The sequence below is a fragment of the Rhodococcus sp. 05-2254-6 genome (assembly GCF_002258565.1).
Classification (GTDB): domain Bacteria; phylum Actinomycetota; class Actinomycetes; order Mycobacteriales; family Mycobacteriaceae; genus Rhodococcoides.
In genome coordinates this window covers 1-57075 of record NZ_NOZF01000105.1, presented here as the reverse complement: position 1 = coordinate 57075, position 57075 = coordinate 1, and the positions used below count along the sequence as shown (strand labels likewise).

Annotated in this window: 54 protein-coding genes and 1 pseudogene (1 of these 55 only partly in view); 25 read left to right on the top strand and 30 right to left on the bottom strand. The window is 65.1% G+C overall.

Going from position 1 to position 57075, the window contains the following annotated elements:
- From CH256_RS12675 to CH256_RS12665, 3 genes are all read right to left on the bottom strand, one after another.
- On the bottom strand, positions 1-660 hold the 5' portion of the coding sequence (locus tag CH256_RS12675) for a rhomboid-like protein (protein WP_068047811.1). Its footprint begins 12 nt before the window's first position; only the first 660 of its 672 coding nucleotides appear in the window; the start codon lies at positions 658-660; its stop codon lies beyond the left edge, outside the window.
- 126 nt (positions 661-786) lie between these two features.
- On the bottom strand, positions 787-1908 hold the full coding sequence (gene serC / locus CH256_RS12670; RefSeq protein WP_068047808.1) for a phosphoserine transaminase: 1122 nt from the start codon (positions 1906-1908) through the stop codon (positions 787-789).
- Between the two features lie 69 nt (positions 1909-1977).
- Positions 1978-3096, bottom strand: a complete 1119-nt coding sequence (locus CH256_RS12665) for a citrate synthase 2 (protein WP_094639391.1) — start codon at positions 3094-3096, stop codon at positions 1978-1980.
- 135 nt (positions 3097-3231) lie between these two features.
- Between CH256_RS12665 and pdxH the strand changes: the two genes are divergently transcribed.
- From pdxH to CH256_RS12640, 5 genes are all read left to right on the top strand, one after another.
- On the top strand, positions 3232-3849 hold the full coding sequence (pdxH, locus tag CH256_RS12660; protein WP_068047802.1) for a pyridoxamine 5'-phosphate oxidase: 618 nt from the start codon (positions 3232-3234) through the stop codon (positions 3847-3849).
- Positions 3846-5138 carry an MFS transporter gene (locus CH256_RS12655; RefSeq protein ID WP_082898834.1) on the top strand — a complete coding sequence of 431 codons (1293 nt, stop codon included), beginning with the start codon at positions 3846-3848 and terminating at the stop codon, positions 5136-5138. Before pdxH ends, CH256_RS12655 begins: the two co-directional genes overlap by 4 nt.
- Positions 5122-6051 carry an aldose 1-epimerase family protein gene (locus tag CH256_RS12650; RefSeq protein ID WP_068047799.1) on the top strand — a complete coding sequence of 310 codons (930 nt, stop codon included), beginning with the start codon at positions 5122-5124 and terminating at the stop codon, positions 6049-6051. Before CH256_RS12655 ends, CH256_RS12650 begins: the two co-directional genes overlap by 17 nt.
- Positions 6048-6986, top strand: a complete 939-nt coding sequence (locus tag CH256_RS12645; RefSeq protein ID WP_094669771.1) for a carbohydrate kinase family protein — start codon at positions 6048-6050, stop codon at positions 6984-6986. The genes CH256_RS12650 and CH256_RS12645 overlap by 4 nt, the downstream gene beginning before the upstream one ends.
- Positions 6987-7056: 70 nt before the next feature.
- Positions 7057-8355: a citrate synthase gene (locus CH256_RS12640; protein WP_094669770.1), complete on the top strand. Its 1299-nt coding sequence runs from the start codon at positions 7057-7059 to the stop codon at positions 8353-8355.
- Between the two features lie 163 nt (positions 8356-8518).
- Here CH256_RS12640 and CH256_RS12635 read toward each other — a convergent pair whose 3' ends face one another.
- The 4 genes from CH256_RS12635 to CH256_RS12620 form a co-directional block, all read right to left on the bottom strand.
- Complete coding sequence (locus tag CH256_RS12635) at positions 8519-9916, bottom strand: hypothetical protein (protein ID WP_143536570.1); 1398 nt, start codon at positions 9914-9916, stop codon at positions 8519-8521.
- 23 nt (positions 9917-9939) lie between these two features.
- Positions 9940-10479: a hypothetical protein gene (locus CH256_RS12630; protein ID WP_068047790.1), complete on the bottom strand. Its 540-nt coding sequence runs from the start codon at positions 10477-10479 to the stop codon at positions 9940-9942.
- A gap of 136 nt (positions 10480-10615) precedes the next feature.
- Complete coding sequence (locus tag CH256_RS12625; RefSeq protein WP_218829136.1) at positions 10616-12097, bottom strand: flavin monoamine oxidase family protein; 1482 nt, start codon at positions 12095-12097, stop codon at positions 10616-10618.
- Positions 12098-12247: 150 nt separating this feature from the next.
- Positions 12248-13033: a carbon-nitrogen hydrolase family protein gene (locus tag CH256_RS12620; RefSeq protein ID WP_197477947.1), complete on the bottom strand. Its 786-nt coding sequence runs from the start codon at positions 13031-13033 to the stop codon at positions 12248-12250.
- A 58-nt stretch (positions 13034-13091) separates the two neighbouring features.
- Here CH256_RS12620 and CH256_RS12615 point away from each other — a divergent pair, with 58 nt between their 5' ends.
- The gene (locus CH256_RS12615) at positions 13092-13733 is read left to right on the top strand and encodes a GntR family transcriptional regulator (protein WP_068047784.1); all 642 of its coding nucleotides are present in this window, start codon (positions 13092-13094) and stop codon (positions 13731-13733) included.
- Here the strand turns inward: CH256_RS12615 and CH256_RS12610 are convergent.
- Entirely contained in the window at positions 13705-15054 is a 1350-nt protein-coding gene (locus tag CH256_RS12610; protein ID WP_068047780.1) for an MFS transporter, read from the bottom strand. The genes CH256_RS12615 and CH256_RS12610 overlap by 29 nt on opposite strands.
- Before the next feature lie 130 nt (positions 15055-15184).
- On the opposite strand from CH256_RS12610, the gene CH256_RS12605 reads away from it, so the two are divergent.
- Both CH256_RS12605 and CH256_RS12600 read left to right on the top strand, forming a co-directional pair.
- A complete protein-coding gene (locus CH256_RS12605; protein ID WP_094669767.1) occupies positions 15185-15859 on the top strand; it encodes a DUF2848 domain-containing protein in 675 nt (224 codons plus the stop codon).
- Between the two features lie 85 nt (positions 15860-15944).
- Positions 15945-16304, top strand: a complete 360-nt coding sequence (locus tag CH256_RS12600) for an FKBP-type peptidyl-prolyl cis-trans isomerase (RefSeq protein ID WP_032377394.1) — start codon at positions 15945-15947, stop codon at positions 16302-16304.
- On the opposite strand, the gene CH256_RS12595 is transcribed toward CH256_RS12600, so the two are convergent.
- The 4 genes from CH256_RS12595 to CH256_RS12580 all read right to left on the bottom strand — a co-directional run bounded on the left by CH256_RS12595 (position 16297) and on the right by CH256_RS12580 (position 19640).
- Positions 16297-17334: an isopenicillin N synthase family dioxygenase gene (locus tag CH256_RS12595; protein WP_094669766.1), complete on the bottom strand. Its 1038-nt coding sequence runs from the start codon at positions 17332-17334 to the stop codon at positions 16297-16299. The genes CH256_RS12600 and CH256_RS12595 overlap by 8 nt on opposite strands.
- A 62-nt stretch (positions 17335-17396) precedes the next feature.
- Positions 17397-18698 carry a sensor histidine kinase gene (locus tag CH256_RS12590; RefSeq protein ID WP_179272084.1) on the bottom strand — a complete coding sequence of 434 codons (1302 nt, stop codon included), beginning with the start codon at positions 18696-18698 and terminating at the stop codon, positions 17397-17399.
- Entirely contained in the window at positions 18695-19423 is a 729-nt protein-coding gene (locus tag CH256_RS12585; protein WP_068047741.1) for a response regulator transcription factor, read from the bottom strand. Before CH256_RS12585 ends, CH256_RS12590 begins: the two co-directional genes overlap by 4 nt.
- A gap of 10 nt (positions 19424-19433) precedes the next feature.
- Positions 19434-19640: a hypothetical protein gene (locus CH256_RS12580; RefSeq protein WP_068047758.1), complete on the bottom strand. Its 207-nt coding sequence runs from the start codon at positions 19638-19640 to the stop codon at positions 19434-19436.
- A gap of 141 nt (positions 19641-19781) precedes the next feature.
- On the opposite strand from CH256_RS12580, the gene CH256_RS12575 reads away from it, so the two are divergent.
- Positions 19782-21110, top strand: coding sequence for a cryptochrome/photolyase family protein (locus CH256_RS12575; protein ID WP_094669765.1), 1329 nt, complete (start codon positions 19782-19784; stop codon positions 21108-21110).
- 36 nt (positions 21111-21146) lie between these two features.
- Here CH256_RS12575 and CH256_RS12570 read toward each other — a convergent pair whose 3' ends face one another.
- The 13 genes from CH256_RS12570 to CH256_RS12505 all read right to left on the bottom strand — a co-directional run bounded on the left by CH256_RS12570 (position 21147) and on the right by CH256_RS12505 (position 33174).
- Positions 21147-22049 carry a DMT family transporter gene (locus tag CH256_RS12570; RefSeq protein ID WP_068047735.1) on the bottom strand — a complete coding sequence of 301 codons (903 nt, stop codon included), beginning with the start codon at positions 22047-22049 and terminating at the stop codon, positions 21147-21149.
- A 73-nt stretch (positions 22050-22122) separates the two neighbouring features.
- Positions 22123-23979, bottom strand: a complete 1857-nt coding sequence (locus tag CH256_RS12565) for a propionyl-CoA synthetase (RefSeq protein ID WP_094669775.1) — start codon at positions 23977-23979, stop codon at positions 22123-22125.
- Between the two features lie 47 nt (positions 23980-24026).
- Positions 24027-24557, bottom strand: a complete 531-nt coding sequence (locus CH256_RS12560; protein WP_256989433.1) for a hypothetical protein — start codon at positions 24555-24557, stop codon at positions 24027-24029.
- Positions 24554-25801, bottom strand: a complete 1248-nt coding sequence (locus CH256_RS12555) for a molybdopterin-dependent oxidoreductase (RefSeq protein WP_094669774.1) — start codon at positions 25799-25801, stop codon at positions 24554-24556. Before CH256_RS12555 ends, CH256_RS12560 begins: the two co-directional genes overlap by 4 nt.
- Positions 25802-25889: 88 nt before the next feature.
- Positions 25890-26498 (bottom strand): TetR/AcrR family transcriptional regulator, encoded by a 609-nt coding sequence (locus CH256_RS12550; protein WP_179272083.1) that lies wholly within the window; start codon positions 26496-26498, stop codon positions 25890-25892.
- Entirely contained in the window at positions 26495-27166 is a 672-nt protein-coding gene (locus CH256_RS12545) for a class I SAM-dependent methyltransferase (protein ID WP_256989432.1), read from the bottom strand. The genes CH256_RS12550 and CH256_RS12545 overlap by 4 nt, the downstream gene beginning before the upstream one ends.
- A gap of 528 nt (positions 27167-27694) precedes the next feature.
- The gene (locus CH256_RS12535) at positions 27695-29179 is read right to left on the bottom strand and encodes a carboxyl transferase domain-containing protein (protein WP_094669762.1); all 1485 of its coding nucleotides are present in this window, start codon (positions 29177-29179) and stop codon (positions 27695-27697) included.
- Between the two features lie 24 nt (positions 29180-29203).
- Positions 29204-30403: an ABC transporter permease gene (locus tag CH256_RS12530; RefSeq protein WP_094669761.1), complete on the bottom strand. Its 1200-nt coding sequence runs from the start codon at positions 30401-30403 to the stop codon at positions 29204-29206.
- Positions 30400-31293, bottom strand: coding sequence for an ABC transporter ATP-binding protein (locus tag CH256_RS12525; protein ID WP_094669760.1), 894 nt, complete (start codon positions 31291-31293; stop codon positions 30400-30402). The genes CH256_RS12530 and CH256_RS12525 overlap by 4 nt, the downstream gene beginning before the upstream one ends.
- Positions 31294-31309: 16 nt before the next feature.
- Entirely contained in the window at positions 31310-31852 is a 543-nt protein-coding gene (locus tag CH256_RS12520; protein ID WP_068051082.1) for a hypothetical protein, read from the bottom strand.
- A gap of 2 nt (positions 31853-31854) precedes the next feature.
- The gene (locus tag CH256_RS12515; RefSeq protein WP_068051084.1) at positions 31855-32385 is read right to left on the bottom strand and encodes a hypothetical protein; all 531 of its coding nucleotides are present in this window, start codon (positions 32383-32385) and stop codon (positions 31855-31857) included.
- Positions 32382-32654, bottom strand: a complete 273-nt coding sequence (locus tag CH256_RS12510; protein WP_032372936.1) for a helix-turn-helix transcriptional regulator — start codon at positions 32652-32654, stop codon at positions 32382-32384. The genes CH256_RS12515 and CH256_RS12510 overlap by 4 nt, the downstream gene beginning before the upstream one ends.
- A gap of 64 nt (positions 32655-32718) precedes the next feature.
- Positions 32719-33174 carry a MarR family winged helix-turn-helix transcriptional regulator gene (locus CH256_RS12505; protein WP_094669773.1) on the bottom strand — a complete coding sequence of 152 codons (456 nt, stop codon included), beginning with the start codon at positions 33172-33174 and terminating at the stop codon, positions 32719-32721.
- Positions 33175-33255: 81 nt separating this feature from the next.
- Between CH256_RS12505 and CH256_RS12500 the strand changes: the two genes are divergently transcribed.
- Positions 33256-34086 (top strand): alpha/beta fold hydrolase, encoded by an 831-nt coding sequence (locus tag CH256_RS12500; RefSeq protein ID WP_094669759.1) that lies wholly within the window; start codon positions 33256-33258, stop codon positions 34084-34086.
- 61 nt (positions 34087-34147) lie between these two features.
- On the opposite strand, the gene CH256_RS12495 is transcribed toward CH256_RS12500, so the two are convergent.
- Positions 34148-35779, bottom strand: a complete 1632-nt coding sequence (locus CH256_RS12495; protein ID WP_094669758.1) for an ABC-F family ATP-binding cassette domain-containing protein — start codon at positions 35777-35779, stop codon at positions 34148-34150.
- An 89-nt stretch (positions 35780-35868) separates the two neighbouring features.
- Here CH256_RS12495 and CH256_RS12490 point away from each other — a divergent pair, with 89 nt between their 5' ends.
- Together CH256_RS12490 and CH256_RS12485 are read left to right on the top strand one after the other, a co-directional pair.
- The gene (locus CH256_RS12490) at positions 35869-36717 is read left to right on the top strand and encodes an aldo/keto reductase (protein ID WP_094669757.1); all 849 of its coding nucleotides are present in this window, start codon (positions 35869-35871) and stop codon (positions 36715-36717) included.
- Between the two features lie 23 nt (positions 36718-36740).
- Positions 36741-37562: a uroporphyrinogen-III synthase gene (locus CH256_RS12485; RefSeq protein ID WP_094669756.1), complete on the top strand. Its 822-nt coding sequence runs from the start codon at positions 36741-36743 to the stop codon at positions 37560-37562.
- Here CH256_RS12485 and CH256_RS12480 read toward each other — a convergent pair.
- Complete coding sequence (locus CH256_RS12480; RefSeq protein WP_068051095.1) at positions 37559-38626, bottom strand: NAD(P)-binding domain-containing protein; 1068 nt, start codon at positions 38624-38626, stop codon at positions 37559-37561. The two genes, CH256_RS12485 and CH256_RS12480, sit on opposite strands and share 4 nt — an antisense overlap.
- Before the next feature lie 62 nt (positions 38627-38688).
- Between CH256_RS12480 and CH256_RS12475 the strand changes: the two genes are divergently transcribed.
- The 3 genes from CH256_RS12475 to CH256_RS12465 all read left to right on the top strand — a co-directional run bounded on the left by CH256_RS12475 (position 38689) and on the right by CH256_RS12465 (position 41617).
- Positions 38689-39420, top strand: coding sequence for an enoyl-CoA hydratase (locus tag CH256_RS12475; RefSeq protein ID WP_094669755.1), 732 nt, complete (start codon positions 38689-38691; stop codon positions 39418-39420).
- Positions 39417-40751, top strand: coding sequence for an ammonium transporter (locus CH256_RS12470; RefSeq protein ID WP_094669754.1), 1335 nt, complete (start codon positions 39417-39419; stop codon positions 40749-40751). Before CH256_RS12475 ends, CH256_RS12470 begins: the two co-directional genes overlap by 4 nt.
- 191 nt (positions 40752-40942) lie before the next feature.
- Positions 40943-41617: a hypothetical protein gene (locus CH256_RS12465; protein ID WP_068051100.1), complete on the top strand. Its 675-nt coding sequence runs from the start codon at positions 40943-40945 to the stop codon at positions 41615-41617.
- A gap of 73 nt (positions 41618-41690) precedes the next feature.
- Here the strand turns inward: CH256_RS12465 and CH256_RS12460 are convergent, their stop codons facing one another.
- On the bottom strand, positions 41691-42650 hold the full coding sequence (locus CH256_RS12460; RefSeq protein ID WP_094669753.1) for an alpha/beta fold hydrolase: 960 nt from the start codon (positions 42648-42650) through the stop codon (positions 41691-41693).
- Between the two features lie 201 nt (positions 42651-42851).
- On the opposite strand from CH256_RS12460, the gene shbA reads away from it, so the two are divergent.
- Together shbA and CH256_RS12450 are read left to right on the top strand one after the other, a co-directional pair.
- Positions 42852-43433, top strand: a complete 582-nt coding sequence (shbA, locus tag CH256_RS12455; RefSeq protein ID WP_068051103.1) for an RNA polymerase sigma factor ShbA — start codon at positions 42852-42854, stop codon at positions 43431-43433.
- 114 nt (positions 43434-43547) lie between these two features.
- Positions 43548-45194, top strand: a complete 1647-nt coding sequence (locus tag CH256_RS12450; protein ID WP_068051105.1) for a purine-cytosine permease family protein — start codon at positions 43548-43550, stop codon at positions 45192-45194.
- A gap of 62 nt (positions 45195-45256) precedes the next feature.
- Here CH256_RS12450 and CH256_RS12445 read toward each other — a convergent pair whose 3' ends face one another.
- Both CH256_RS12445 and htpG read right to left on the bottom strand, forming a co-directional pair.
- Positions 45257-46057 carry a crotonase/enoyl-CoA hydratase family protein gene (locus CH256_RS12445; protein WP_094669752.1) on the bottom strand — a complete coding sequence of 267 codons (801 nt, stop codon included), beginning with the start codon at positions 46055-46057 and terminating at the stop codon, positions 45257-45259.
- 81 nt (positions 46058-46138) lie between these two features.
- A complete protein-coding gene (gene htpG, locus CH256_RS12440) occupies positions 46139-48064 on the bottom strand; it encodes a molecular chaperone HtpG (protein WP_094639499.1) in 1926 nt (641 codons plus the stop codon).
- Between the two features lie 94 nt (positions 48065-48158).
- Here htpG and CH256_RS12435 point away from each other — a divergent pair, with 94 nt between their 5' ends.
- The 8 genes and pseudogenes from CH256_RS12435 to CH256_RS12400 form a co-directional block, all read left to right on the top strand.
- On the top strand, positions 48159-49274 hold the full coding sequence (locus CH256_RS12435) for an MBL fold metallo-hydrolase (RefSeq protein WP_094639799.1): 1116 nt from the start codon (positions 48159-48161) through the stop codon (positions 49272-49274).
- 19 nt (positions 49275-49293) lie between these two features.
- Positions 49294-51690 (top strand): HAD-IC family P-type ATPase, encoded by a 2397-nt coding sequence (locus CH256_RS12430; RefSeq protein WP_094639500.1) that lies wholly within the window; start codon positions 49294-49296, stop codon positions 51688-51690.
- 42 nt (positions 51691-51732) lie between these two features.
- A complete protein-coding gene (locus tag CH256_RS12425; protein WP_068051116.1) occupies positions 51733-51921 on the top strand; it encodes an antitoxin in 189 nt (62 codons plus the stop codon).
- 77 nt (positions 51922-51998) lie between these two features.
- Positions 51999-53627, top strand: coding sequence for a Na+/H+ antiporter (locus CH256_RS12420; protein ID WP_068051118.1), 1629 nt, complete (start codon positions 51999-52001; stop codon positions 53625-53627).
- A gap of 28 nt (positions 53628-53655) precedes the next feature.
- A complete protein-coding gene (locus CH256_RS12415; protein ID WP_094669751.1) occupies positions 53656-54849 on the top strand; it encodes an alpha/beta hydrolase in 1194 nt (397 codons plus the stop codon).
- Positions 54846-56018 carry a sensor histidine kinase gene (locus CH256_RS12410; protein WP_094669772.1) on the top strand — a complete coding sequence of 391 codons (1173 nt, stop codon included), beginning with the start codon at positions 54846-54848 and terminating at the stop codon, positions 56016-56018. The genes CH256_RS12415 and CH256_RS12410 overlap by 4 nt, the downstream gene beginning before the upstream one ends.
- The gene (locus tag CH256_RS12405; RefSeq protein WP_094639503.1) at positions 56015-56824 is read left to right on the top strand and encodes a LytR/AlgR family response regulator transcription factor; all 810 of its coding nucleotides are present in this window, start codon (positions 56015-56017) and stop codon (positions 56822-56824) included. The genes CH256_RS12410 and CH256_RS12405 overlap by 4 nt, the downstream gene beginning before the upstream one ends.
- Before the next feature lie 67 nt (positions 56825-56891).
- Positions 56892-57075: pseudogene (locus tag CH256_RS12400) on the top strand (hypothetical protein); the annotation flags it as partial.

The following is a 57075-nucleotide window of genomic DNA, read 5'->3' as shown; positions in this document are numbered from 1 at the left end:
CAGCTGTGGGCTCGGTTGCACCCATTCGGTCGATGTTGCGTCAATTGTCCTGTGGGACAACGTCGATGCATCGACGCGGCGGTACAGTGCGCCCAGGCCGAAGCCGATGCTCAGGGCAATCGCGTGCCCGACGGAAGTGAAGGTCGGGTCCGATACCCCACTGATCGTGACGACGCCGATCCACAGTGCGGCCCAGCCCGCACACCACGGCATCGGCAGGTACCTGATCATCGACCCCGCTACCGCTGCTGCTGCGTAACTGACACCGACGTCGACGGCCATCGCCAGTGAGTCCGCGAGCCAGTCAATGTGAATGCCGATGAGCAGGCCGACGGCCACCAGTACCGTCGCACCGATGTGTCCCGCGCTGAAGGTGACGAGGAAGCGTCGCCAACCGGAGATCCATTCGGCGACGGCGAACAGCAGTGCAACCGCGGCCAACCACAACCAGTTCACCCGTCCTTCGGTGAGAAAGACGCTCGTGACGAGGGTGGCGAGGTGGCCGTCGCCCAGATTGTGCAGATTGGTGCTCGCCGCGTGCAGCACGTGCCAGCGATCGTGCGGGCCGATCCGGCCCAGTGCGACGGTGCCCGCCACCGCGAGAGCGATGTACAGCAGGGTCACGCGAATGCGCAGCGCGAATGTCAGGAGCCGGTACATACGAGCGCTCCCTCCGAGGTCGTTACGCTTGCTTACTTGATAGCAAGTGTAGGCCGCGAAGGGAGCGCCGTAGCTGTGAGCTTGCTGGGAATGGTAGTTCCGCAGGCTCCACTCCTGCCCTGCTGATCAGCTCAGAGTCGACACGACCCAGTCGATGCTCTTGGTCAGTGCGGTGATGTCGTCCGGCTCGATGGCCGGGAACATGCCGACGCGCAGCTGGTTGCGGCCGAGCTTGCGGTACGGCTCGGTGTCGACGACGCCGTTTGCGCGCAGGATCTTCGCAACCTGGGCTGCGTCGACGTTCTCGTCGAAGTCGATGGTGCCGACGACCTGGCTGCGGTGATCCGGGTTCGTCACGAACGGCGTCGCGAATTCGCTCTTCTCGGCCCAGTCGTACAGACGTGAGGACGAATCGGCGGTGCGCTTGGTGGCCCAATCGAGGCCACCCTGCGCGTTGAGCCACTCGATCTGGTCCGCGAACATCAGCAGTGTCGCCACGGCCGGGGTGTTGTACGTCTGGTTCTTGCTGCTGTTGTCGACGGCGATCGGCAGCGACAGGAAGTCCGGGACCCATCGATCCGTGGCAGCGATCTCGCTGACGCGCTCGAGTGCGGCCGGGCTCATCAGCGCCACCCACAGGCCACCGTCGGCGGCGAAGCACTTCTGCGGCGCGAAGTAGTAGACGTCCGAGTCGGCGACGTTCACCGGCAGACCGCCGGCACCGGAGGTGGCGTCGATCGCGATGAGGGCGTTCTCGGAGCCGGCCGGACGGCTGACCGGGATGGCCACGCCCGTCGAGGTCTCGTTGTGCGCCCAACCGATGAGGTCGACGGACGGGTCGGAGGTGGGCTCGGGCGCGCTGCCCGGCTCGGCCTTGACGACGATGGGATCACCGATGAACGGGTTGTTCTTGGCCACCGACGCGAACTTCGAGCTGAACTCGCCGTTGGTCAGGTGCAGCGACTTCTCGCGAATGAGGCCGAAGGCAGCAGCGTCCCAGAACGCGGTGGTGCCACCGTTGCCGAGGACGACCTCGTAGCCCTCGGGCAGCGAGAACAGATCCTTCAGGCCACTGCGCACGCGTCCGACGACGTCCTTGACGGGCTTCTGACGGTGGCTGGTGCCGAATACGGAAGCGCCGACGTCGACCAGGGACTGCAGCTGCTCGGGGCGAACCTTGGACGGGCCGCAACCGAAGCGTCCGTCGGCGGGCAGGAGATCGGCGGGAATGATCGGCAAATCGGCCATGGAGTAGCGCGTCCTAGCGTCGATGGAATATGGCATCCACAGGCTAGTCGGGTGTCATGACACCGTCGACTACCGGATCAGGTCCCAGCCGTCGACGGACTCGGGGCTGCGGGGTTCGGGGCCGGTGTAGAGGGCAGCCGGTCGGACGAGCTTGCCCAGGCGCTTCTGCTCGAGGATGTGCGCGCACCAGCCCGCGGTACGGCCACAGGTGAACATGGCGGGCATCATGTGTGCGGGTACCTCGGCGAAATCGAGGATCACCGCGGCCCAGAACTCGACGTTGGTTTCGATGGCGCGGTCGGGGCGGCGCTCACGCAGTTCGGTCAACGCTGCCTGCTCGAGCGCGGCGGCGACTTCGTAGCGGGGTGCGTTCAGTCTCTTGGCGGTGGCGCGCAGCACGCGGGCGCGGGGGTCCTCGGCGCGGTAGACGCGGTGCCCGAAGCCCATGAGCTTCTCTTTGCGGTCCAGGATGCCGGTGATGAGAGCGCGTGCGTCACCGGTTCTCTCGACCTCCTCGATCATCGGCAGGACGCGAGCGGGCGCGCCGCCGTGCAGGGGACCGGACATTGCACCGATGGCACCCGAGAGGCAGGCGGCGACGTCGGCTCCGGTGGAGGCGATGACACGTGCGGTGAACGTCGAGGCGTTCATCCCGTGCTCGGCGGCCGAGACCCAGTACGCGTCGATGGCAGCGACGTGGGCGGGATCCGGTTCGCCCTTCCACCGGACCATGAAGCGTTCGGTCACGGTGGCTGCCTGATCGATGCGGCTCTGCGGTACAGCAGGCTGGTAGATGCCGCGAGCGGACTGAGCGACGTAGGACAGAGCCATCACCGAGGCGCGGGCGAGGTTGTCGCGGGCGGTGGAGTCGTCGATGTCGAGCAGCGGCTGGTAGCCCCAGATGGGCGCGAGCATCGCCAGGCCGGCTTGGACGTCGACGCGGACGTCGCCGGTGTGGATCGGCAGGGGGAACGGTTCGGCCGGTGGAAGTCCTCGACCGAACTCGCCGTCGACGAGCAGTGCCCAGACATCACCGAAGGTCACGTTCTGCGCGACGAGTTCCTCGATGTCGACGCCGCGATACCGCAGTGCGCCACCGTCCTTGTCGGGCTCGGCGATGTCGGAGGTGAACGCGACGACACCTTCGAGGCCGGAGACGAAATCCTCGGGAACTCGTTGAACAGCCATGGCCTGTGGACTCCCTCGTCGCAACTGCACCCGGCTTAGCGCCGCATCCGGGCGTACTTCGTCAGAACCATAGCCGGGATCTACGCGGGAGTAGCGTCTGGGCTTGTGTCTGCAGAAGAACAGCGCCTGGCGAACATGCGGGTGGACTACGGAGAGCCCGAGGACCTCGACGTCGATGCTCTGGCGGACGGGTGGTGTGCGCTGGCGCAGCAGTGGTTGTCCGACGCGATAGCCGCGAATCTGCCCGAGCCCAACGCCATCGTGTTGGGGACGGTCGACGAGGCGGGTAGACCCGCCACCCGCACCGTGTTGTGCAAGGACTTCGACGCGGACGGTGTGGTGTTCTACACCAACTACGACTCCGACAAGGGCCGTGCACTCACCGTGACGCCGTATGCGTCGATCACGTTCCCGTGGATCGGAATTGCCCGCCAGCTCACCGTGCGCGGCCCGGTGGCGAGGGTCGACGCCGAGACGACCGAAACCTATTGGCGCACTCGGCCCCGCGGCTCCCAGCTGGGGGCATGGGCGTCCGAGCAGTCGCGGCCCATCGGCTCGCGGGAGGATCTGGCTGCGCGACTGGCCGAGGTCACCGCGACGTTCGACGGCATCGAGGTGCCGGTTCCGCCGAACTGGGGCGGTTTTCGCGTCGAACCTGAGACGGTCGAATTCTGGCAGGGCCGAACGAGCCGCATGCACAACCGAATTCGCCTGACGGTGGCAAGCGGTGTGATCGAGCGTCTGCAGCCGTGAGCGGATTGCGCGGCATTCTTGCCGATACGACTCCGCTGAAGACCCCCGCCTACAAGCGGCTGTGGTTGGCGAACATCGTCACCGTCATCGGGGCGCAGCTGTCCATCGTCGCTGTGCCACAACAGGTTTTCCAGATCACGCTGAGTTCGGCGTACGTGGGTCTCACTGGTGTCTTCGCGCTGGTGCCGCTGATCGTGTTCGGTCTGTGGGGCGGGGCGCTGGCCGATGTGATGGACCGCCGCACGCTGTTGATGATCACCACCTGCGGTCTGATCGGTACCTCCGCCCTGTTCTGGTTGCAGGCGTTCCTCGACCTGAACAACGTGTGGATCATCTTGGTGCTGTTGGCCGTTCAGCAGGCCTTCTTCGCGGTGAATCAACCGACGCGCAGCGCGATCCTCCCGCGAATCCTGCCCGCCGAGCAGCTGCCCGCCGCGAATTCACTGAACATGACGGTGATGAACTTCGGCGCTATCGCCGGACCGCTCAGCGCAGGCATCCTCATCTACTACATCGGGCTCGAGACCCTCTACCTGATCGACACCATCGCACTGTTCGCCACACTGTGGGCAGTGATCCGGCTGCCGGGAATTCCACCGGCGAAGTCGGGTCAGCGCGCCGGGTTGCGCTCGGTGTTCGACGGTTTCGCCTACCTCGCGACGCAGAAGGTGCTGCTGGCCTCGTTCGTCGTCGACATCATCGCGATGGTGTTCGGTATGCCCCGCGCGCTCTTTCCGCAGATCGCACACGAGAGCTTCGGCGACCCGGCGTCGGGCGGTCCGGTGCTGGGCATGCTGTTCGCAGCGATGTCCGCGGGCGCGGTGGTGGGTGGAGTGTTCTCCGGCTGGCTGCCACGAGTGCGCAGGCAGGGCCTGGCGGTGCTGATCTGCATCGTCGTGTGGGGCGTGGCGATGATCGGCTTCGGTCTGGCCGTCGGCGCGGCCACCGACGGGGCCACCACCGTCGCCCTGTGGTTCGCGTTGGCGTTCCTGGCCCTCGGCGGCGGAGCCGACATGATCTCGGCGGCCTTCCGCAGCACGATGCTGCAGCAGGTCGCCACCGACGAGATGCGTGGCCGGCTACAGGGTGTCTTCATCGTCGTGGTTGCCGGAGGTCCGCGCGTCGGCGACGTCCTGCACGGGGCCGCAGCGGCGTCGGTGGGGACGGCGGCCGCCGCGGCGGGCGGCGGCGTGCTGGTCGTCATCGGTGTCTCGATCGCCGCGTTGGCTCTTCCGGCATTCATCCGGTACCGAGTGGGTGCGGTGGTAAAGAATGGCACTCATGGCTGACGCACAGACCTACTCGTTGACGAGCGGTAAGTATCGGGCAGACATCGCTGCCGTCGGAGCGGGTCTGCGGGTGCTCGAATACGACGGCGCACCGCTCACCGAGACCTGGGAGGCGGGTTCGAAGCCGCCGCTGTCGGCGGGACTCGTGTTGGCCCCGTGGCCCAATCGAACGGCCGACGGCACGTTCACGTTCGAAGGCGTCGAGCATCGGATGGAGATCAGCGAGCCTTCGCGCAACAACGCCAGTCACGGTTTCGTCCGGCGGGTGGAATGGACCCTGAACGAGCACAGCGACTCTCGCGTCGAGCAGAGCGTGGACGTCGGGACACATCAGGGCTGGCCGTTCTCGGTGACGGTGACCGTGGCGCACGAGCTGTCGGCGGACGGTCTCACCGTCACCGCGTCGGCGAAGAACACCGGTGATTCACCGGCGCCGTACGGGATGGGTTTTCACACGTTCGTCAGGGTGGGAGACGTGCCGCTCGACGAGTGCACGCTCGAGCTCTCGGCCGGCACGCGGCTGCCGCTCGACTCGGTGCGCAATCTGCCCGTGGGCAATTCGGTGCCGACTGCCGATACCGAGTACGACTTCCGGCAGCCGCGGACGCTGCAGGGCGTGCAGCTCGACACCCCGTACAGCGCGTCGCTCCCCGAGGCCGACGGCCGAGCGAGCCATGTTCTTCGGGGCCCCGACGGCACCGCGACGGTGCTGTGGACCGACAGCAGCTTCGGTTGGGTGCAGGTCTTCACCGCCGATCCCGCCAACGATCAGGCCTATCCCGATCGAGGGCGGGCGCTGGCGATCGAGCCGATGACCTGCCCACCCGATGCGTTGAATTCCGAGATCGATCTGATCGTGCTGGATCCGGGGCAATCCTGGTCGGGCACCTGGGGAATGAGGTACGAGAAGTGACCATTCTGGTGTGCGGCGAGGCGTTGGTCGACCTGGTTCCGGTGCACGAGGGCCCGCTGCTCTCGCCCAAACTCGGCGGTGGACCGTTCAATGTCGCCGTCGCGATCGGTCGACTGGGTTCACCCGTTGCGTATCTCTCGCGGATCTCCCGCGACCCGTTCGGTGAGCAGATCCTGGCGAGCCTGCGCGACGCGGGAGTGGACACCACGTGGGTGCAGCGCGGCGACGAACCGACGACGTTGGCGATGACCACGCTCGCCGAGGACGGCAGTGCCGAGTACTCGTTCTACGCCGACGGCACAGCCGACCGCCTCGTCGCCGATCCCGGCGATCTGCCCGACGAGATCAGCGTGCTCTCGTTCGGCACACTGTCGCTGCTGTACGAGCCCGGCGCGTCGATGTACGCGGGCCTGCTGCACCGGGCCAGGGCGGCGGGCAAGCTCACGATGCTCGACCCGAACATCCGGCCCGCTGCCATCGACAGCACCAGCGGAGACATCACCGCCGACGGGTTTCGCGACCGCTTTCGTTCGTGGCTGCCCAGCATCGACATTCTCAAGGTGTCCGAGGACGACTCGTTCTGGTTGGGCCTCGGTACGCAGGGGACCACCGTCGACGACTGGCTCGCGGCAGGGGTCACCGCGGTGGTCATGACCCGCGGTGGCGACGGCATCTCGGTCTTCACCGCATCCGAGGAAATCACGGTCCCTGGTGTCGCGGTCGACGTCGTGGACACGATCGGCGCTGGTGACACCGTGCACGGAGCTCTGCTGAGCTTTCTGCAGAAGGAGAGCATTATCACATCGAACGCGGTGAAAGAGATGAGCAAGCAAGATTGGCGGGAAGCGCTCGATTTCGCCGCGAAAGCGGCGGCAATCACGGTTTCTCGACCCGGTGCCGACCCTCCGTGGGCGTCCGAGGCGTCGAGAGACTAGTTTCACTATCGACGTTAGAACTGTCCGCTTCAAGTACGTGTCCGTTACACGAGTTCGAGAGGGACCATTCGTGCCCGCTGAGAATGATGCCAAAGCCACCCTCACCTATCCCGGTGGCGAATACTCCATGTCGATTGCCGAGGCCTCCGAAGGCAACAACGGCATCGAGCTGGGAAAGTTGCTGGCCACCACCGGCTACACGACGTTGGACGGCGGGTTCGTCAACACCGCGTCGACCAAGTCGGCCATCACCTACATCGACGGTGACGCAGGCATCCTGCGCTACCGCGGATACCCGATCGAACAGCTTGCGGGCAAGTCTTCGTTCATCGAGGTCAGCTACCTGCTGATCTACGGGGAGCTGCCGTCCGAGGCTCAGCTCGAGAAGTTCACCGACAAGATCCGTCGGCACACTCTGCTGCACGAGGACCTCAAGCGGTTCTTCGACGGGTTCCCGCGCAACGCTCACCCGATGCCGGTGCTGTCGAGTGCCGTCAACGCGCTGTCGGCGTACTACCAGGACTCGCTCGACCCCAACGACCCGGAGCAGGTCGAGCTGTCGACCATCCGTCTGCTGGCCAAGTTGCCGACCATCGCGGCGTACGCCTACAAGAAGTCCGTCGGTCAGCCGTTCCTGTACCCGGACAACTCGAAGAGCCTGGTCGAGAACTTCCTGCGTCTGACGTTCGGCTTCCCGGCCGAGCCGTACGAGGTGGATCCCGAGATCGTCAAGGCACTCGACATGCTGCTCATCCTGCATGCCGACCACGAGCAGAACTGCTCCACCTCGACGGTGCGTCTCGTCGGATCCTCGCAGGCCAACCTGTTCACCTCGATCTCCGGCGGCATCAACGCGCTCTGGGGCCCGCTGCACGGCGGAGCCAACCAGGCCGTGCTCGAGATGCTGGACAAGATCAAGGCCGAGGGCGGCGACGCCACCGACTTCCTGCGTCGAGTAAAGAACAAGGAAGACGGCGTCAAGCTCATGGGGTTCGGGCACCGCGTGTACAAGAACTTCGATCCGCGCGCGACGCTGGTCAAGGAAACTGCGCACACGATCCTCGGCAAGCTCGGCAACGGCGACGAACTGCTCGAGATCGCTCTCAAGCTCGAGGAGACCGCCCTGACCGACGACTACTTCGTCGAGCGCAAGCTCTACCCCAACGTCGACTTCTACACCGGCCTGATCTACCGCGCGATGGGCTTCCCGCCGCGCATGTTCACGGTGTTGTTCGCGATGGGCCGTCTCCCGGGCTGGATCGCGCACTGGCGCGAGCAGAACGAGGACACGACCGGCAAGATCGGCCGTCCGCGCCAGATCTACACCGGCTACACCGAGCGCGACTACCAGGACGTCAGCTCCCGCTAGATCTCGCTGCACGACAACGCCGCCGACTCCCTTGGGGAGCCGGCGGCGTTGTTGTGTCTGCGCCGAGTTCGCAGTTACGTAGGTGAAATGACCGTTTTCGTCTGCAAAACTGCGAACTCGACGTCATGGACTCCACAACTTCGAGTTCGCAGCATCGTGGCTGCTAGGTCATCGTGACCTCGCGCAGCACCTGTCCTGCACCGTCGGTGAGGCGCAACGTATCGGTATCCGTCGGGCCGACCACGAGCCCGCCGCCGACGGGTAGGTCGATGGTGCTGACGAATGCAGACCGCGATCCCCGAGCATCCTCGGTGGCGGCGGTGTAATCACTCGTGGTGGGGGTGTCGGTCGTGAGCGTCATCGATCGCTCGGTAGGGCTGATCTCGGCGACGATCGACGCGCCCGCAGGCAGGCGAAGGGAGGTCGATCGAACCACCCAACCGTCGGACAGGATGGAGATGTCGATCGAGGCATCGCGCTCGTTGTCCGCGACGTCGGAGAGCGTCAGCCGCATCGGTGTGTCGATCGAGGCCTCCAGCAACGCTGTGTTGTCGTTGTTGATGAACGCGGACCGTCGCACCCGGTCACTGTCGGACACCGACAAGCTCCATTCGACATCGGTCAGATCGACCGGATCGTTGGTGTTGTCGGTGACCAGCACCAGGTAGTCCTGGTCCTGCGCACCGACCTCCGTGCAGGAGGGGCACTGATGAACGCCGGTCATCTCGGCCAGCGGAAACAACTTCAGCTGATTGTCCGGGGTACCGGAGAACAGGTAGCTGTCGTCGGCGGGGTCTGCCGAGGTGGTGTAGTACCACGTATCGGCGGCCGTATCGGTGACGATCATCTTCTCGACGCCGGGATAGTTGTTGTCGTAGATGACAATTCCGCGTGTGCTGTCGCCCAGATCGCGTATCGCGATCGGTGTCACGGCGTGGCCGGACGTTCCGTCCTCGGTGTAGAACGCGAGTAGATGGTCCTGCCCTTCGGCCCACGCGGTCGTGAGTCGATCGATCACCTCGTCCACAGGTGCGGACATCTCGGAGTCGGCCGTCGGTTCGACCTCCTGGGTGTTGAAGTAGCGCGCGATCACGGCATCGGTCGCGGGGGAGGGACGTGCATCGAACAGTGTTGCTCCCGGGGCGACGAAGGACGAGGTGTCGATCGAGTTGCGGTAGGCCAACCCTGCGACCGCGGCCATTCCGAAGCAGTGACCACCGTTCATTCCGTTCTCGAACACCTCCGAGGTCACCCGTCCCATCGGCGAGAGAACGCATCGGTCGCTCTCGGTTCCCGGAGTGCACACCGCATCCCCGAACAGTGATTGCATCGAGGCCGGTGTTAGCCCTAGGCCATGCTCCGCTGTCGGCGGTCCCCAGTTGGGGAAGGAGAAGCCGTCCCGCCGGACGTCGAAGCCGGACGAGGCCACGAGTGTGCCCGAGCCTGGGTCCATCTCGGTGAACCCTTCCTGAGGTGATGAACACGCCGTCAGCACGAATGCGACTGCAAAAGCCATTGTGGCCCAGCGGCGGCGGGGCGCAGTGGCGGAGCGGAGAACCATGATCGGATCCTCTTCTTCGGTTGTCAATGCTCGAGTACGACCTTGAGAACTGTGACGATCAAACCGACGACGATGGCAACCAGGCCTCCGAGGATTGCCCCACGCCATCTTCTCTTGCTCGCATGCCAGCCGCTGGCGGCTCCGAGGACGAGCAGGAACAGGAATGCGAGATCGGAAATGGTGTCGAGTGCGCCGTAGGCCGACCACAGACCGCTCACACGTCCGAGCCCGATGATGATGAGCGGCACCACCGTCAGCAGCAGGAAATGCGCTGAGTGCCAGAGCAGATGACGTCTGTCGGCACCGTCGGGCATGCGGTGGTGGCTGTTCACGTACCCCAACCACGACGAGAACAGGTGCGCGACGGCAGTCGCGACCATCGGCCCGAGGACCATTCCTGTCGCGTCACCGAAATCGACGTCCGTATCGTCCGCCCCGACGACCATGACGGTCATGATGATCACGGTGCCGTAGATCAACGGCTCTGCGTCCAACGCCGCCCACGTCGGTCGGCCTCGCCTCCAGGAATTGTGACCGGTATCGGGAAGCGTGCTTCCGGTCAAGACTTCTCGCCGCAGGCGGCGTACTTCGGCGTGGATCCATCGTGGCGCGCCGGAAGTGGTGGTCGATTCATCGTCGAAAGTCCTTGTTCGAGAGAAAGAGTGGGTATGTCATCGCGGATGGGGGCTCGTGTCTCGTTCAGACGACCTCGTGTTCGGCCGGTGCCATGGGGTCGATGTGGCGTGCGGCGCGTAGGCCCGCCTCGATCGCACCCTCGACCCAGCCCGACTTGAACGTGGTGAAGTCGCCGGCCCAGTGCAGCCGGTCCACAGGCTTTTTCATCTCGTCCAGCATCCAGCCGCCGTCCAGAGGCGTATCGCCGAAGGCGGCCTTGATCCAGGGTTGATCGGGCCAGGAGAATTCGCCGATTTCCACGACGTCCTCGATCATTCCGGACATGTCGGCGTTGAAGGTGTTCACGAGATCTCGTGCCCGGGTTTCTTTCGGCTGCGCGAGATAGGCAGTTGCGTTGGCACCGGAAAGGTAGAAGAACGCGTTCCCGCGCCCGCCCGGCTCGTTGCCGGTGATGTCGATGAGTCGTTCCCACGGCCGGTCGGAAGCTGCCACGGGCCAACCTCGCACACCGGAATCGAGCCACGTCGGTTTCGAGGTCTGCAGATACACCTTGACTATGTCGCTCCACACCATGCCGTCGACCACCTGACGGGCTCGATCGGGCAACGCCGGTCGGATGTCGACATCCTTCAGGACCGTGAAGGGGATCGTCGAAATGACCTCGTCCCCGGTCCATTCGCGACCGTCCGCTGTGGTCACCATGACGTCCGAACCGCTCTGGTCGATCACCACCACCCGAGAGCCCATGTGGATGCGGTCTTGGGGGAGCCTTTCGGCGAGGGCGCGCGGTATCCGCTCGTTTCCACCCTGCACGCGGTACAAGTTGCGGTCGCCGAAATGGTAGGCGAAGTCGGGAAGCAAACCGAGAACGCTGACTTCCAGTGTGAAACCGCCGGCCTGGGCTGCGACGAGTTTGGCGAAATCGTCCGATGCACCAGCGTCGGCGAGCAATTCACGAACGGTGAATCCGTCGAACTTGTCGGCGGCGGCCGCATCGGGCCACTCCGGGTCGATGACGGTGGTGAAATCTGCGCCGAGGGGCACGAAGTAGCTGGTGAGCATGGAACTCAGTTCGACGGTACGTTCGGACTCGAGTAGATCCCAGGGTCGACGATCGAGCTGAGTGTTGTTGCCGCGCAAGCCATCTATCAGATATTCGGGAGCGCCGTCGTTCATCGCGACGATGGGGAGCTTCAGGGTGCTCTCGTAGCCGGTGACCAACGGCATGTTCAGTCGGAAATGCCCTCCACCGCCCTCGGTGAACTGGCCGTTCTCGTATTCGACGGAGATGAGGCGACCACCGATTCGGTCCTGAGCCTCGAGAACCGTCACCTCGTGACCGCGCCGGTGCAAGGCCAGTGCGGCCGTCAGACCCGACATGCCTGCACCCAGAACGAGTACGCGACGGGGTGCAGGCGATTCATTCGTACCGGCGACGGTGCTCTCGGCCTCGTTGCTCGAGCACGCCGTCGTGGAAGTCAACCCTCCCAGCATCGCTGCGCTCAAGCCGAGTCGTAAGGCATCCCGTCGGTTGACCTGCACCATCGTCGTCTCCTTCTGAAACGATGGAAGTGCCCCGTCACTTCTCCGATTCGACAAGCGACATCACACCACGTTTTCACGGCGGAGGTGACTCGAAACCGCGTTCCCGCGCCAGGTCTCACGAAAGGCCGAACCTGCACCGAGCAGGATCGGTCACACGAAGGTGACGCGATTTTTCAATACCGGCAGGTTTGCACGCACGGCGTCGACGAGTTCGGTGTGGATGTCGATCGTCAGCATGCCGGGCGTCGCGTCGAGTTGCCCGAGGATCTCGCCGGTGGGGGAGCAGACGATGCTGTGTCCCACGCCCAACGGTGCATTGCCCTCGGCGGCAGCGGGTTCGGCTTGGTCGCAGGCCGCGATGAACGTGGTCGAGTCCAGGGCACGTGCCCGCGCGAGCAGGGTCCACTGCTCCACTTTGCCGTCGCCCGATCCCCACGACGCCGGGACGACGACGACTTCCGCGCCGAGATCACCGAGTTTCTGGAACAGTGCCGGGAATCGAATGTCATAACAGGTGGCGAAGCCGACCCGAACGCCGGCGATGTCCACCACGAGAGGCTCCGAACCCGGTGCGACGGTGTCGGATTCGGCGAATCCGAACGCATCGAACAGGTGGATCTTGTCGTAGCTCGCGTCGATACCGGGTCCGGTGACGAGCAATGTGTTCGTGACCCTGTCGTCCGCGGCTGGGGTGAACATTCCGGCGACGACGGTGATGCCAGCGTCGGACGCTATGGCGCGCACCGCGTTCGCCCATTCACCGTCCAGGGGTTGCGCGAACTTTCGGATGGGTCCGCCGAAGCATCGCATCGTCGCCTCCGGAAACACGACGAGATCCGATCCCGCATGCGCTGCGGCGCGGGTGTGGGTGGCGATGAGTTCGAGGTTCTCGGCGGGCTGTTGGCCGCTGGTGATCTGGGCGAGGCTGATGCGGATGGACGAGCTCACGGTGTGACTCCTGGTTTCGTCGGAGGAAGACAGGTATACATATCGTATGCAGCCGCTGTCGGGGAGGGAGAAGGCGTACCAGTACGTGCGCGATCAGGTGTTGTCCTCACCGGCCGCCACCGGCACTTTTCTGAACGAGCAGGAACTCGCGACGCAGATCGGAGTATCCCGTACCCCGGTTCGTGAAGCGTTGCTGATGTTGCAGTCCGAGGGGCTGGTCGAGATGGTGCCCAAGCGGGGCGCGCACGTGCCGGCGATGTCCGGACGCCAGATCGCCGAACTGATGGATCTGCGCGGAGTTCTCGAGCGGCACGCGGCCACCCGTGCGCTGCGAGCCGGTGACGCGCCGATCACGCAGATGCGGCACGCGTTGACGCAGCAGGAACTGCTGATGAACTCCGACGACGCAGATGCACCCAAGCAGTTCATCGACTGGGACGGCACATTCCATCAGAGTTTGATCGATTCGGCGGGAAGCGATCTGCTCTCGCGCACGTACGCCGGACTGCGGGCTCGCCAACTTCGGGTCGGGTTGAGCGCGTTGTTCACCGCGGCGAACCGTCAGCACCGGGTGTGCGCCGAGCACCAGGCCATCATCGACGCACTCGGTGCGGGCGACGAGGACCTGGTGCACGCGAAGATCGACGCTCACCTCGAAGTCACACTTCAGACTCTGCTGCGCGCGTAGCCTTTTCGCGCTCCTGGCCCAGCAGCACGTAGTGCTCGTCCTCGGTGGGGTCGGGGTTGCGACCGAGTGCGAGACCGACGAGTGTCACGGCACCGACGATCACGATGTATCCCGCGATCGGCACCCAGCTGTCCGTTCTGTCCAGCAGGTAGACGAAGATGAGCGGTGCCATTGCGCCACCGAACACGCCGGCGATCGTGTACGCCAACGAGCTGCCGGTGGACCGCAGTCGGACGCTGAACTGTTCGGTGACGAACGCAGCCTGCGGTCCGTACATGAACGAGTGGAACGCCAGTCCCACAACGACACCCAGGATCAGCAGCGGCAGGGATCCGCCGCCGATGACGAGGAAGAAGATCGCGCTCCAGGCAACGCCGCCCACCGCTGCGATTCCGTAGACGAGGCGCCGATTGATGCGGTCGGACACCGCTCCGGCGAGCGGGATCAGACCGAGCTGACACGCCGATCCGACCAGAATGGCGGTCAGCACCTCGCTGCGTTCGAAGCCCAACTTCTGCGTGCCGTAGGTGATGGAGAAGACGGTGAACAGCGCGTAGATGACGTCCGGTGCGACGCGGGACATGATGCCCGCCACCAGTGGCCGCAGTTCGGTCTTGAACACCTCGCTGATCGGGGCTTCCGATCGATCGCCGCTTTCCTGCAGCGCCTTGAACACCGGGGTGTCCTCGAGCTTCAAGCGGATCCACAGACCGAATCCGACGAGTACGGCCGAGAAGAGGAACGCCACTCGCCATCCCCAGGACTCGAACTGCTGGTCGGTCAGTGACAGAGTCAGTATCGCGAGTGCGCCGTTGGCGAGCAGGTTGCCTGCCGGTGGTCCGATCTGCGCGGCGGACGACCAGAAGCCGCGCTTGCGTGGATCGCCGTATTCGCTGGAAAGCAGAACCGCGCCGCCCCACTCTCCGCCGACGGCAACACCCTGGCAGAACCTCATGGTGACGAGGATGATCGGGGCTGCGATGCCGATCGTGTCGTATCCGGGGATCAGGCCGATGGCGAACGTGGTGACGCCGATCAGCATCAGCGTGATGACGAGTAGTTGCTTGCGGCCGATGACATCGCCGAGGCGCCCGAAGACGAATCCACCGACCGGTCGGGCGACGTACCCGACGGCGTAGGTGGAAAAGGCCAGCAGTGTCCCGGTCAGCGGATCGCTGTCCGGGAAGAAGACCAGAGGGAACACCAGCGCCGCGGCGGCCGAGTAGACGGCGAAGTCGTACCACTCCAATGCCGTTCCGGTCAGGCTGGCCGCGAAGGCCTTGGCCAGGCCCTTTCTATCCACCGAAACAGGTTCGGTCATGACGACTCCTTCGTGTGCCTGGGATCACTCTATCCGTTGTACGTGCTCCATACTTGCTGTATACAAGACGTATGCGCAAGGCTTTCGGCGTATCGGAAACAGAAAATTTACGAGGAGAGGGTCCTTACTGATGCTCACGTTCACGCTGCCCGACGGCTCGACCGAATCGCTCGAGGTGACCGCCCTGCTCAATGCGGGATATGCCGGACGCAACCAGGACGAGGTGGCGTCGCACATCGCGGAGCTGGCCGAACTGGGTGTCCCGGCTCCGACTGTGACCCCGGCGCTGTACCCCATCTCGCCGTATCTGGCGCAGCAGACCGATTCCGTCGCCGTCCAACACGGTCGCACCTCGGGCGAGGCGGAGTGGGCTCTGGTGATCCTCGGCGACACGATCGACGACGTGCTGCTCACGGTGGCGTGCGATCACACCGACCGTGACCTGGAGGTTCACAGCGTCGCGTGGAGCAAGAACGCCGCTCCCGACGTGCTGGGCACCGGCGCGTGGCGGTTGTCCGAGGTGGCCGATCGACTCGACGAGATCACGTTGACCGCCTGGGCCGACGGCACACTCATCCAGACCGGAACGCTCGGTGATCTTCTCGCGCCGCAGTACTGGCTCGATGTGCTGACCGAGCGTGGCTTGTTCTCGCGTGGAACGGTTTTGATCTCGGGCACCATCTCGATGCACCACGGGGTGAATCAGTTCTCCGACGCCTGGAAGGTCGAGATGACCGACCCCGCCACCGGCAATACTCTGACCTGCGAATACAAGACGATATTGATGCCAGCTCCGATCGGCTGAGCGTCACGACGTATGGTCGAAGCGGTATATGCCCAGAGATAGACAGCCGGCGTCGGCGGGCCGGCATCAACCGCAGGAGACTTCAGTGACGAAGCCAGTGATCGAATTTCAGGCCGGACCGGCGCCCTTGGACCTGGTGACGGTCGACCTCGTCGAGGGTGACGGCGCAGAGGCAGTGGCCGGTGGCACCGTCGAGGTGCACTACGTCGGCGTCGAGTTCGATTCGGGAGAAGAGTTCGACTCCTCCTGGAACCGCGGCGAGTCCATCCAGTTCCCGCTGCGCGGACTGATCCAGGGCTGGCAGGACGGCATTCCCGGAATGAAGGTCGGCGGACGTCGTCAGCTCACCATTCCGCCGGAGCTCGCCTACGGTCCCGCCGGTGCAGGACACCGTCTTTCCGGCAAGACCCTCGTGTTCGTCATCGATCTGCTCGACGTCAAATAACTGCAGGGCCGCCAACGGCATTGCGTACCCGCTCGGCTTCGCGGGTTGCCGCGGGATTGGCAGTACCCTCTCGGGAACCCGCGAGCTTGGCGTGAATGTGCCCGGCTACCGTCACCGGCTCGTACCGGGCCACGTCACCGGGCTCGATGCACGACGGCAGTGGCGCGATCACCGCGTCGAGGTTGCCGTCGTGGAAGAACGCGGCAGATCGCCTGCGCTGGATCGTCCCGTCGGTGATCGGCGGACGGACCCGATGCAGCGTCGACATCCAGCGATCGTTGGTCAGTCGGGCCGTCAGATCTCCCAGGTTCACCAACATGGCTCCGTCGGCGGGTTGCACGCCGTGCCACCGTCGGTCGGTTCCGAGAACCTGCAGGCCGGGCACTCGATCGGCCCACAGCACCGTCACCAATCCGTAGTCGGTGTGTTCGCTCATCCCGGTGAGCTCGGCATCCGGCACATGCATGCCGGGTTCGAGCGCGTAGTTGTTCATCCGCAGGGTATCGAGCGATCGACCGGTGATGTCGGAGAACGTATTCGGTGACACGCCGAGTGCGTCGGCGAACACTGTGGTCAGCGTCCGGGCCACGCGTGCTGCCTCGGCGAAATACTCGTCGACGGCGCGCTGGAACTTCGAGGAGTCGGGCCAGGTGTTCGGTTCTCCGGTGCCGACGTTGAAGGCCTCGAAGTAATCGTTCATGCCCGACGCCGATTCGACTCCCAGGCTCAGGCTCAGCGATTCGCTCTTCGGAGCGGTGTATCCCCGATTCACTTCGGGTGGGCAGATGTAGGTTCGCTTCGTCGCCAGGTCGAGCCCGAAGAACGAATCCATCGCCGACGCGAGTCCGGCCACGGTGTCCTCGGGAATGCCGTGCCCGAGAATCTGCATGAAACCGACTGTGCTGCAGGCATAGTCGACGTCCGCCGCGACGCTGCGTCGGGCAGTCCCGTCGCCTGTCGGGGTGGCATCACCCAGAACGTACGGCGAGATGTCGATGGTGGGGACGAAGAAATCCGACAACGTGTGCATGGGTACATGATCCACGGCTCGGATGGGCCCGCAGGTTTCTCCCGCGTAAAGACTGCCGAACTTCAGCTGTCCTGCAGCTCCAGCACCAATCGGGCACCGCCGAGCGGGCTGTCGGTGAAGTAGACACGCCCACCGTGTAATTCGGCCTGCTGCGCCACCAATGCCAGGCCGAGCCCGGAGCCGCCCTTGGCGGCTCGGGTGCCGCGCTCGAACCGGCCGAACACCGTCTCGCGTTCGTCGAGGGGAACGCCGGATCCGTTGTCGTCGATCAGGACACGTACCGTCTTGCCCTCGCGCTCGGCGGTGATGACGATCGACGTCGCGTTGCCGTGTCGAACGGCGTTGCCGATCACGTTGTCGACGGCCAGCCGAAGACCGGTCGGCAGTGCGCGCATCGTGATCTCGGAGTCGGCGGCGTACTCCACGCGTATGTCGAGTCCCGGATGCAGTCGTTGCGCATCCTGGGCTGCGACGTCGCAGACGTCGATGATGTCGGTCTCGACTCTGTCGCCCTCACTGGACAATTCGCCCGACGCGAGTCGTTCCAGGGCGGTCAGGGTTGTCTCCACTCGACCCTGCGTCCGCTCGAGATCTCCCAGAATCTCCTGCTGCTGCGCCGGCTCGAGGTCGAGAGTTCTGAGCACCTCGATGTCGGTGCGCATCGCAGTCAGTGGGGTTCGCAGCTCGTGTGCGGAGACGGCCGCGAAGTCGCGTGCGGTGTCGAGCGCGGCATTGGTGCGGTCCTGTGCCTCGTTCAGTCTGGTCAGCATGCCGCCGATCGCAACGGCGAGCGCATCGGCTTCGGTGACACCGGTGCGGGTTTCGGGCGCGGTCGGTGGCTGCGCGCTGACCTGCCGGGTCAACGTCACCAACGGTTTGACGGCTCTGCCACCGAAGAGCCAGCCCAGGCCGGTGGACACTGCGATCGCAGCGAGTCCGAGCAGAATCACTTGCCGCTGCTGTTCGTCGGTGACCTGTTGCGCTTCGATGGCAGGCACGCCGATGGAAATCGAGATGGACGACACCGCGGTCGAAACGGCGGTGTAAACCCGGAAGCGTTGCCCGTCGACGTCGACGGTCTGCGACCCGGTCTCGAGCGCGGGCAGCCGTGTCGGAGTGGACGCGACGACGATGTCGCCACTGCGAATGGTGACGGCGAACGCGCCGGAGAGCTGATCGAGGAACGCCTCCAGCGTCGTCGAGGTCGGGATCAGCACCTGAGACGCCGTCGTCAGCCGCTCGTCGAGCTGGTTGACGTTGTTGCGCGAAATAGCGACCGAGGTGACCACCGAGAGTGCGGCGACGACGAGGGTGGCACCGAGGGTCGTGGCGGCGGCCACGCGGGCGCGCAGAGAGAAGCTCATGCGGCGTCCCGGACGACGAAGCCGACTCCGCGAACCGTGTGGAGGATGCGCGGCGAACCGTCGGCCTCGAGTTTGCGTCGCAGATATCCGACGAACACGTCCACGACGTTGGTGTCGGCGACGAAGTCGTAGCCCCACACCAGCTCGAGCAGTCGTTCACGCGTGAGGACGACGCCCTTGTTGCGGGCCAGAATCGCGAGCAACTCGAACTCGCGTTTGGTCAGATCGATGTCGGCTCCGCCGCGGTGGACGCGATAGCCGGGGATGTCCACCACCAGGGTTCCGATGGCGACGGCCGAGTTCGGCGCGCCCGAATCTGCAACCGGCACAACCGGACCGGTGCCGCGACGACGCAGCATGGCGCGAATCCGTGCGACCAGCTCGGCCAGCACGAACGGTTTGGTGAGGTAGTCGTCGGCACCGGATTCGAGCCCGGCGATGCGATCGTCCACCGAGCTGCGGGCACTGAGCACGCAGATCGGGATGTCGTTTCCCATGGCGCGCAACGCGGTCACCACGCTCGCGCCGTCGAGTACCGGCATGTTGATGTCGAGCACGATGGCGTCGGGCATCGATCGCGACACCACGCCGAGCGCCTCCGCGCCGTCGGATGCGGTGATGACGGTGAACCCGGACAGGCGCAGTCCGCGTTGCAGCGACGACAGCACGTCGACATCGTCGTCGACGACGAGGACGGTGGCGGGGGCACTCGACGATTCGGTCACCGTTCCAATGCTATGCAACCCAGCTGTCGACGGTGCTTCGGCGTTCTGCAGGCGTCTTGGCGAAGAACTCCTCGAGAGCACTGCGGCGGCCGGTGTCGGCATCGAGTGACCAGGCGAGTGCAGGTGCCTTGGCGTAGAGCTGCTCGTAGTACTTCTCGAAGGTGCAGGTGCTGTCCACCAGGGAAAGAGCGCCGGGGAAGGGGCGTGTGTTCGTCATGATGTTCTCCTTTTCTCTTCTGTGTTTCCCAAGGTAGAGCCCCATGTTGCGGCCATGGTGAGCCATCGTTGGCGGTTCTCTGAGAGTTCGGCCGAGAGCGGGCTGTGATTGCCGACCGCGTCGGTGGGTAAGACTGGAACCATGTCGCTCGTATGGTTTCGCCGTGATCTCCGTCTGGGGGATCTGCCCACACTCACCGCCGCTGCCGAGTCCGGAGATCCGGTGCTCGGGCTGTTCGTACTGGACGACCGTCTACTGAAGCCCTCGGGCGGGCCGCGCAAGGATTTTCTGTTCCGTTCGCTCGAAGCACTGAACGAGCAACTCGACGGCCGGTTGATGGTGGTGCACGGCGACCCCGAGACCGTGGTCCCCAAGGTCGCGAAGGCGATCGGCACCGAGGACGTACACATCAGCGCCGATTACGGCCCGTACGGACGCGACCGAGACAAGCGCGTCGGCGAGAAGGTGACCCTGGTCGAGACCGGGTCCCCGTACGCAATCGCACCCGGGCGGATCGCCAAGACTGACGGCGAACCGTACAAGGTGTTCACGCCGTACTCCCGGCAATGGCTGGAGCACGGGTGGCGCGGACCGGCCGACACGTCCGCGAAGACCGTGGAATGGATCGACCCGGACGAGGTGAAAGGCGTTCGGCGGGCGAAGATTCCCACCGAGAAAGAGGCGTCCGACGCGGCAGCCGGTGAGAAGGCTGCGTCGAAGCAGTGGAAGGAATTCCTCGAGGAGGTCTCGGCGTACGACGACGAGCGCAATCGTCCCGACCTCGACTCGACGAGCCGGATGTCGGTGCATCTGAAGTACGGAACCATTCATCCACGAACGATGCTGGCCGACCTCGGCAAGCTGCGCAGCGAAGGGGCAGCGTCGTATCGCAGGCAGATTTGTTGGCGAGACTTCTACGCCGACATCCTGTTCCAGCGCCCCGACAGCGCCCGAGAGAACTACGTCAAGAAGTTCGACAAGATCGAGATCGACTCGGGCAAGCACGCCGACGAGTTGTTCGAGGCCTGGTGCAAGGGCGAGACCGGCTTCCCGATCGTCGATGCCGGTATGCGGCAGTTGAACTCGGAGAAGTGGATGCACAACCGAGTCCGCATGATCGTCGCATCGTTCCTCGTCAAGGATCTGCACCTGCCGTGGTGGCGAGGTGCGCGCTACTTCATGCAGCATCTCGTGGACGGCGATCTGGCCAACAACCAGCACGGCTGGCAGTGGACCGCCGGAACGGGCACCGACGCCTCGCCGTACTTCCGCGTGTTCAACCCCATCACCCAGGGCGAGAAATTCGACCCCACCGGCGATTACGTGCGGCGCTGGGTGCCGGAGCTACGTGGCGAAGAAGGAAAAGCCGTGCACACGTTGAAGTTCGGGCGACCCAAGGACTACGTGGAGCCGATCGTCGACCACAAACACGAGCGAGAAGTTGCGATCGCGCGCTTCAAGGAGCTGTGAGAACTCAACGCTCGAGCGGAGCCTGCGGAGTGACCCCTATCTTCTGCGGGACAACCCGACTCCCACCAGACAGATCATGCCCCCGACCACGGCGAGGTAATGCGGAACCTCGCCCAGTAGCAACCAGGCCAGTGTGATGGTGATCGGCGGAACGGCATATGTGGTGATGCCGAGCTTGCCCGCGTTCATTCGCGTCAACGCGTAGGCCCAGGTGCTGAACGCCAGGGCCGTCGGTACCAGGCCGAGGTAGATCAATCCGCTGGTGGCTCCCGCCGATGCAGTGGAAAGGTCGCCGAGCAGAGCAGGCGCGAAGGGCAGTGTGCACACTGCGCCGATGGTGCAGGCCATCCACGTCACCTGAAGTCCGGGGATGGTGCGCAGCACCGGCTTCTGGCTGAGCACTCCGACGGCGTAGGTCACCGCGGAGACCAGACACAGTGCGATGCCCAGGAAGTCGGCGTCTGTCTTGGTCGTGGACGTGGTGGTGACGGCTGTGACGACACCGACCATCACTGCTCCGGCGAACGCGATGCCCGCTCCGATCACCAACCACTTCGGAAAGCCCTCGCCCAGCAGCAGACCCGCGAACAGGGCGACCAGAATCGGACCGATCTGAATGATCATCGACGTCGTGCCGGCGTCGACGCGTTGCTCGGCGGCATTGAGGGCGACGTTGTAGATACCGAACCAGAACACGCCGATGCTGATGATCTGCAGCCACTGTGTGCGGTTCGGCTTGACCCACTGCCTTCTGACCAGAACGATCGCACCGAGCGCGACGGATCCGATGAGCAACCGGCCCAATGCGAGCGGACCGGCTCCGAAGGATTCGCCGACGCCGCGAATCGCCACGAAGGCCGAGGCCCACGAGATCACCGTGACGGTGACGGCTCCGAGCGCAAGCCAATCCACCGCGGGACGGGTGTCGAGATCTGTCATGTCGACGACGCTATCGCGCGGGAGACTCCTGTGGCGCGCGGGTTTCGGCCATGGTTGCTCGTATTACCGCCGCCTATCTGCCGAGCAGCTTCTCCAGTGCGTCGAGGACTGCCGGATCCTCGATGGTCGACGGCACGCCGTATTCCTCACCGGCGACGATCTGCCGCATGGTTTTCCGCAGGATCTTGCCCGAGCGGGTCTTGGGCAGCGCGCCGACGATCGTCACATCGCGGAACGTCGCGAGGGCACCGATCTGATCGCGGACCATGGCCACCAGTTCGGTGCGCAGCTGTTCCTCGGTGATCTGCTCGCCGGCCTTGAGTACCACGTACCCGCTGGGGCGTTGGCCTTTGAGGTCGTCGTGGATGCCGATCACCGCGCATTCGGCGACGGCGGGGTGACCGGCGAGCACGGCTTCCATCGACCCGGTCGACAGACGGTGGCCGGCGACGTTGATGACGTCGTCGCTACGGCCGAGGACGTAGACGTAGCCGTCGGTGTCGATGTAGCCCGAATCGCCGGTGAGGTAGTACCCGGGGAACGTGTCCAGATACGAACGCTGGAAACGTGATTCGTCGTTCCACAGCCCCACCAACGCACCCGGTGGCAGCGGCAGCTTCACGACGATGTTGCCCTCGGTGCCTGCGTCCACCGGATTGCCCGAGGCGTCGAGGATACCGACCTGGAACCCCGGCACCGGCACCGTCGGCGATCCCGACTTGATCGGAAGTGGTTCCAGACCACGAAGATTGGCGCAGATGGCCCACCCGGTTTCGGTCTGCCACCAGTGGTCGACCACGGGCCGGTCCAGGGTTCGCGAAATCCATTCGTACGTATCGGGATCGAGACGCTCACCTGCGACGAACAGGGTCTCGAGCGACGAGACGTCGTACTTCTCGAGCTCGGTCGCATGGGGATCGACCTTGCGGATGGCGCGCAGTGCAGTCGGCGCAGTGAACAGGGCCCGGACGCCATGATCCTGGATCACCCGCCAGAACGCGCCGGCATCGGGAGTCCCGACGGGTTTGCCCTCATACAGAACCGTTGTGGCCCCGGCGAACAGCGGTGCATAGACGATGTACGAGTGCCCGACGACCCAGCCGACGTCGGACGCGGTCCACATCACCTGACCGGCACCCACGTCGTAGATGTTGCGCATCGACCACGTCAGCGCGACGGCATGACCGCCGTTGTCGCGCACCACACCCTTGGGCTTACCGGTCGTACCCGAGGTGTAGAGGATGTACAGCGGATCGGTTGCCAGCACCGAAACCGGTTGTGCCGCGGTGGCGTCGGCGATGAGGGAGTCCCAGTCCAGCCAGTCGTGACTGCCGGGGATTCCCTCGCGGGTCTTGACGATCACCGTCGGTACCTTCGCAGTCGTCAGCGTCAGGGCGCGCTGCACCAGCGGCAGATATTCGATGACGCGACCCGGCTCGAACCCGCCGCTGGCGGTGATCAGCAGGACCGGCTCGGCGTCGTCGATTCGCGCTGCCAGCTCCTTGGCTGCGAAGCCGCCGAACACCACCGAATGCACCGCGCCGAGTCGAGCGCACGCGAGCATCGCGACGACGGCCTCGGGGATCATCGGGAGGTAGATCACGACGCGGTCTCCCGGTCCGACGCCCTGCTCACGCAGCACACCGGCGAATCGAGCGACGTGGTCGAGAAGTTCGGCGTAGGTGTAGCTGCGGGTGAGTCCGAGCATCGCCGAGTCGTAGATCAACGCGGTCCGGTCGCCGTGTCCGGCGTCGACGTGCCGGTCCAAGGCGTTGTAGCACGTGTTTAGTCGGGCCCCGGGAAACCAGTGAGTGCCGTCGAACGCGCTGGTGGGAGGGGTGTCCCAGTCGACTCCCGCCGCGGCGTCGAGCCAGAATTGCTCACGGTTGTCGATACTGTCGTCGAAGGCCTGCCGATACTCGCCACTCATGTTGTGGAGCGTAGTTCGGGGCTGCGTGGTGCGGGCCGGGTTGCGCACTACCGGCGACGACCGGCGGAATCCCGTCGACCGACGGTCGTTGCGTGCAACCGTGCCCGGTGCACGTCAAGATCGCGTCGACGCCTCAGCCTGAGGATTTCGCGGCCGCCGTAGAACGCGGCGCTGACCGCGAACATCGCCGCTACCAACAGCAGCCATCGCATTGCGTACGGCTCCTGTGTCTGACCCGTGGCGGCCTCGTACGTGTCGCTCCTGTGGGCGAAGATCCCCGGTGCGAACAGCAGCAGGCTCAATCCCGCCCCGAGCGCGGGGACGCGGACCGCGTTGACGAACCTGCCCAGACGAGCGACCAGCGTCCGGTCCAGCACGGCGTACAGCGGAAACAGGATCGCATCGTGCACCACCGCTGCCCCGACGAACCAGAGGCCGATGGACTGCCACCACGTATCGGTGTTCCACAGGGCCGGGAAGCCGATCGTCAGGACGACCGCGCCGGCCAGGGCGAGGCAGCAGGCCGTGACCGCGAGATGCAGCGGTCCTGCGCCGTACCTGGCTCGAAACGTCGTCATGCTCGCTCCTCGAAGAATTCGACGGATTCGATCCACTTGGTGGCGTGCACTCCGGGTATCGCCGGCATCATGATGCGAGCGGGATAGCCGTGGTCGAGGGACAGGTCGGCCCCGTTCACTTTCAGTGCGAGAAGCGAATCCGGATGCATCATCTGGTGTCCTCCGAAGGTGACGCGGTTGAACGACCCGACGGGTTCGAGCGACCGCACCTCACCGGTATCGACGGCATCGACACCCACGAATGCCGCCAGATCTCGGAGCGGAACTCCGGTCCACGTCTGAACCGTCGACCAGCCCTCGACGCAGGAAATCGGGAGTTCGACGGTGTGCAGGTCCATCTGCTCGAGTTCAGCTCGGGTGAGTACAACCTCGGTACCGCCGGCCAGTACGGTCAGCCGCCACGCATCGCCTGTCTGCGCATCGGTGACGCCTGCGGACTCCGCGGTGCGGTTGATCTGGAAGTCGTTGGGGCCGTCGCCGTACGAGCGTCCGCGAGGCAGCAGGATCGCCGCCGAGCGCAGTGGTCCGCCCGTCGTCTGCCCAACGCTGAGGACCGCGACGAACAGTGCGCTACCGCCCACGAGTGTGAGAGCTCCGCGTCTGCTGATCGTCGCCGGAGCGGGATCGGTTGCAGCAAGACCTGATTCGTCGTCGGCATCGGGCACCGTATCGGCGACTCGAATGCGCATCAATTCCAGGAACGGCCGCGTTCTCAACGCGGTCACCATGGTCGGAAGCTTGAGCGCCACGTGGGCGACGAAGCCGGCGACGAACACCCAGGCGCCCCAGTAGTGGGCGGTGTAGAAGCTGAAGCCGAAGATGTAGTCGTACTGAATGTTCAGCACACCGGTGATGATCTCGAAGAGGATGCCACCGACCAACGCCAGCAACGAGATTCGCTCGAGAAGGTGCGCGACACTGCGAACCGGGGGCATCTCGATCAGTTTCGGGATCACCGACCACAGCTTGGCCAGCACGATCGGCACCATGACCAGTCCGAGTCCCACATGCAGGCCCTGGGTGAGTCGATAGAGCCAGGCGGGCTCGGTCGGCCAATCGAACGAGGGAATTCGCAGCCACCCGACGTCGCCTGGCATGGCCTGGCCGAACTGGGGGCCGTATGCGGCCCAGGAGATGAAGCCGGTGATCGTCACGATCGGCAGGGCGACGAGCAGGACGGACGCCAGGACCGACGTGAACCAGACGCCGCGGATCGGGCTGCGGAACGTGGGAAGTCGCTGCATTCTGGTTCCCGTCTCCAATTTTGTACCTATTAGTACAAACTGTGAGGTCGAGGTTAGCGCACTTCGGGCCCGTTCGCCAGGGTCGGTGTCAGTGTCGAGTCCGACGGCGACGGACTGCGGCTACGGCGGCGTCCAGAGTGTCGCGCAGTGGGTGCACGTCGCCCGCGATGCGCGCGATCAACATTCCGCCTTGAAGCGACGCGATCAGCGTGGCGGCAGCAGCGGCCGGATCGGTCGACACATCGAGTTCCCCGCGGTCGATCATGCGGCGAAGCCCCTGTTCCAGCGGTTGTTCCCAGCGTCGGAACGCGGCATGGAGGCTGGGGACGAACGCCGGGTCGTTCTTGAGTTCTGCGGCGAGCGAACCGAGGGGGCACGAGAACGGGCCCCCTGGTTGTTCGTGATTGCGGACGATCTCGGCGGCCCATGCGTCGATGTCCTCGAGGCTGTCGATGTGGGCCAGGCGCGGCTGGGCGGCGAGGACGCGTTCGAGCTGACGTGCGATTACGGCTTCGACCAGGTCCGACTTGTCGGAAAAATAGTGGTACAGCTGCGATTTTCCGGTTTCGGACGCGGCGAGTACGTCGTCGAGAGTCGTTCCGGCGACGCCGTGCGTGTACATCATCGACGCGGCCGCATCGACGATCGCCGCTCTGGTTCGTCTGCCCTTGGCTGTTCTCGGCAGTTCCTTGCTCACGGGTCTCCGACTCCTCGGTCGATGCTGTGAACAGCGAGTTCGGTGAACACTCGTCCGTTCGATTCGACAGTCCGGCGGACCCGCGGGCCCGCCGTGGCCGCCAGCGCGTACAGCGCGCTCGCGCCCACGCTGGCCCAAGTGAACCATTCGCCCACGCAGTCGTCGGTTTCCCACCGGACCGTTCGATTCCGATCGTCGACACCCGACGCGGAATCCACTTCGACGACGGCCGTGCCGGTCTCGTGCAGCAGCGAGCGAACCGTCCTCAGAAGTGCAGCCGGGTCACCGCCGATGCCGATGTTGCCGTCCGCGAGCAGCACGTGTGACCACTGGCCCGCGCCCGGTATCGCGCAGAAGATGTCCTGCTGCAACGCGAGACCGCCGCGATGGTTCGTCATCTCCACAGCGACCGAGGACGTATCGACTCCCAGAGCGGGAACGCCGGCGCGGGTGAGAGCCTCGGTCAAACGCCCTGGTCCACAGCCGAGATCGAGGGTGGGGCCGGTGCAGAAAGCGATCGAGGCTTCGTCCGCCCTGATGTCTTCGATCGTCGAATGGGTTCCGCCCATCCAGCGCGCGATCGGAAGTTCGGTGCGGCGGCCGTCGTGATCGGTGATCCACGAGGGCAGGCCGGCTCGGCCGCGGCGGTAGACGTCGTCTGCAATCACCCGACTGAATGTACCAGTGGGTACAGTAGAGGGCATCGCGAGCCGAAGTCGTCAAATTTCCTGCCGGTGCCGTCAAGATTGCGTCAACACCTCTGTTCGACGCCACCGCGCGGCGCAAGACTGCTTCTCATGACACTTCTCGACATGCTTCCGTCCCTCGGTGCCGCCTACGTTGCGCGGTGCGATCCAGCGCTCTGGCCTGCCGACACACACTGTGTGTGCGGCCGCATCACCGTCGACGGCGTTGCGTTGGAGGATCTGGCAGATGCGCAGGGCACTCCGGTGCAGTGGGGCTCGATTCTGGTGACGCGGGTGCGGTCGGTGATCGCCGGTGAGGTGGGCGTCGACGCCGAGTTCGGGGATCTGCGCCAGGCCGTGGTGGTCAACCGGCATTTGGTGGGCGCGGTGGTCAAGGTCGATGTGCACGGCCCGGGGCGACGCTGCGTCAGTCCGGTGGAGTTGCCCGCCGATCTCCGTGCCGGCGACGTGCTGGCGCTCGTGACCTCGCAGGCGCACGGCGGAGCCGCTCTATCCGAGATTGCGGTAGCGGCCGAGTCGGTTTCGAGTCCGGGTGGCGGGATCGACGATCGACAGCGCGTGCAGTTCCCGGACGATGGCGTCGGCGATGCGGCCGGAGAACGCGGCGGGCTCGTCGGCCGCATCGGGGAGTTCGGGAACGATGGCGTCGACGATGCCATCGCGCAGAAGATCGACCGACCTGATGCCTTGGGCCTCGGCCATATCCGGAGCGTGAGCGGTGTCGCGGTGCACTATGGCACTGGCACCCTCGGGCGGAAGCGGTGCTAGCCAGGCGTTCTGGGCGCACAGCACCCGGTCGGCGGGGAGAAGCGCGAGCGCTCCACCGCCGGTGCCCTGGCCGAGTAGAACCGAGACGGTCGGGGTATCGACGGTGACGAGATCGGAGATCGAGCGCGCTATCTCGGGTGCCAGGCCGCCTTCTTCGGCTTCCTTGGACAGTGCCGCGCCGAAGGTATCGATCACCAGCACCAGCGGTAGGCGCAGTTCCTCGGCGAGGCGCATGCCGCGTCGCGCTTCTCGCAGTGCCGCCGGACCCATGGTGGCGGTGGCGGTGCTGCTGCTTCGGTCGTTGCCGAACAGGACGCAAGAGATCCCTCGGATTCGGCACAGCGACAGCAGGATCGACGTGTCGGCCTCGCCCTGACCGGTGCCGCTCAGTGGAACGTGTTCGCTGGCAGCGTGTTCGATGAGTTGCCGAATGCCGGGCCGGTCCGCGCGACGCGACGACTGCACCGAATGCCAGGCAGACTGCTCCGGCATCTCGGCCTGTACGTCGTCGGTGAGGTCGGGCCACACGGTGGCGTCGAGGATCACTCGAAGTGTGCGAATCAGTAGGTGGCGCAGGTGATCCAACGGCACCACGCCATCGATGACGCCGTGCTGGTAGAGATTCTCGGCGGTCTGCACCCCGTCCGGAAAGGGCTTGTCGTACAACGCCTGATAGACCCGCGGACCGAGAAATCCGATGAGCGCACCGGGTTCGGCGACGGTGACGTGCGCCAACGATCCCCAGGACGCGAACACCCCGCCGGTCGTGGGGTTGCGCAGATACACCAGGTACGGCAGGTGCGCCGCCTTGTGTGCGGTGACGGCGGAGGCGATCTTGACCATCTGCACAAAAGCCAACGTTCCCTCCTGCATGCGCGTGCCGCCGGAGGTGGGGGAGGCGATGAGCGGCAGGCCCTCCGCGGTGGCGCGCTCGATGGCCGAGGTGATGCGCTCGGCCGCAGCAACGCCGATCGAACCGGCGAGAAACGCGAACTCGCACGCGATCATCACCACCCGCCGGCCGTCGATGGTGCCCTCGCCCGTGAGCACCGACTCGTCGACCCCGCTCTTCTCCCGCGCCTTCGTGAGGTCGCGCTGATAGGAGTCGTTGGGGTGAACGTCGACCGGCGTGGAGTCCCAGGACACGAACGATCCGCCGTCGAGAACGGAATCGAGAATCTCGGCGGCGGATGTTCGTGGGCGCATGTCGGGGAGCCTACGCAGCGAACCCTAGCGAGCAAACGCTTCCTTCCACGAGACGGTCTTGCCGATCCGAAGAATGGAACGCTGGTAGATCTTCGCTGCGCCCATCGCCAGGATCGCGGTGGTGATCACCATCAGGACTGCCGAACCGACGATCTGAACCGGTGAGGTCACCCCGGCAGCGATGCGCAGCGGCATCATGATGGCGGAGAACGGGGGGATCCAGCTCAAGGTGTTGGCCAGGGTGCTCTCCGGATCGCTGACGGAATAGAAGGCCGCGAAGAACATCGCCATGATCAGGATGAGTAGCGGCATGGTCGTCGAGTTGACGTCCTCCTGCCGCGAGACCATCGAGCCGCCGGCGGCGTAGAGCACCGCGAAGAAGGCGAACCCCAGGATGAACCAGGCCAGCGTTGCCGCGAAGACGCTCACCGCGGCACCGGTGATCGTGAGTACCCCCGTGCCCAATCCTGCTCCCACACCGGCTATTCCGTACAGAGCAAGCTGCAGGATGCCGACCGCGCCGATACCGAGGATCTTTCCCCACAGCAACTGCAGGGGGCGGACGGTGGAGAGCAACAGTTCGACCACACGCGAGGACTTTTCCTCGACGACGCCCATCGCGACGTACATGCCGAAGCCGATGATCTGTGCGTACAGCAGGAACACTGCGGACAGGGCAAGAGCCGTACGCTGACCGGCCTCGGGATCCGGTGGATCGATTGCGTCGACGGTGACCGTCGCGGCACTCGTCGCTGCCCCGAGTTCGTTCTGATCGACACCCTGTTGCGCCAGTGCAGTATTCGTGGCCTGCGTCGCTACACTGCCTTCGACGACGGCGCGCAACGTGCCGGTCAGATCGGACTCGGTGACGGCGGTGTACGCACCCGCGGTTCCGTCCGGAACCAGCGCCACGTCGAGATCCCCGGATTCGACGCCGCTGCGTGCGGCTGCCGCGTCGGCGACTTCGCGCACCTCGACCGGGGATCCGACGGCGTCCCCGGTTGCTTCCACCACGGCTGCGATGGACTGGTCTCCGGCGACGCCGACGACGTCGCGCTCTTCGTCACCGCTGCCGGAGAAGATCGAGAACGCGATGATGCCGCCGACGATGACGGCGAGAATGATCACGTTGCTGATGACGAAGCTCTTCTTCATCACCTGAACGGTGAACTCGCGCTTGGCTATCAAAGATACTGCGCTGAAGGAGTTCAGTTGGGAGCTCATGCCACTACCGCCTCTCGGAACAGGTCGCTCAGGGAAGGTTTCTGGATGGAGAAGTCGTGTACCGGACCGGTCGCCAGTGCGGCTCGGAGGACTTCTTGATCGTCGGCCCCGGGTGCCAAGCCCAGGACGGTGACGCCGTCGCTGTGGCCGAGGGTGCTCACCCCGGCGATGCCCGACGCCCATCCGGGTGCGGCGTGGGGTGCATGGACGCGCAGTTGCGCATCTCCCGATCCGCGTAGCTCGTCGACGGTACCGACGGCCTTCATCGAGCCGGCGGCGATGATGCCGACGCGATCGCACAGACGCTGCACCAGGTCGAGCTGGTGACTCGAGAACACCACCGGCACTCCGGCAGCGGCCTTTTCGCGCAGCACCTCGCTCATCACGTCGACGGCGATGGGGTCGAGACCGGAGAACGGCTCGTCCAACACCAGAACCGCGGGATCGTGCACCAGCGCGGCCGCCAACTGCACCCGCTGCTGGTTGCCCAGGCTCAGCGCGTCGACGGTGTCGTTGACGCGCTGATCGATGCCGAGGCGTTCGGTCCAGCGGATCACCGCGGCCTTCGCGTCCTTGGACGACAGGCCGTGCAATTCGGCCATGTACGCCAACTGCGGGCCGACCTTCATCTTGGGATACAGGCCGCGCTCCTCGGGCATGTACCCGATGGTGCGTCGAACATCGAGGTCGACGGGCTTGCCGCCCAACAGAACCTGGCCGGAATCCGCCGACAGGACGCCGAGCGCGATGCGCATCGTGGTGGTCTTGCCTGCGCCGTTGCTGCCGACGAAGCCGAACAGCTCGCCGGGCCGGACGTCGAAGCTGAGATTGTCCAGGGCGATTTTGTCGCCGTACTTCTTGGAAACGGAGTCGATCGTGAGGGTGCTCATGGTGCCCTTTCGGTCGTTACTTCGGGTCGAGATCTTCGGGTTCGGGGTCGGGGGTGATCCAGGCGAGAATGACTGCGGGAGTCGAGATTCCGATCATCAATGCTGCGAGAGTCCAACCGCCGCCGGCGTAGGCGAGGCGAGGGAGGTCGGGAAAGGTCGAGGACAGAAAGATCAGAGCGAAAGCCGCCACCAACACCAGACCTTGCGTGACAGTGAGGCCGATGGAGCGAGCTTCGTTGCGCTGCTGTACTTCCCATTCGTCGAGTGCGCCCGTGGGAGCATCGCTGTGGCGGCCGGAGACCGTCTGCAGAGCCGTCCAGATCGGAACGAAGATTATTGCGGCCGGAATCCACGCGATGGCGGCCCACGAGAAGAACAGCGTCGAGATACTGATGACGAGGAACGCCAGGTCGGCAGCAACTACTGCGATGGCGAGAATGCGGCGTCGACGCTGCGTGCGCCATTTCGGCAACCAGTGTCTCGTGTTGGCGTCGTTCTCGAGGAATCGCCGCGTGCGATACGCCTGGTAGCGGGTGAGAATGTCGGTGCGTTCGCTCATTGTCAGCCGTCCTCGGGGTCGGGGTCGGGAGTGGTCCATGCGAGAAGCATTGCGGGAGTAGCACCTCCAGTGCTCAAAGCGGTCAGCATCAGTGCGCCGCCGGAGATCCCGAGATTCGTTGCCCCGAAAATCGATCCGAGGAACAGGTACGCCGCGGCAGCGGTGCCCAACACCTGAGTAACCGTCAGGCCGATGGATCGGGCCTGGTTGCGGAGCTGGACTTCGAGCTCGTCGAGCGCTTCCACCGGTGCTTCGGCGCGCCTATTGGACACGATGCCGAGGACAATTGTCGCGAACGCGAACACGATGTAGCAGATTCCCCAGAATCCGATCGCCCACTCGAACAGCGGGTCCGACAGTGCGAAGCCCGCGGAAGCTGTGATCAGCACCAGAAGGATGGCGACGAAGGCTCGGCGTCGTTTCTGGACTCGCAATCCCGGCAGCCAGTTCGCATAGGTCTTTTCGTTCTCCAGAAACACTTTCGTCCGGGCTTCCTGATATCTACTGAAGATGCTGGGACTGTGCGTGTTCATCGATCCTTCTCTCTTCGGAAGAGTTCGGCCGAGAGTGGTCCGAGTTCGGTGCGCGAGAACACTGCTTCGATCGGCAGATCGAAGACGTCGCAGATGCGCATCGCGAGGTCGAGGCTCGGGTAGTGGTCGCCTCGTTCGAGGGCACCCACCGTCTGGGGATTCACTTCGACGAGTTCGGCCAGTTGCGCGCGGCTCATCTTCCGTTCTGCCCGCAGAACACCCACCCTGTTGAAGATCGGGAGCGCGGTACCGCGCTTGACGGGGCTCATGACAATGAAGTGTTGTATAAACCCAACGATCTGTCAACGGTTAATAACAGATTGCTTCCGTTGACTACGTTGCCTGTTGGTCCCGGGTGTCGGCAACGATGGCGCGCATCGTCGTCAGAAACTCGTCGATCGTTGCCCGCTGATCGGGGGTGAAGCGCGCGAGTTCGTCGACGGCCCGACCGATGACGGGGCCGAAGAACGTCGTGCCGAGTTCCGACGCATGCGCGGTCACACGCAGCAGTACTCGCCGGCGATCGGATGGGTCGGGTTCGCGTAGCACCAAGTCTCGCTTGGTCATTCGATCGATCAGGGCGGTGACAGACGCCGATTCCAGACCCAGTTGCGCGCCGAGCCAGCCGGGTGTGGCACGCGTTCCGGCTCGGTCCGCATCCAGCAGGCAGATCAGCGCGCGGATGTCGGTCGGGTGAAGTGAGTGCTTCTGGGCGAAGTCTGCGCCGAGGAGATCGAGCTCGACGGTGAGTGCTCGCAGCTGATGCACGGCGGCGACAGGTTCGGTCATGTGCTGATCCCTCGGAAGATGCTGGACGAGCGGTCTCTCCATTGTCTACTATCTCGATGATCGAGAGAATAGAGGGTTGCAATGTCGCTGGACGAATTCTTCTCCGCCTACGACCGGGTGCTGCAGAAGTGGCCGGCCGATACCCAAGCCATCGACGTGAACACGGTGCACGGCACCACACGAATCAACGTCTGCGGACCCGTCGACGGCCCGGCGCTGGTGCTGCTCCCCGGGGCGGGTGCCACGTCCACCGTGTGGTTCTACAACGTCGAGGCACTCTCGCAGCGATATCGGCTGTACGGGGTCGACCTCATGGGCGACGTCGGACGCAGCGTTCCAGGTGACCGGCCCATCGACTCCGTGGAGGAGCTGCTGAACTGGGTAACGGCGGTGCTGGATGAGTTGAAGCTGCCCACCGCGGCGCTCTGCGGACATTCCTACGGCGCGATGATCGCCCTGGCGTACGCCCTGCGCAACCCGAGCCGAGTCGACGAACTCACGCTGCTCGACCCCAATGCTTGCTTCGGTTCCATGAGTCCGCGATACCTGCTGCACGCCCTTCCGATACTGCTGTCTCCCAACGAAAATCGGCAGCGCCGCTTCGTAGCGTGGGAGACCGATGGCCTGGCTTTGGATCCCGACTGGTTCGACATCCTCGCTCTCGGAGCCGCTTATTTCCCGACGGCAAAGACCATTGTTCCGAAGCGGCCGAAGCCCGCTGCGTTCGAGGACTTCGGTGTGCGCACCACCGTGGTCCTCGCAGGGAAAGGGAAGGTGCACAGTGCCGCTCGCATCGAATCGGCTGTGCATGCCGTTCTGCCGACGGCGAGGACCGTAGTGCTCGAGAACGCCACCCACCACGGGCTGCCGATGCACCCTGCCGCCGAGGTCAACGAAATTCTGCTCAGTTGATGAAAATCGGGTGCAGCTGACCGCGCTCACCGCGGTCAGTTGCACCCGATTTCACTGCGACCTAGAGTTCCGACAGCTGCCCGTCGGCCATCGTCCAGTGTCTCGTGCTGCGGACCGTGTCGAGCATTCTGCGGTCGTGGGTGACCAGCAGCAGTGTTCCCTCGAAGTTCTCCATCGCACGTTCGAGTTGTTCGATGGCAGGTAGATCGAGGTGGTTGGTCGGCTCGTCGAGCACCAGCAGATTGACGCCGCGGGCCTGCAGCAGCGCGAGTGCCGCGCGGGTTCGCTCACCGGGCGAGAGAAACGACGCCGGCCGCAGTGCATCGTCGCCGCGGAGGCCGAACTTGGCCAGCAGTGTGCGCACCTCGGCATCGGGCCAGTCGGGAACCGCTGCGCTCAAGGTGTCGGACACTGTTCCCTCGCCGACGAAATATGCTCGCGCTTGGTCGATTTCACCGACCGCCACACCCGAACCCAACGATGCCGAGCCCTCGTCCGGGTCCAACCGAACCAGTAGTACCGACAACAACGTCGTCTTGCCGGAGCCGTTCGGTCCGGTGATCAGAATTCGATCGCCCCACTCGATCTGCGTCGTCACCGGGCCGAAGGTGAACCCGGATCGCCGGACAATGGCACCGCCCAGAACTGCGACGACAGTGCCACTGCGTGGAGCCGCCGCAATCTCCATCCGCAGCTCCCACTCCTTGCGAGGCTCCTCGACCACCTCGAGTCGCTCGATGCGTCGCTGGGTCTGACGAGCTTTCGCGGCTTGTTTCTCGGTCGACTCGGCGCGGGTCTTGCGGGCGATCTTGTCGTTGTCGGTGGCCTTCCGGCGCGCATTACGCACCCCCGACTCCATCCAGTTTCGCTGCATCTGCGCGCGAGACTCCAACGCGGACTTGGTGTCTGCGAACTCGTCGTACTTCTCCCTGGCGTGCTGGCGCGCAATTTCGCGCTCCGCCAGATAGGACTGATAGCTGCCGTCGTACACATCGATGCGCCGCTGCGCCCGATCGAGCTCGACGACTCCCGTCACCGTCCGCGCCAGGAATTCGCGATCGTGACTGACGACGACGATCGCCGCCCGCGTCGCGACGACGAACTGCTCCAGTTGCTCGAGTCCCGCCAGATCGAGGTCGTTGGTGGGCTCGTCGAGCAGCAGGATGTCGTAGCGAGCGAGCAGAATCGCGGCGAGCCCCGCTCGGGCAGCCTGCCCACCGGACAGCGCCGTCATCAGCGCAGACCCGTCGACATCCAGACCGAGATCGGCAAGCACCTTCGCCGTGCGCTCCGCCAGATCCGCGCCGCCGAGTGCCAGCCACTTCTCCAGCGCCGGGGTGTAGAGGTCGTCATCACTCGACCCCAACGCCTCGGCGGCGGCGTTCATGGAGAGTTCGGCCTCGGTCACCCCGGTGCGCCGACCGAGGAAGTCCAACACCGTCTCCCCGGCGATCCGCTCGGGCTCCTGCGCCAGATATCCGACGGTCGCGTCGGGCGGGCTGGTGTAGATCTCACCCTCGTGATCGGCCGTCCCCACCCCCGCGAGCAGGGTCAACAACGTCGACTTGCCTGCACCGTTCGCTCCGACGAGCCCGATCACATCACCCTCGGTAACCGTCAGATCGAGTCCGGAGAACAGGGTTCGATCGCCGTGGAAAGCGGCGAGATCATCGATACGAAGCGTTGCGGTCACACCGAAACTCTAAGCTGCGACTTCTGGTCGTTCCGCAGGCTCCACTCCTGCCCGGGAACAACACCACCCCACCCGCCGTTGCCATTCGTATGACGTATTCAGCCGAGACCAGTACTGTCCCGACCATCGTGCTCAACGACGGCACGTCCATTCCCCAGTTGGGGTTCGGTGTGTGGCAGGTGCCCGACGACGGTGCGCAGGCCGCAGTGACCGAGGCGCTCGAGGTCGGCTACCGCAGCATCGACACCGCCAAGGTGTACGAGAACGAGACCGGCACCGGCCGCGCAATCGCAGAGTCCGGCATCGCCCGTGACGAGCTGTTCATCACCACCAAGCTGTGGAACGACGATCAGGGCTACGACCCCACTCTGAAGGCATTCGACGCGAGCATGGATCGCCTCGGACTCGAGTACCTCGACCTGTACCTCATTCACTGGCAGCAGCTCGACCGCGACAAGTACATCGACACGTTCAAGGCATTTCAGAAGCTCAAGGCAGACGGCCGCATCGGCTCCATCGGCGTCTCCAACTTCACCATCCCCACCCTGGAGAAGCTCATCGACGCGGTAGGCGAGACACCGTCGGTCAACCAGATCGAGCTGCATCCGCGGCTGATCCAGGAGGAGCTGCGCGCGTTCCACACCTCGAAGGGCATTGCCACCGAGGCCTGGAGTCCGCTCGGCTCGGGCACCATCCTCGACGAGCCGGTGTTCGCGAAGATCGGCGACGCGCACGGCGTCACTCCGGCCCAGGTCATCCTGCGCTGGCACATTCAGCTCGGCAACGTGGTGATCCCCAAGTCGGTGACCCCGAAGCGCATCGCCAGCAACTTCGACGTGTTCGGCTTCGAGCTCAGCAACGACGAGATCCAGCAGATCAACGCGCTGGACTCCGCCGACGGCCGCACCGGCCCGGACCCGGACAAGTTCAGCAGCTGACACCGGGGGCCTAGTCTGTACCCATGTCCGATTCGCTCGCAGGCAAGACCGTTGCCCTCACTGCCGAGCGACGTGCAGACGAACTGGCCACCATGCTCGAACGCCGCGGCGCGAACATCGTTCACGCCGCGGCGATTCACGTTCTGCCCCTGATCGACGACTCCGATCTGAGGTCCGCCACCGAGGGCATCGTCGAACGCCCACCGCGGATCGTCGTGATCAGTACCGGCATCGGTTTTCGGGGCTGGCTCGACGCGGCCGCCGACTGGGGTATGCGCGAAGAACTCGTGACAGCGCTGGGGTACACGCGAATCCTTGCGCGAGGTCCCAAGGCGCGCGGGGCAATTCGTGGCACGGGGCTGCGCGAGGAGTGGTCGCCGGCCACCGAGGCCTCGCAGGAAGTCTCCGATCATCTCGAGGCCGAGGGTGTTGCCGGGGTGGACATCGCAGTTCAGCTGCACGGGGTGATCACCGAGTGGGAGCCGACCATTCACCTCAGTGATGCGCTGACCGAACTCGGCGCGCATGTCCGACCGATCCCGGTGTACCGCTGGATTCGCCCCGCGGATCAGGCTCCACTCGTCGACCTGTTGGAACAGGTCATCGACCATCGGGTGGACGCGGTGACGTTCACCAGCGCCCCCGCGGTAGCGTCCCTGCTCTCGACCGCCAAGGACAACGGCATGCTCGACGCCTTCCTCGACGCGCTTCGGGGCCCCGTCGCCGCGATCTGCGTCGGGCCGGTGACGTCGGCTCCGTTGGATGCGTTGGGCGTTCCGACCTCGATGCCGAGCCGTGCACGGTTGGGGGCGCTGGCGAAATTCGTGACCGAGCAGCTCTCCTAGCCCAGAGTTTCCAGCAACTCCGTGACCGCGGCTCGCCCGGCTCGGTTCGCCCCGATCGTGCTGGCGGACGGCCCGTAGCCGAGCAGGTGGACGCGATGGTTCGCGGCGACCCGGGTCGTGAGCCTGCCGTCCATGACGATTCCGCCGCCGTGTCCGCGCAGGCGCAGCGGAGCGAGGTGGTCGAGGGCGCTCCGAAAACCGGTGGCCCACAGAATCACATCGGCGTGCTGACTCGACCCGTCCTCCCACACCACGGAATCTTCCGTGATGGACGAGAACATCGGCTTGCGTTCCAGAGCCCCGCGCTCGCGGGCGGCAGCCAACGACGGCGTAAGCAACAGCCCGGTCACCGAGACGACCGAGCCGGGTGGCAGGCCTGCCCGCACACGTTCCTCGACCATGGCGACGGCTTTGCGGCCGGCATCGTGGTCGAATTCGCTGTCCCGGAACACCGGTGGTCGACGCGTCACCCATGTCGTGGACGTGACCTGTGAGATCTCGTCGAGCAGTTGGACGGCCGAGATGCCGCCGCCCACCACCACGACGTGCTTGCCTGCGAACTCGTCGGCCGTTCGATAGTCCTTGGTGTGCAGTTGCCTGCCTGCGAACGTCTCGGCTCCGTCGTAGTGCGGAACGAACGGCTTCTCCCACGTCCCGGTTGCGTTGATCAGCCCCTCGGCCATGACGACTGTCTCGCCGGCTTCGACTCGGAATCGGGGTTCCCGATCGCACACGACGGTCACCGTGACGGGGCGTCGAACATGCAGCTCGAAGCGTTCCTCGTACTCGCGGTAGTACCGGGGGACGGCGTCGGCGGCGGCGATTGTCTCGGCCGGCTCGTCTCCGAGCGTGTCCGCGAAGGCCATACCGGGCAGGTCGTGGACGCCGTTGACGGTGCTCAGCGTCAGCGAGGGCCAGCGGAACTGCCATGCGCCGCCCGGCCCGGGGGAGCGATCCAGCATCACGAAGCCCTCGCCTGCGGTGAGTCCGGTGCGGTGCAGGTGATAACCGGCCGAGAGTCCGGCTTGGCCGGCGCCGATGACGGCGACCCGAGTGTCGATCATGGAGACCAGTAGATCAGGCCCCGCACTGTCATTTTGTGTACTGGTGGGTAACCTCTGCTCTCGTGATCGGACTCTCTCGTGACGGCGACGTCGTCACCCTCGAACTGCAGCGGCCGGATCGACGGAACGCGTTGAACTCCGAGTTGTGCCTGGCGGTGCATCGCGGAGTCGAACAAGCCGAGCGTGACGGCGCGCGGGTCGTGGTCGTCACCGGCCAGGGCACCAGCTTCTGTGCGGGTGCCGACCTGACGGGGGACGCGTTTCCCGAGCATTTCGGGCAAATCCTCGAAGAGATGCTGACGGCAATTCAGCGGACCTCGATTCCGGTCGTGGCCGCGGTGAACGGACCGGCCGTCGGTGCCGGCACACAGTTGGCTGTCGCGTGCGATCTGCGAGTCGTTGCGCCGGGGAGCTTCTTCGAAATACCGTCGACCCGGCTCGGCATCGCGGTGAGCAACTGGACCATCCGGCGGTTGGCCTCGCTCGCGGGCGGCGGTGTTGCGCGCACCATCCTGCTCGGCGGTGAGCGGGTGCACACCGAGCAGGCGTTCACCTGCGGGCTGGCGAACAAGCTCGGCGACCTGGACGTCGCGACACAGTGGGCGCAGTCGATCACCGAACTCGCTCCCTTGGCGTTGCGTCACCTCAAGCTCGTCTTCAACGACGATGGAGCACAGGATATTCCGACGCCGGAGCAGGTCGCTGCGTTCGAGGCCGCGTGGAGCAGCGAGGACATGAAAGAAGCGCGCCGCGCACGATCCGAGAAGCGCAAGCCGAAGTTCGTGGGCAGGTGATCGTCGGCGCGCCCGATGCGGGCGATACGGCGTGGCTGCTGACCAGTACCGCGCTGGTGCTGCTGATGACTCCCGGCCTGGCCTTCTTCTACGGCGGCATGGTGCGCTCGAAGAGTGTGCTGAACATGATGATGATGAGTTTGTCGGCGATCGCAGTGGTGTGGCTGCTGTGGTTGGCGTTCGGATTCTCGATGGTGTTCGGCGACAACGTGATCGGCGGGTGGATCGGAAACCCGTTGCAGTACGCCGGTTTCGAGGGTCTGCTGGGCGGGGTGTACACCTCGGCCGCAGGGACGGTGTCGATTCCGTTGGTGGGAACCGTTCCAGCGCTGGTGTTCGCGGCGTTCCAGGCAGGTTTCGCGATGGTGACGGTGGCGCTGATCTCCGGCGCCGTCGCAGACCGAATGCGATTCGTACCCTGGGTGCTGTTCGCGGCGCTGTGGTCCACACTCGTCTACTTTCCGGTGGCGCACTGGGTGTTCTCGCTCGACGGGCTCACCAGTGAGTTCGGTGGGTGGATCACCAACAAGCTCGGTGCCATCGACTTCGCCGGCGGAACTGCGGTGGAGATCAACGCAGGCGTCGCCGGCCTCGTTCTCGCGCTCGTGGTCGGCAAGCGGCGGGGTTGGCCGCGAGATCCCATGCGCCCGCGCAACCTTCCGGCCGTCATGCTCGGAGCCGGGCTGCTGTGGTTCGGTTGGTTCGGGTTCAACGCGGGGTCGTCGTTGGCCGCGGACGGCGTCGCCGCGGTGGCTCTGGTGAACACGATGGGTGCAGGAGCGATGTCCATGGCGGCGTGGCTCGTGGTCGAGAAGCTGCGGGACGGCCATGCGACGTCGTTCGGTGCGGCCTCGGGCGTCGTGGCCGGGTTGGTGGCCATCACGCCCTCGTGCACGGCGGTCACCCCCATCGGCGCCGCGGCGATCGGCATCGCGTCGGGTGCGCTGTGTGCCCTGGCCATCGGCCTCAAATACCGCTTCGGCTACGACGATTCGCTCGACGTCGTCGGTGTGCATCTCGTCGGCGGCATCGTCGGCACGCTGATGATCGGACTCGTGGCCAGTGCGCAGATGCCGGCAGGCGTGGACGGTCTGTTGTACGGCGGCGGGCTGCACCAGCTGTGGGTACAGGCGGTCGCGGTGGCTGCGGTGTTCGCCTACTGCGCCGTCGTCACCACCGGCATCGCGTTCGCGATCAAGGCTGTCATGGGAGTGCGCGCCGACGCGCAACACGAAGCCGACGGTCTCGACGAGCACGAGCACGCCGAGTCCGCCTACGACTTCGGGGTGAGCCACGGAGGCAGCAACAAGCCGGGTCTTTTCGGTAAGTAGAGACAACCCGCGCGTGTCGTTTACGAACGGTTTGGACTTCGAAACCCGTTCTGTCCCTTATGAGTCGATGTGTGCAATCGTTGTTCGGTTCGACCCCGATCGTTCATCTTCGGTTCTCCTGACCCGCGTGTTCCACCCATAGTTTTTCGCTGCTCGCATCGAGTGATGGACACGACGAAAGACTGAGGAACATGAAGCTGACTCGATTCGCGGCAACGTCCGCATTGGTCATTGCAGCGATGACGACCGCCATGGGCACCGCCTATGCGGATCCGGCACCGGCTCCCGCCGCTGCCGTCGGGTGGAACGTCACCCAGGCCGGCAACCAGGTCCTCGTCGACACGACGGCCGGCACCCTGAGCAACGAGGACAACCACCTCGTCGTCCGCGACGCCAACGGTGTGCTGGTCGACTCGGTGCCGTTGGCCATTGCCGCAGACGGCTTCTCGCACCCCGTCGCCGCCGTCATCGACGGAAACCGCGCCACCCTGACCGCCGACGCCTCGCCCGCCGCGGCAACGCCGGTCTCCGCCTCTCTCCCGGGTCTGCAGCAGGTCGACCTGCCCGCCGCGGTCTCCGGCGTCAAGGACAACATCAGCCTGTCCGCTTCGGTCGGTGGATTCCTCGGAGCCGCAACCGGTCTGGTCACCGGTTGCTTCCTCGGAGCCATCGCCGCCGGCACCGTCTCCGCGCCTGCCCTGCTGCTCTTCGGTGCAGCACCGGTAGCCGGATGCGTCGGCGGCGCACTGCTTCTCGGCTCGGGTGCTTCGCTCGCCGGAACCGCCATCGGTGGTCTCGGTGCCATCGCCGGCAACGCAGGGCAGTTCATCCAGCTCCTCAACGCTCCTCCCGCCGTCAAGAAGTAACTCTCGTACAGCAGTGCTGTGGCCCGCATCGGATCCTCCGTTGCGGGCCACAGTCGTCGGCAGGTTCTTGTCGCTAGCGAGCCAGGGCGAGATCTCGCACGTGTGCACGGCGAGCCGCCGTCACGAGTTCGACGACGGCATCGGCCACTTCGTGGGCCCGTTCGAGGATCACCATGTGCCCGGCCTCCGCGACGCACACCAGGCGAGCGTCGGGCAGATGTTCGGCAATGGTTTCCGAGTGACGTATCGGTGTCATCAGGTCGTCCGAGCCGCACAACACCAGGGTGGGGATCGAGGCGAGCGCAGCCAGGCCGGCCACCTCGTCCAGACCTCGGAATGCCCCGAGGAAGCCGGCCAACGTCACGATGGGCGTCTCGCCCAGCATTGCCGTCGCCAGCGTCACCACCCTCGGACCGACTCTTCGGGATCCGCAGCCCGCGGTCCTGACGATGGGTGCCCACACGCCGCGACTGAGTCTCTTGGCACCCGACATCAGTCGAGGGGCGCGTCGAACAGCGGCCTGGAACACCGACACCGCGGGATGCGCGAGGGCACTGCCGAGTCCGTCGTCGGTGATTCCACCCGCCGACGTCGCGATCAAACCGACTCCGACCAGGCGCGTGCCGATGGCCTCCGGGTTCTGACGGGCGTAGGAGAGCGCCGTCATTCCCCCCATCGAATGGCCGACGACGACGAACGGTCCCGACGGGACCATCGCACGGATGACGTCCGCCAGGTCCTCACCGAGCTGATCGATGGTGCAGCTCTCCGGCGCGGCCGCACTCGACTCCCCGTGCCCGCGGTGGTCGTACATCACGATCCGCACGTCGTCTCCCCAGGCGTGTTCCACCTGTGCACGCAGGTCGGTCCACGACTGCATCCGCAGGCAGTGTCCGTGCACGAACACCGCGGTCAGCGGTGCATTCGGATGCCCGAACTCACGAACCGCCAGAGCGGTGCCGTCGCCGGCAGCGACGGTGCTGCGGCGACCGACCTGATGGCTCTGCTCGCTGGTGATCTCGTTGGTATTCATGGGCGGCGCTCCGCGGGTGTGAGTGTCACGTGCTGCGACGACGATGTTGTCCGGTACTTCGCTTCGTCGACACGCCGTGTTACCTGAATCACAATTTTTGTTCGGTGTGGTACCTACTCGGACCAAGCCGGGTGGGAATCGGCACCGAAGTACTGGTGAGCGTTCAGGAGAGGACGCGCGTTGCCAGTGAGGAGATCGGCCATGAGTTTCGGCATGGACAGGCTCGAGGACGTTGTGCCCCGCGCCGTTGCGGGAGATCGACTCGCTCTCGAACAGGTGCTGGTGTTGATCCAGCCACCGGTTCGCCGATACTGCGCCGCCCGCATCGGAAATCTCGACGTCGCCGCGGACGATGTGGTGCAAGAGGTCTGTCTCGCACTGGTCACCGCCATCCCCAAGTACCGCGACATGGGCAAGCCCTTCATGGCGTTCGTGTACGGGATCGCCGCGCACAAGCTGGCCGACGCGGGCCGTAAATCGGTACTGCGGCAGTCGTTCTCGATCGACGAGATGCCGGAGGAGCAGTCCACCGATGCCGGGCCGGAGCAGCTCGCGCTCGGCGACGAACTGCGTAGCCACACCCAGGCATTGATGGACACCCTGCCGACGAAGTACCGCAAGATCATCCTGATGCGAGTCGTGTGGGGAATGACGGCACCGCAGACCGGCGAAGCACTCGGAATGACGGCCGGAGCCGTGCGAGTGGCCCAGCATCGCGCGATGAACATGCTGCGCGCCGAGCTGTCGAATTTCTCGCTGCTGGCGGCGCGCGCAGTCGCCTGACAACACCTCGCGGGCAGGGCTACGGGGACGAATGTCCGAATCGCCGGACTGAGTAACCGGAGCTACATGTTCTCAAGACACTTCGGCAACGTGGCGGTTCTACGTTGTTGACCCATGACCGCCGTACAGCCTGCGCCGACAGACACCGCGCTCAAAGAGACGCTCGAGGACTACACGCTGCGCTTCGCGCCGCGTAGCTACCGCAAGTGGGGAACCGGAGTCGTCGCGACATCCGCCCTCGGCGGCATCGCGTATCTCGCGGACTTCGCCATCGGTGCCAACATCGGAATCTCCTACGGAACCGGCAACGCGCTCTGGGGCATCCTGGTGTTCGCCGTCGTGATCTTCCTGACGGGACTTCCGCTCGCCTACTATGCCGCCCGCTACAACATCGACCTCGATTTGATCACGCGGGGAAGCGGTTTCGGATACTACGGATCGGTTGTCACCAACGTCATCTTCGCGACGTTCACGTTCATCTTCTTCGCGCTCGAAGGCTCGATCATGGCGCAGGGACTCGAACTCGGCCTGGGCATTCCGTTGCCCATCGGCTACGCGGTGTCCACGATCATGGTCATCCCGCTGGTCATCTACGGTATGAAAGCCCTTGCCAAGCTGCAGGTCTGGACCACTCCGCTGTGGCTGGTGCTGATGGTGCTGCCGTTCGTCTACCTCGTGTTCAGCAATCCCGATTCGGTCGGCGAGTTCTTCGCCTACGGCGGTCAGGACGGTGCCGACGGCAAGGGGGTCAACATCGGATCGGTGATGCTCGCGGCCGGCGTGTGTCTGTCGCTCATCGCGCAGATCGCCGAGCAGATCGACTACCTGCGTTTCATGCCGCCCAAGACTCCCGAGAATTCCCGACGCTGGTGGACCGCAGTGCTTCTCGCCGGTCCGGGCTGGGTCATCTTCGGTGCGCTCAAGCAGGTCGTCGGACTGTTCCTCGCCGTGTACCTGATCGCCAACGTGGTCGACGGATCCACCATCGCCAACGAGCCGGTGCACCAGTTCTTGGAGATCTACGAGAACTTCATGCCGGGCTGGCTCGCCATGACCCTCGCGGTGATCCTGGTCGTCATCAGTCAGATCAAGATCAACGTCACCAACGCGTATTCCGGGTCGCTGGCGTGGACCAACTCCTACACCCGCATCACCAAGACCTACCCGGGGCGCATGGTCTTCGTGCTCTTCAATCTCGCGATCGCGCTGATCCTGATGGAAGCCAACATGTTCAGCTTCCTCAACGACATCCTCGGCTTCTACGCCAACTGCGGTATCGCGTGGATCGCCGTGGTGGCGTCGGACATCGTCTTCAACAAGTACATCCTGAAGCTCTCACCCAAGGTCCCCGAGTTTCGACGCGGCATGCTCTACAACATCAATCCGGTCGGCTTCGGATCTATGGCGGTGTCGGCCATCCTGTCGATTCTGGTGTTCTTCGGAGCATTCGGACCGGCGATCAAACCGTACTCGCCGATCGTGGCTCTCGTTCTGGCACTGATACTTCCGCCCATCCTGGCGGTGGCAACCAAGGGCAAGTACTACCTGCGGCGTACCGATGACGGCATCGATCTGCCGATGTTCGACGAGCACGGCAACCCGTCCGACGCACTCGTGATGTGCCACGTCAGCGGTATGGAATTCGAGCGACCCGACATGATCGCGTCCAACGTGCCCGGGCCCAACGGGGAGAAGCAGTACATCAGTTCACTGTCGCTGAGCACCGACAAGACGGGGGAGCACATCCTGCCCCCGCAGTAGCGACTTCGTCGCAGGTGAGTGGAAACTCGTAGTGGAGCCCGAGTTTCCACTCACCTGGCGAGTCAGCGTCCTCGGAACTCGGGATCGCGACGCTCGAGCATCGCGTCGACAGCCTCGGAATGATCCTCGGTGTGGTGCGCGATGGCCTGAAAGGCGGCGGAGAGTTCGAGCAAGGATTCCAGACTCTGCTGCTGGCCCTCGCGCAACAACTTCTTCGTCATACGCAGTACCTGCGGTGGGTTGGCCGCCACGCGCCGAGCCAGCGCGTGGGCAGCGTCGAGCAGATCCTCGGGCTCGACGACCCGAGAGACCAGGCCCCATTCCAATGCCGTAGCGGCGTCGATGGCCTCGCCGGTGAACGCCATTTCGCTCGCCCGTGCCATGCCGATGGCCCGGGGGAGCAGCCAGGCCCCACCGTCTCCGGGAATGATGCCCACCTTGGCGAAACTCTCGGCGAATGTCGCAGTGGTCGAGGCGATTCGAAGATCGCACATCAACGCCAGATCGCAACCGGCTCCGATGGCTGGGCCGTTGACCGCGGCGATCGTGGGAATCTCGCAGTGATACAACGCCTTCGGGATTCGTTGAATGCCGTGGCGGTAGCCCTGCCGCAACTCGGCCGGGCTACCACCGAACATTCCCTGCTTGTCCCGCATGTGCTTGACGTTCCCGCCCGAGGAGAATGCCGAACCGGCACCGGTCAGGACGGCAACCCTGATCGATGGATCCCCGTTCGCGTCGGCGATCGCGGCCTCGAGGGCGTCGATGGTCTCCATCTCGGAGATGGGATTACGGGCCTGGGGGTTGTTCAACGTCCAGACGACCACGTCGCCTTGTCGTTCGGTAAGAACAGGTTCTCTCACGGTCGGGCCTTTCGTTGCTCGGCCGCAGTGGCGCGGTTGAGTGCCGCCTGGGGCACACAACCACACCACTGCCGCAGGCACTCAGATGGTGCGGGTCAATCGATCGGCCAGCAGACGCGAGAACTTCGCCGGGTCCTTGAGCTCGGTGCCTTCGGCCAACAGGGCCGTCGCATAGAGCAATTCGGCGGTCTCGGCGAGGTGCGGATCGTCACTGCGATCCTCGCGAGCTTTCTTCAGTCCCGTCACCAGGTCGTGGGTCGGGTTGAGTTCGAGGATCCTCTTGGAGGTCGGCACGAACTGTCCCGACGCCTTGTACATCTTCTCGAGCTGCGGGGAGAAGCTGAACTCGTCGCCGACGACGCAGGCCGGGGACGTGGTGAGCCTGGTGGACAGGCGCACCTCCTTGACGTCCTCGCCGAGGGTCTCGGTCAGCCACGTGAGCAGGTCGGCGAACTCCTTGTCCTGCTCCTCGCGCTTGGCCTCGGACTCCTTCTTCTCCTCTTCGGTGTCGAGGTCCACCTCGCCCTTGGCGATGGACTGGAACGACTTTCCGTCGAAGTCGGTGACGTTGCCGACCCACACCTCGTCGACCGAATCGGTGAGCAGCAGCACCTCGAGCCCGCGAGCCTTGAAGGCCTCCATGTGCGGCGAGCTCTCGATCTGCTGACGGGATTCACCCGTCATGTAGTAGATCTGCTGTTGGCCGTCCTTCATCCGGTCCACGTACTCGGCGAGGGTGGTCACACCCTCCTCGGAGTTGGTGGACGCGAACGAGGAGATGCCCAAGAGGGTTTCGCGGTTGTCGGCGTCGGAGATCAGGCCCTCCTTGAGGACCGTGCCGAACTGCGACCACAGCGTCTTGTACTTGTCGGGCTGCTCGCTCTGCAGTTCCTTGACCGTGGAGAGCACCTTCTTGGTCAGGCGTCGACGGATCGCACGGATCTGCCGGTCCTGCTGCAGGATCTCGCGAGAGACGTTGAGCGAGAGGTCCGCTGCGTCGACTACGCCCTTGACGAAGCGCAGGTACTCGGGCAGCAGTTCCTGCGAGTCGTCCATGATGAACACGCGCTTGACGTACAGGTGCACGCCGGCCTGGCTCTCGCGCATGAACAGGTCGAACGGTGCCTGCGACGGAATGAACAGCAGCGCTTGGTATTCGAACGTGCCCTCGGCCTTGAACGGGATGACCTCGAGCGGCTCGTCCCAGGCGTGGCTGACGTGCTTGTAGAACTCCTTGTACTCCTCCTCGGACACCTCGTCCTTGGAGCGGGTCCACAGAGCCTTCTGAGAGTTGATCGTCTCCGTCTCGATCGTGACGGTGTCCTCGCCGCCCTCTTCTTCACTCTTGACGCGCTTCTCGACGTCGATGCGAATGGGCCAGGCGATGAAGTCGGAGTACTTCTTGACCAGTTCCTTGATCTTGCGCTCGGACGCGTAATCGTGGAGGTGGTCCTCCTCGTCGGCGGGCTTGAGGGCCAGCGTCACCGAGGAGCCCTGCGGGGCGTCGTCGACGTCGGTGATCTCGTAGGTGCCCTCGCCGGTGGACTCCCACTGGGTGGCCGTGCTCTCGCCCGCCTTGCGGGTGAGCAGCGTGACCTTCTCGGCCACCATGAACGTGGAGTAGAAGCCGATGCCGAACTGGCCGATCAGTTCTTCGGAGGCGGCCGCGTCCTTGGCTTCCTTGAGCTTCTTGCGAACCTCGGCGGTGCCGGACTTGGCCAGCGTGCCAATGAGGTCGATGACCTCGGCGCGCGACATGCCGATGCCGTTGTCGCGGATGGTCAGCGTGCGGGCCGCAGCGTCGATGTCGATCTCGATGTGCAGATCCGAGACGTCGACGTCCAGGTCCTTGTTGCGGTACGACTCCAGGCGCAGCTTGTCCAGCGCGTCCGAGGAGTTCGAGATCAGTTCACGGAGAAAGCTGTCCTTGTTGGAGTAGATGGAGTGCACCATCAGATCCAGGAGCTGACGCGTCTCCGCCTGGAATTCGAGCTGTTCGGTACTCAATGTCTCCCCTTCTAGCAGCAAAACCGACGCGAATATTCTACGGCAAGACTACGGGTGAGCTGCGAAGACGTCGGCGCCGCCTACTGTGGTGGCCGTGACGAAGACGAAGTTCGTTCTGGGAGCAACGGCGGCACTGAGCGGGGCCTGGTTGGCGCGTGCGCTGTGGGGTCTGCCGTCGGCCATCGGTGCCCGACGCGTGCACATCACTCCGTATGCCGCCGGGTCTCCGCGATACCGCGATCGCCGGTTCCACAACTCCGACCCGAGCTCGAGCTACGTACCGGGGCGCGGCGAGAAGGGACAGCAGAACATGTTCGTCTCGCTCGTCACCGAACGCGGCAAGGGCAGGCCGCAACGCCCGATTCCGTTGGCGCCGCCCATCGCGCCGGTGGACGCGGGCGAGCTGGCCGTCACCTGGTACGGCCACTCGAGTGTGCTCGTCGAGGTCGACGGCTATCGCGTCCTCGCCGATCCGGTGTGGAGCAACCGGGTGTCCCCGTCCTCGGTGGTGGGCCCGGCACGGCTGCATCCGACGCCGGTCGAGTTGGTCGACCTACCGACGGTCGACGCCATCGTGATCTCCCACGATCATTACGACCACCTCGACAAGGCGACGGTGCAGAAGCTGGCGAGTACACAGTCGGCTCCGTTCGTCGTGCCGCTCGGCATCGGCGCTCACCTGCGTAAGTGGCGGGTGCCCGACGAGCGCATCATCGAGCTGGACTGGGACGAGCAGACCAACATCGGCGGCCTCACTGTCACGTGCACCGAGGCTCGGCATTTCTCCGGCCGCGGTCTGACCCGGGACTCCACGCAGTGGGCGTCCTGGGCCTTCGCCGGTCCGATTCGACGCGTCTTCTTCGGCGGCGACACCGGCTACACACCGAAGTTCGCCGAGATCGGCAGCAACTACGGCCCCTTCGACCTGACGCTGCTGCCCGTCGGGGCCTACGACGCCCGGTGGCCGGACATCCACATGAATCCCGAGGAAGCGGTCACGGCGCACATCGACCTGACGGCGTCGGGCATCTTCGTTCCGATTCACTGGGCCACGTTCAACCTCGCCTTCCATCCGTGGTCCGAGCCGATCGTGCGGCTGCATGCCGCTGCGCAGGACGTCGGTGTGCAGGTGGCGGTACCGATGCCGGGCCAGCGCATCGACGGCACCCGAACCCTGCACGACGATCGCTGGTGGTCTCGGCTCGGCTGAGCGGGTTTAAGCTGCACGCATGTCTATCGAGGCCGATGCTCAGCGGGACACCGGGCTGACCGAGGCGGACGTCGCCAGGCTCAGGGCCGAGGGAAAATCCAACGACGTTCCGGCCCGTGCTTCTCGGTCGGTTCGCGACATCGTCCGCGGCAACGTGTTCACCCGAATCAACGCCATCCTCGGTGTGCTGTTGATCATCGTGCTCTCGACGGGCTCGGTGATCGACGGCATGTTCGGGCTGTTGATCGTCGCGAACAGCGGCATCGGCATCGTGCAGGAGATTCGCGCGAAGCGCACGCTGGATCGGCTGGCCATCGTCGGACAGAACAAGCCCCAGGTTCGACGCGAGGGTGTCTCGAAGCAGATTCCCCCCGACGAGGTCGTGCTCGGCGACATCGTCGAACTCGGTCCCGGTGATCAGATCGTCGTCGACGGTGAGGTGATCGAGAGCGCAAGCCTCGAGGTCGACGAGTCGTTGCTCACCGGCGAGGCCGACACGGTGCACAAACTCGAAGCGACGCAGGTGCTGTCGGGAAGCTTCGTGGTCGCAGGCAGTGGGGCGTACCGTGCGACGAAGGTGGGCCGAGATGCGTACGCGGCCAAGCTCGCCGAGGAGGCGAGCAAGTTCACGCTGGTCAAGTCCGAGCTGCGCAGCGGTATCGACAAGATCCTGAAGTTCATCACGTACCTGATGATTCCGGCGGGCGCGCTGATCATCTACAACCAATTGTTCTCCAGCGGTCAGGCTTTGAAGCCGGCCCTCAACGGTATGGTCGCCGCGCTCGTTCCGATGGTGCCCGAAGGCCTGGTGTTGATGACGTCCATCGCATTCGCGGTGGGTGTGATCCGACTCGGTCAACGGCAGTGCCTGGTCCAGGAGCTGCCTGCGATCGAAGGCCTCGCCCGCGTCGACGTGGTGTGTGCGGACAAGACCGGAACCCTCACCGAGAACGGTATGCGGCTGTCCGAGTTGATGCTGATGGACGAGCACGATTCCGATTCCGTCACAGCGGCTCTCGCATCTCTGGCGCACGACGATCCGCGGCCGAATGCGAGCGTGCAGGCCGTCGGCGAAGCGTATCCGGACGCGCCCGGGTGGACGCAGAGCGCCGTGGCCCCGTTCTCCTCGGCCAAGAAGTGGAGCGGACTGTCCTACGGCGACCACGGGAACTGGCTGCTCGGTGCACCGGACGTGTTGCTCGACGCCTCCTCCGACATTGCTCGTCGCGCCGAGGAAACAGGCTCGCGTGGACTCCGGGTGTTGTTGCTCGCCAGCTCGGACCGCTCGGTCGACGACGACGAGGCACCCGGTGTGGTGACACCGCGTGCGCTGGTGATTCTCGAGCAGAAGGTGCGCGAGGATGCCCGAGACACGTTGGAGTACTTCGCAAGCCAGCACGTCGAGGTCAAGGTCATCTCCGGCGACAATGCCGTCTCGGTCGGTGCGGTCGCGGGTTCGCTCGGGCTGCCCGGCGGCGACGCCCCGATCGATGCGCGTGATCTGCCCGAGGACTCCGAGAAGCTGGCCGACGCCGTGGCGTCCTCCACCACGTTCGGCCGGGTCCGGCCCGATCAGAAACGGGCGATGGTGGGCGCGTTGCAATCTCGCGGCCACACGGTCGCGATGACCGGCGACGGCGTCAACGACGTGCTCGCACTCAAGGACGCCGATATCGGCGTCTCGATGGGTTCGGGAAGTGCGGCCACCCGAGCCGTCGCGCAGATCGTGTTGTTGGACAACAAGTTCGCCACGTTGCCCTACGTCGTGGGGGAGGGGCGACGCGTCATCGGCAACATCGAACGTGTCTCCAATCTGTTCCTCACCAAGACCGTGTACTCGGTGTTGCTGGCGTTCCTGATCGGGCTCTCGGGTGTGCTCTCCCAGATCTTCCACTTCGAGCCGATTCCGTATCCGTTCCTGCCCCGGCACGTGACGATCGCGGCATGGTTCACCATCGGAATCCCGGCGTTCGTTCTCTCGCTCGCGCCCAACAACGAGCGGGCGCGCAGCGGATTCGTCTCGCGGGTGATGCGGCTGGCCGTCCCGTCCGGTCTGATCGTCGGCTCGTGCACGTTCGTCTCCTACCTGCTGGTCTACGCGGGCCCCAACGCCAGCGAGACCCAGGTGACGCAGGCCAGTACCACCGCGCTGATCACGTTGATCATGATCGCGCTGTGGGTGTTGGCCGTCGTCGCGCGGCCCTACAACTGGTGGAAGATCCTGCTGCTCGGTGGGTCGGTCGGTGGCTATCTGCTGCTGTTCGCAATCCCGTTCTGCCGCACCTTCTTCAAGCTCGATCCGTCGAACGTCGGAGCCACCACCAGTGCGTTGATCATCGGCGGCATCGGTATCGCGCTCGTCGAGGTGGCTCATCGATTCGGATCGGTACTACGCAATCGGCAGAACGAAACGTAGGCTTCCGGGTGTTCCGTTGCACCCGACCGGCAGGAGAGTTTCATGGGCTTCGCAGACAATTTGAAGGGCATGGTCGACAAGGGCAAGGACCTTGCGGCCGAGAACTCGGACAAGATCGACGACGTCGTGGAGAAGGCTGGGGACTTCATCGACAACAAGACCGGCGGGAAGTACTCCGACAAGGTCGACAAGGTTCAGGACGCAGTCAAGAAGGCGATTCCGGACAAGTAGGACCTTTCGGTCTTCTGCATCGGTGATCGTGGCCGTCGGTCGTACCCCGGGGTGCGGCTGACGGCACAATCGTCGGGGTGGACGGACCGATTCTTCTCCTCGTAGTCATCTTCGCGATCGCAGTCGCCGGTTTCGCCAGGCGCATCGATCTGCAAGTGCCGCTCGTCCTGGTCACCGTCGGCTCCATCGCCTCGTTCGTTCCCGGGGTGCCGCACGTCAGCCTGTCGCCTCAGCTGATCCTCGGCGTGGTGCTTCCGCCGCTGCTGTACTCCGCCGCGCTGGATTTCTCGTTCGTCACGTTCAGGCGAAACCTCGGACAGATCCTTCGGCTCGGACTGGTCATGGTGATCGTGACGACGGTGGCCGTCGGCTGGTTCGCCAATCTGCTGATTCCGGAGCTGACCTTGGGTGCGGCTCTGGTCCTCGGTGCCGTCGTCGCCCCGCCCGACGCGGTGTCCGCCGTCGCCGTCGGCCGCAAACTCGGCCTGCCCGCGCGAATGATGGCGATCCTCACCGGCGAGTCCTTGGTGAACGACGCGGCCGCGTTGACTCTGTTCACCCTGGCCGTCGCGTCGGTGACGGGCAGTCGAATCGAACTGGGCTCACCGGTGCTGTTCTTCCTGTACGAGATCGTCGGCGGTGTTCTGGTCGGATTCGTCCTCTCGCGCATCGTTCGTTTCGTGCGAAACCGGATCGCCGACTCGGCGCTCGAGACTGTGCTCGGACTCGTCCTACCGTTCGCGGCCTATCTGGCGGCCGAGGAAATTCATGCCTCCGGTGTGCTCGCTGTCGTCACGGCAGGCTTCGTTCTGGGCCGCGTCACTGCCGACGTCTCGGTCTCCACGAGGGTCCAGGAACGGCAGGTGTGGCCCACGCTGGATCTTCTGCTCGAAGCATTCGTGTTCGCCTACATGGGTTTACAGCTGAAGTTCGTCATCGAAGAGGTCCAGCGTGAGGGGTTGCCGGTCCACCACGTGTTCGCCTATGCGCTGCTGGTGCTCCTGGCGGTCATAGCGGTGCGTCCAGCATGGATCTTCGCAAATTCCGGTCGAAACATACTGCTTCGCAAGCTGTTTCGGCGATCTGCGCCCAGCGAAGCCGGATTGACGTGGCAGCAGAACCTCGTGCTCTCGTGGGCGGGCATGCGTGGGGTGGTCACGCTCGCTGCGGCGGCCGGTGTGCCGCTGACCACCGTGCTCGGCGACGAATTCCCCGGCCGCGCAGTGATTCAGGCCGTGGCCTTCGTCGTCGCGGTCGGGACGTTGCTGCTGCAGGGGCTGACGCTTCCGCTGCTGATCCGCCGACTCGACGTCGCAGATCCACTCGAGCAACAGCGCAACGACAATCAGCGGCTGCTCTCGCAGGCCATCGCCCGTACCGCGGCGGAGGACTATCTCCAGCGCGCTGCGAAGGACGGAATTGCAGGAGTGGACAGCGAACGTGTCGCGGAGGTGATCGAGCGCGTCCGACGCTCGGTGCGCGCTCGATTGGATGCCGACGAGACCGAGGATCGCGAGAAGCGGATCGCGGCGGCAGGAGCGTTGTTCGATTCGCTGCGGCACAACGTCCTGGTCGCGCAGCGAGCGGCACTCATCGCGGCCCGCGACTCGGGGGAGTTGGAGGACGAAGCTCTGCGGGCAGTGTTGAATGGCTTGGACGTGGAAGAAATTGCGGCGGAAGCCCGCATCGCACGACGCACGACGTAGACGAACGCAATGTAGGAGCGCAGAGACAGTGAGGTCGACCGGACCGGTGGTCGCCGCAGCACTGGTGTTCGCCCTTGCCGCGTGCAGCACTCCCGCCGCCGAATCGGTCGACCCGGACCCCGTGCAGTCCGCAGTTTCCGCTCCGGCACCCGAGGGCTCCGAACGCGGTGAGATCGTGTCGTCGATGCTGTTGGGTCAGGTCGACATCGGGGTCGCCTACCTCGGCGCGACCGCCACGAAAATCGTCTACCGCACCACCGACGGGGTCACCGGAGGCGGCACGGAGACCTCGGGAACGGTGTTCGTGCCCAAGGGGTCTGCGCCGCCGGGAGGCTGGCCGATCGTCTCGGTCGGGCACGGAACCACCGGTGTCACCGACGAGTGTGCGCCCTCGCTGTACCCGAATCTGTTGGGCACCATCGGCCTGGTGACGCCGTTCCTCGAACGCGGCACGGTGGTCGTGGTGACGGACTACCAGGGCCTCGGGACTCCGGGAGATCCGGCCTACCTCGACCGGGACGCCGCAGCGTACGACGTGATCGACGCGGTGCGTGCCGCCCGCAACGTGGTTCCCGACGTCGGCACCAGGTGGGGCGCGGTGGGCACCTCCCAAGGCGGACAAGCGGTCTGGGCGGCAGCCGAGCGCAACGGCGACTACGGCGACGGTCTGCAACTGGTCGGAGCCGCGGCGCTCTCGCCCACGGCCGATCTGACGCGATTCTTCGCGCCCGAGACCGAGCAGAGCGTGCCGCGTCAGCTGCTGGTGCCCTATCTCTACGAGGGTCTGCGCACCGCGGATCCGAGTGCCGAACGCTCCGACTACATCCGCGGCACGTTCGCCGACAACGTGACTGCCCTGACCGCCTGCAGTGACCTGCTCGGCTTCTCCAAGGCCGACGCCGGAGCCGTCCTCGATCCGGCCGATGCCCTCCCGGACTCCGAGGAGGCATCGGATCGGATGAGGCGGTGGCTCGAATCGGAGGCGCTACCGACCACTCGCACCGGGGTACCGCTGTTCGTCCTGGTCGGCGAACGCGACGACCTCATCGATCCCCGGTGGACCCGCGACGCGGTAGCGCGGGCCTGCGCACTCGGCGACGATGTCGAGCTTCGCTCCGAACCGGAGCAGGGCCATGCCGAACTGGCCGCCAACGGCATCGGAGTCGACTGGCTCGTCGAACGCTTCCTGAACGTGCCCACCTCGACCACGTGCGCGCGATGACCGCGGCACTGGCGGCACTGGCGGTGATCGTGGCCGTGATCGTCTCGGTGATCGCCGTGATCAGCCTGCGCGGTCGACGTGACCTCACCACACCTGCCGAGCGGGCCGTCCACGCCACCCTGCACACCGCCTCGCTGGCGGCCAAGCCGTTGCGCGACGGTCTCGACGCTCGTTCGGCCGCCGCCGCCGCGCCGCATCTGCGGGTGCTGACGGGTGCGGATGCTCTGGGCATCTGCGATCCCGACGGTTCGCTGCTGGCCTGGGACGGGCCGTGGGACGAGCTGACACCGGCATTCGTCGAGGCGGCGAAGCGGGCGGTGGACGGGCAGCGGCGCGTCCTGGTGCGTCTGCCGCTCGGGTCGATCCACGAGGTGAGAGCGCTGGTGGTGCAGCCGTTGGTCGTCGACGAATCTCCGGTGGTCGGGGTGTTGGGGGCCGCTGTCGTCGCCGAGCCAGGACCGGGCATGCTCGGGGCCATCGCCGAGGTGGCTCGCTATGCGTGCGGGCAGATCGAACTCGCCGAACTCGATGCGTCGAGAGCGCGGTTGGACCGCGCCGAGGTGCGGGCCCTGCGCGCACAGATCAGTCCGCACTTCATCTACAACGCATTGGGCACGATCGCGTCGTTCGTGCGCACCGACCCGGATCGGGCGCGGGAGCTGGTGCTCGAGTTCGCCGACTTCACCCGATACTCGTTTCGCAACGCAGGAGAGTTCACGGTGCTCGCGGACGAGCTACGCAACATCGATCGGTACCTGATGCTCGAACGCGCCCGCTTCGGCGACTCCCTGCAGGTCACGTTGCAGGTCGCGCCCGAGGTGTTGGGCGTCGCCCTGCCGTTTCTCGCGCTGCAGCCGCTCGTCGAGAACGCCGTTCGGCACGGCCTGTCCGGCAAGGCCGACGGCGGCCGCGTGACGATCATCGCCGCCGACGAGGGCACCGACGCAGTGATCAGTATCGAGGACGACGGTGTGGGGATGGACCCCGAGGTGTTGCGCTCGGGAAGCCTGCACACCGAGGACGCGGCCCATGTCGGATTGGCGAACGTGGACGATCGGCTGCGGGCAGCCTTCGGAAACGACTACGGTCTCGTAGTGGACACCGCACCGGGCGCAGGCACCAAAGTCAGCATGCGGGTGCCCAAATTCAGGCCGGGAGTGCGGGCATGACGCAGGCTGCCAAAGACAACCCCGGCCGCGGATTGGTTGTCCTCGCCGTCGACGACGAGCGCCCGGCGCTGGACGAACTCGCCTTCCTGCTGCGCCAGCAGGAGACCGTCGCCGAGGTGTTCACAGCGCAGGACGCCACCACTGCCCTGCGACAGATCCAGAACACCGCCGCCCCGGGGCAACCAGTGGTGGACGCGGTCTTCCTCGACATCAACATGCCGGGGCTCGACGGTCTCGAACTGGCCGGCATCCTGTCGGCATTCGCGCGGCCACCCGCGGTCGTGTTCGTCACCGCCCACGACGACCGGGCACTGGCTGCCTTCGATCTCGGTGCCGTCGACTATCTGCTCAAGCCGTTGCGGGAGGATCGGCTCACCGAGGCGCTGCGCCGGGTGCTGCTCGCGCGGCGTCGACCAGCCGAGTCCGCGGACACCTCGGCCGACGAGGTCATTCCCGTCGAACTCGGCGGAACCACCACCCTGGTGCACCGGTCGTCGGTCGCGTGGGTCGAAGCCGACGGCGACTACGCGAGACTGCACACCTCCAACGGCTCACACCTGGTGCGCATACCCATCTCGGCTCTCGAAAGTCGTTGGGCCGATGCCGGATTCCTGCGCGTGCACCGCTCCTACCTGGTCTCGCTGCGGTTGGTCACGGGGATCCGCAGCGTCGGTTCGGGTCTGGTGGTGTGCCTGCGGGCCAGCGGGAACCTCGCTGCCTGCGAACTGCCGGTGAGCCGACGGCACGCCAGAGAACTCAAGGACAGACTGGTCCGCGGTCCGTTGCAATCGTGGTCGTCTCGGTGACGAGGGATCGGCAGTGAGCCAGCCGCACCGACAACGGGTGGTGCTCTCGCAACGTCGCGGCGCACGGATGGTGCGCACCCGCGTCGAAGTGCAGGAGCAGACCGAGGTCGGCGACGCTCTGGTTCGTAGCCTGGTTCGCGCGCAGCTGTTGCTGTCGGTGCGCCTGGCGGTGATGACGCTGTCGATTCTGTTCGCAATTCCGTTGCTGGGCATGCTCCTCGCCCGCTTCACCGACGTCGCGCCGTTCGGTA

Excerpts from the sequence above, each read along its gene's own strand:
- CH256_RS12530 (WP_094669761.1), bottom strand. The coding sequence starts at position 30,403 with ATGAGCTCCCAACTGAACTCCTTCAGCGCAGTATCTTTGATAGCCAAG.
- CH256_RS12465 (WP_068051100.1), top strand. The coding sequence starts at position 40,943 with ATGAAGCTGACTCGATTCGCGGCAACGTCCGCATTGGTCATTGCAGCG.
- CH256_RS12425 (WP_068051116.1), top strand. The coding sequence starts at position 51,733 with ATGGGCTTCGCAGACAATTTGAAGGGCATGGTCGACAAGGGCAAGGAC.
- CH256_RS12595 (WP_094669766.1), bottom strand. The coding sequence starts at position 17,334 with ATGCACACGTTGTCGGATTTCTTCGTCCCCACCATCGACATCTCGCCG.
- CH256_RS12560 (WP_256989433.1), bottom strand. The coding sequence starts at position 24,557 with ATGACGACGTTTCGAGCCAGGTACGGCGCAGGACCGCTGCATCTCGCG.
- CH256_RS12610 (WP_068047780.1), bottom strand. The coding sequence starts at position 15,054 with ATGACCGAACCTGTTTCGGTGGATAGAAAGGGCCTGGCCAAGGCCTTC.
- CH256_RS12505 (WP_094669773.1), bottom strand. The coding sequence starts at position 33,174 with ATGACCGAACCTGTCGCCGCCGTGCATCAGCTGCGAGCACTCACCGTC.
- CH256_RS12665 (WP_094639391.1), bottom strand. The coding sequence starts at position 3,096 with ATGGCTGTTCAACGAGTTCCCGAGGATTTCGTCTCCGGCCTCGAAGGT.
- CH256_RS12565 (WP_094669775.1), bottom strand. The coding sequence starts at position 23,979 with ATGAGTGGCGAGTATCGGCAGGCCTTCGACGACAGTATCGACAACCGT.
- CH256_RS12605 (WP_094669767.1), top strand. The coding sequence starts at position 15,185 with ATGCTCACGTTCACGCTGCCCGACGGCTCGACCGAATCGCTCGAGGTG.
- CH256_RS12480 (WP_068051095.1), bottom strand. The coding sequence starts at position 38,626 with ATGATCGACACTCGGGTCGCCGTCATCGGCGCCGGCCAAGCCGGACTC.
- CH256_RS12570 (WP_068047735.1), bottom strand. The coding sequence starts at position 22,049 with ATGACAGATCTCGACACCCGTCCCGCGGTGGATTGGCTTGCGCTCGGA.
- CH256_RS12580 (WP_068047758.1), bottom strand. The coding sequence starts at position 19,640 with ATGACGAACACACGCCCCTTCCCCGGCGCTCTTTCCCTGGTGGACAGC.
- CH256_RS12635 (WP_143536570.1), bottom strand. The coding sequence starts at position 9,916 with ATGGTTCTCCGCTCCGCCACTGCGCCCCGCCGCCGCTGGGCCACAATG.
- CH256_RS12410 (WP_094669772.1), top strand. The coding sequence starts at position 54,846 with ATGACCGCGGCACTGGCGGCACTGGCGGTGATCGTGGCCGTGATCGTC.
- CH256_RS12525 (WP_094669760.1), bottom strand. The coding sequence starts at position 31,293 with ATGAGCACCCTCACGATCGACTCCGTTTCCAAGAAGTACGGCGACAAA.
- CH256_RS12430 (WP_094639500.1), top strand. The coding sequence starts at position 49,294 with ATGTCTATCGAGGCCGATGCTCAGCGGGACACCGGGCTGACCGAGGCG.
- CH256_RS12575 (WP_094669765.1), top strand. The coding sequence starts at position 19,782 with ATGTCGCTCGTATGGTTTCGCCGTGATCTCCGTCTGGGGGATCTGCCC.
- CH256_RS12485 (WP_094669756.1), top strand. The coding sequence starts at position 36,741 with ATGTCCGATTCGCTCGCAGGCAAGACCGTTGCCCTCACTGCCGAGCGA.
- CH256_RS12490 (WP_094669757.1), top strand. The coding sequence starts at position 35,869 with ATGACGTATTCAGCCGAGACCAGTACTGTCCCGACCATCGTGCTCAAC.
- CH256_RS12590 (WP_179272084.1), bottom strand. The coding sequence starts at position 18,698 with ATGAGCTTCTCTCTGCGCGCCCGCGTGGCCGCCGCCACGACCCTCGGT.
- CH256_RS12405 (WP_094639503.1), top strand. The coding sequence starts at position 56,015 with ATGACGCAGGCTGCCAAAGACAACCCCGGCCGCGGATTGGTTGTCCTC.
- shbA (WP_068051103.1), top strand. The coding sequence starts at position 42,852 with ATGAGTTTCGGCATGGACAGGCTCGAGGACGTTGTGCCCCGCGCCGTT.
- CH256_RS12555 (WP_094669774.1), bottom strand. The coding sequence starts at position 25,801 with ATGCAGCGACTTCCCACGTTCCGCAGCCCGATCCGCGGCGTCTGGTTC.
- CH256_RS12515 (WP_068051084.1), bottom strand. The coding sequence starts at position 32,385 with ATGAACACGCACAGTCCCAGCATCTTCAGTAGATATCAGGAAGCCCGG.
- serC (WP_068047808.1), bottom strand. The coding sequence starts at position 1,908 with ATGGCCGATTTGCCGATCATTCCCGCCGATCTCCTGCCCGCCGACGGA.
- CH256_RS12510 (WP_032372936.1), bottom strand. The coding sequence starts at position 32,654 with ATGAGCCCCGTCAAGCGCGGTACCGCGCTCCCGATCTTCAACAGGGTG.
- pdxH (WP_068047802.1), top strand. The coding sequence starts at position 3,232 with ATGCGGGTGGACTACGGAGAGCCCGAGGACCTCGACGTCGATGCTCTG.
- CH256_RS12650 (WP_068047799.1), top strand. The coding sequence starts at position 5,122 with ATGGCACTCATGGCTGACGCACAGACCTACTCGTTGACGAGCGGTAAG.
- CH256_RS12535 (WP_094669762.1), bottom strand. The coding sequence starts at position 29,179 with ATGCGCCCACGAACATCCGCCGCCGAGATTCTCGATTCCGTTCTCGAC.
- CH256_RS12615 (WP_068047784.1), top strand. The coding sequence starts at position 13,092 with ATGCAGCCGCTGTCGGGGAGGGAGAAGGCGTACCAGTACGTGCGCGAT.
- CH256_RS12625 (WP_218829136.1), bottom strand. The coding sequence starts at position 12,097 with ATGGTGCAGGTCAACCGACGGGATGCCTTACGACTCGGCTTGAGCGCA.
- CH256_RS12520 (WP_068051082.1), bottom strand. The coding sequence starts at position 31,852 with ATGAGCGAACGCACCGACATTCTCACCCGCTACCAGGCGTATCGCACG.
- CH256_RS12450 (WP_068051105.1), top strand. The coding sequence starts at position 43,548 with ATGACCGCCGTACAGCCTGCGCCGACAGACACCGCGCTCAAAGAGACG.
- CH256_RS12460 (WP_094669753.1), bottom strand. The coding sequence starts at position 42,650 with ATGAATACCAACGAGATCACCAGCGAGCAGAGCCATCAGGTCGGTCGC.
- CH256_RS12500 (WP_094669759.1), top strand. The coding sequence starts at position 33,256 with ATGTCGCTGGACGAATTCTTCTCCGCCTACGACCGGGTGCTGCAGAAG.